Source organism: Bradyrhizobium semiaridum, from assembly GCF_020329505.1.
Taxonomy (GTDB): Bacteria; Pseudomonadota; Alphaproteobacteria; order Rhizobiales; family Xanthobacteraceae; genus Bradyrhizobium; species Bradyrhizobium semiaridum.
On record NZ_JAGKJJ010000037.1, the window covers coordinates 1 to 44,064 of the forward strand.

The following is a 44,064-nucleotide window of genomic DNA, read 5'->3' on the forward strand; positions in this document are numbered from 1 at the left end:
CCAACGGCCCGCTTCGGTGGTAATGGGTCCCGGCCTTCGCCGGGACGACGGTGGGTTTGCATGTTGGCCAAGGGTTGACGGCCATAATCCGCCGCGCCATTGAGCAGGGGACCCGATCCCGAATCCCCGTTAGAAAGCCGCCATGCCCGTTCGCCTGGACCGACAGAGCGCCGATTTCGACCAGCGTTTCCGCGATTTCCTGGCGGCCAAGCGCGAGGTCTCGGCCGATGTCGAGCGCGCCACCCGCGCCATCGTCGACGACGTGGTCGCCCGCGGCGACGCCGCGCTGCTCGAGGCGACCAAGAAGTTCGACCGGCTCGATATTGCCGCCTCGGGCTTGCGCGTCACGGCGGCCGAGATCGCCGCCGCCGTGAAGGCCTGCGACCCCAAAACCGTCGAGGCCCTGAAATTCGCCCGCGACCGGATCGAGGCCTTCCACCGCCGCCAGCTGCCGAAGGACGAGCGCTTCACCGACGCCGAAGGCGTCGAGCTCGGCTGGCGCTGGAGCGCGGTCGACGCGGTCGGCTTGTATGTGCCCGGCGGCACCGCGGCCTATCCGTCCTCGGTGCTGATGAACGCGGTGCCGGCCAAGGTCGCCGGCGTGCCGCGCGTCGTCATGGTGGTGCCGGCGCCGGACGGCAAGCTTAACCCGCTGGTGCTGGCGGCCGCCGATCTCGGCGGTGTCTCGGAGATCTACCGCGTCGGCGGGGCGCAGGCGGTGGCCGCGCTGGCCTACGGCACCGCGACCATCGCGCCGGTGGCAAAAATCGTCGGTCCCGGCAATGCCTATGTCGCCGCCGCCAAGCGGCTGGTGTTCGGCAAGGTCGGCATCGACATGATCGCGGGCCCCTCCGAGGTGCTGGTGATCGCCGACGATACCGGCAATGCCGACTGGATCGCCGCCGATCTCCTGGCGCAGGCCGAGCACGACGTCAGCGCGCAGTCGATCCTGATCACCGACTCGGCGCGGCTCGCCGCCGACGTCGAGCGCGCCGTCGAGGCGCAGCTCAAGACCTTGCCGCGCGAGGCGATCGCGCGCGCCTCCTGGAACGACTTCGGCGCCATCATCCAGGTGACAAAACTCGACAATGCGATCGAACTCGCCAACGCGATCGCGGCCGAGCATCTCGAGATCATGACTGCCGACGCCGAAGCGCTGTCGGCAAAGGTCCGCAACGCCGGCGCGATCTTCCTCGGCGCCCATACGCCGGAGGCGATCGGCGATTATGTCGGCGGCTCCAACCACGTGCTGCCGACCGCGCGCTCGGCGCGGTTCTCGTCCGGCCTCGGGGTGCTTGACTTCATGAAGCGAACCTCGATCCTGAAGTGCGGGCCGGATCAGCTGCGTGCGCTCGGCCCCGCCGCGATGACGCTCGGCCGGGCCGAGGGACTCGACGCCCATTCACGTTCCGTCGGATTGCGCCTCAACCTCTCATGACCAAGTCTCCCGCCGACGAGGATTCCAACAATCGCATCGTCGCGGTGACGCTCGACGAGGAATCGATCGGCCGTTCCGGGCCCGACATCGAGCATGAGCGCGCGATCGCGATCTACGATCTGATCGAGCAGAACGTGTTCGCGCCCGAAGGCGCGGTCCCGGGGCCCTACACGCTGCATATCGCGATCACCGGCAACCGGCTGATGTTCGACATCCGGAAAGAAGACGGCGCGCCCGTGGTCGCGCATTTGTTGTCGCTGACGCCGTTCCGCCGCGTCGTGAAGGACTACTTCATGATCTGCGACAGCTATTACCAGGCGATCCGCACCGCGACCCCGGACAAGATCGAGGCGATCGACATGGGGCGCCGCGGCATTCACGACGAGGGCTCGCGCACGCTGCAGGAGCGCCTCAAGGGCAAGGTGCGTGTCGACTTCGAGACCGCGCGGCGGCTGTTCACGCTGATCACAGTGCTGCACTGGAAGGGCGAAGGCGCGTGACGGGCACAATGAAGCCAGACGGGGGCGTACCCCGACCAACAAAAGCCTGATCGCATGGAAGCGCCGCGCGCGCGCAATCCGCAGGCCGTGCTGTTCGCATGCGGCCACAACGCCGTGCGCTCGCCGATGGCTGCCAGCCTGTTGCAGCAGATGTTTCCGCAAGGCCTGTATGTCCGCTCGGCCGGCGTCAAGAAGGGCGAGCTCGATCCGTTCGCGGTCGCCGTGATGGGCGAGCTCGGCCAGGACATCTCCGGCCACAAGCCCACCACCTTCGAGGAACTCGAGGACTGGGAGGGGCTGAATTTCGACCTCATCATCACGCTGTCGCCGGAGGCGCACCACAAGGCGCTCGATCTCACCCGCACGCTCGCTGCCGACGTCGAATACTGGCCGACGCAGGACCCCACCGGAACCAGCGGCAACCGCGAGCAGAAGCTCGCCGCCTACCGCGAGGTTTGCGACGGTCTGCTGATGCGCATCCGCCGCCGCTTCGCCAAGACCGGCACCGCCAGCGTGTAGAGGAGAGGTGACTTTGAGGCCTTGTCGCCAGGCTGACAAACGACTGTGCTTATGGGCCCTGTCCGTTACCGGGGAAGCGCGATTCGCGGCCGGTTCCCTGGTTGTGCAACCATGCCCCATCCGATAGGTTCCGCGCTCGCCCGTCCCGCCGATTCCAGCCAAAAAACCGAATGTTAGGCCGTCCCAAATTTGTTCTTGCTTCCGGTTCGCCGCGGCGGCTCGCACTGCTCAACCAGGCCGGCATCGAGCCTGATGCGCTGCGCCCGGCCGATGTCGACGAGACCCCGCGGCGGGGCGAGCTGCCGCGCGCCTGCGCCAACCGCCTGGCGCGCGCCAAGGCCGATGCGGCGCTCAAATCGGTGCAGCTCGACGACGATCTGCGCGGCTCGTTCATCATCGCCGCCGACACCGTGGTCGCGGTCGGCCGCCGCATCCTGCCCAAGGCCAATCTGGTCGACGAGGCCGCGCAGTGCCTGCGGCTGCTGTCCGGCCGCAACCACCGCGTCTACACCGCGATCTGCGTGGTGACGCCGCGCGAGGCGTTCCGCCAGCGCCTGATCGAGACCCGCGTCCGCTTCAAGCGGCTCAGCGAGGAGGACATCCAGGCCTATATCGGCTCCGGCGAATGGCGGGGCAAAGCCGGCGGCTACGCCGTGCAGGGCATCGCCGGCTCGTTCGTGGTCAAGATGGTCGGCTCCTACACCAACGTGGTCGGCCTGCCGCTCTATGAGACCGTGACCCTGCTCGGCGGCGAAGGCTTTCCGATCCGCCACGGCTGGCTCAACGCGGTCGCGGTGTGAAACGCAACTGACGACCGACGCGCCATGGGACGTGGCTGATCGGCCGTCGCTGGGGCGCGTTGCCAATATGTGAAAAACAACCCCATGCAAAGGGAAATCAGCGGTATTATTCTACTATTCCGAAGCGGTGCGCATCGCCTGCTCAAGGTCGGGGCGTGACGAGCCATGGTGCGGGCCTTGCAGCAAGCGGCGAGGAGGGCGGGCGGAACGCGCGGCGGCCTTCTTCATTTCCAATTGATGTAACCTGCGTGCCGTCATGACCGACCAGGCCGAAAAACCTCAAAACCCCCCGCGGCGCTGCCCGATCTGCGGTAAGCCCGCCGAGCATGCCTATCGTCCGTTCTGCTCGCCGCGCTGCCGCGACGTCGACCTGAACCGCTGGCTGAGCGGCTCCTATGTCGTCCCCGGCGGCGAGGACGACGAGGCGGATCCGGACTAGGGCGTTCAGGCGAGGCGGATTCCGCGCCATGCTCCGTCCCCTGGTCCGCGGCGGATTGCTTTCGCCGGGACGCGCCGCCACACTCACGCCAACTGCACGACCCGAGGCACATCGGGCGGATCAGGGAGGAGAGGACATGCTGACCCGCCGCGATCTCGTCGGCCTGGCCGTCATTGCCGCGCCCGCCATCCTGACGTCGCGCGCGCGGGCGGCGGATTGGCCGGCAAAACCGGTGCGGATCGTGGTGCCGTTCACGCCGGGCGGCTCGACCGACATCACCGCGCGCCTGGTCGGCAACCGCCTGCAGGAGGTCTGGGGCCAGACGGTCGTGGTCGAGAACAAGCCGGGCGCCGGCGGCAACATCGCGGCCGATCTGGTGGCCCATTCCGATCCCGACGGCTACACCATCTTCATCGTCGGGCCTGGCATGGCCACCAACCCGTTCCTCTATCCGTCGCTGACTTACGACCCGGTCAACGATTTCGCGCCGGTGACGATGGTGATCACTCAGCCCAACCTGATGTGCGTGCCGAATTCGTCGCCGGCGAAATCGGTCAGGGAATTCATCGCCTATTGCAACGACAACCGCGGCAAGGTCACCTTCGCATCATCGGGCAACGGCACCACGCTGCATCTGAGCGGCGAGCTGTTCAAGCGGCTCGCCAAGGTGGAGATGACGCACATCCCCTATCGCGGCGGCGCGCCCGCCATCAACGACCTGATCCCGGGCCGCGTCGACGTCATCTTCGACAACATGCCCTCGATCCTGTCGCATGTGCAGGCCGGCCATCTGCGCGCGCTCGCGGTGACGACCAAGCAGCGCGTCGCCGTGGTGCCCGAGATCCCGACGTTGGACGAAGCCGGCGTGCCCGGCTTCGACGTGTTTTCGTGGTTCGGCTTCTTCGTGCCCGCCAAAACCCCGCCGGAGGTGATCGCCAGGATCAACGCCGACACCAACGCCGCGCTGGTCCACCCGCCGGTGAAAACCCGTTTCGAGCAGCTCGGCGCCACCCCGAAAGGCTCGACCCCGGCCGAACTGGCGGCGTTCCTGAAGGCGGAGACCGACAAATGGGGCCCAGTGATCCGCGACGCCAAGATCAAGGTGGAAAACTGAGCCGAGAAGCGGCCGCTGCGATCAGCCAACCGCGGCAAGCGTCGCTTCGGTGCGCCGGCAAATCCGCCTGACGGCGCAAAATAACTCAATGGTTCCAATTCGTTGGTTTTGACATCGAAGCCGGGCCTGCCACGCCGAAGCCCCCGGCGAAGGCGGGTGGACACAGCCCTCCGACCTCTCTATAAACCGCCCGCTCGCTTCGGCCTTTGACGGCCCAGCCGGTATGCCCAGGTAGCTCAGTTGGTAGAGCATGCGACTGAAAATCGCAGTGTCGGTGGTTCGATCCCGCCCCTGGGCACCAAAGCGACGACATTCTGCGATGTTCTACGACATTGTACGATGTGGCTCCGGTTCGGGAGCGCAATGTCGCTCGAGAACTGATCGATCGTAGCACGCTGCATTGGCGGAGCTTGTCACTTTGCGCGGGTTTATCGCAGAATGAGCGGATACAGAACGGCCGCCCGCTCCGGGAAAACAACCATTCCCATCATAAACGCAGCTCCCGCATATCAATAGATTGGCGGGTCTGTTCGCGCTCAAGTTCGTTATGTCCGGCTGATCGCGCGCTACTGCTGATCAACGTGCCTGTACAGGTGTTTGCGGCGTAAGCGCGCATCATTTCGAAATGGTTAAAGCCTTCTTGCCAAATCCGCAGATACAGTTGCCGATGGAGCACACCTCTGGTTGTTCCATCGGGGAAACCTGTATTGCTCGTTGACCGCACGAGAACGACTCTCCTAGCGTAACAAACGGTTGGACACCCGAGAAAGTGCGACGCCGAATCGGCGGATAAGACATAGGGCTAGGCTGGGAAGCGATGCGCGAATGCATTGGGGCTGTGGCAGGTACACCTGCTGGCAGCCGTTTGATTGCTTTCCATGCGCGGCGGATGCGTGGATCGGCAACCTTCCTAACGCGGCTGCTGCTCAGCGCGACATTCGTCGGGTCAGCAGGTGCGGCGCAGGCCGGGAACTATACCGCCTTCGACGAGACCTCGCTTCGCAATGCGGTGAATGCAGCGAACGCCGATCCCGATCCGAGTGCCAGCATCACGTTGACTAATAACGTGGCGGTCGCGAGTTCGACTGCCTTTCCCGCATTTGCAAAGCCGACCACGATCAGCACCGGCGCGTTCACGCTCTCCGGAGCGGATATTTCCTCGGGAGCGGGGAACGGCGGCAACTTGATCTTTCTCGGCGGCTCGTTGCTGACGACCTCCGGAGCCATCAGAGGCGGCAATGCCGACGCCAGTACTGCGACCGGCTTAGCCGGCTCTGGTGGAACTGCACTACTCATATCGAATGGCTCGATCACCAATGCTGCATCTGTTGCTGGTGGTTTGGGTGGTGGGGCTTATCGCAGAACCGGTGGGGTGGGTGGCGTTGCAGCGAACCTGACAAACAGTTCTCTGACGAATCAAGGAAGCCTTACCGGCGGGCGCGGCGGCGATGTCAATTCAGGCGGCTTCAACACAGGTACGCCTATCAGTGGAGGAAACGGAGGCGTCGGCCTCTTGATGAATGGAGGATCGCTGAACAACCTGGGCACCATCGCGGGTGGCGCAGGTGGCACGGTCATAAACACCTTTCCGGCGATTGATAATTTCTACGGCGGAGGAGGTGGACTGGGAGCAAATCTTACCGGCGGGAATCACAGTAACAGCGGGACGATTTCTGGCGGGATCGGCGGTACCGGTCGCAACAGTGCTGGTAGCACGGTGGGTGGTCCTGGGGGAGGCGGGTTGGTGCTGGCCGGCGGTGCCACATTCGTAAATAACACCACTGGGACGATCCTAGGAGGCAACGGGACGCTTGAGCAATTCTCCGCTCGCGGTGGCGGCGGCGGTGTAGGTGCGACTATCGCCGCAAGTTCTCTAACGAACAACGGAGCAATTAGAGGAGGTACTGGTGCAGGCACTGGTGCTGGCGGCGTAGGCGCGGCACTCACGGCGGGCGCGGATGTCACCAACAACAACACCATCGTGGGCGGTACGGGCGGGCCAAGTGGCGTCGGGGGCTCGGGCATGACGATCGCGAATGCGACCCTGACCAACGTCGGATCCGTCGCCGGTGGTAGTGGCGGTGGCGGCGCTAGCGCGGGCGGCGTGGGAATAACCGGAACCGGTGCGACAATCATCAACTCGAGCACAATTTCAGGTGGGTTGTCCGGGAACGGGGTGACACGCAACAATGCGATTACCTTCACGGCGGGCGCAAACCGGCTCGAACTGCGGTCCGGCTCCGTCATCAACGGAAATGTCGTGGGTGCTGCGGCGGCTGGCTCAAGTGACACCCTTGTACTCGGAGGCGCTGCTAGCAGCAGTTTCAACGTCTCCAACATCGGCGCAGCGGCGCAGTATCGGAATTTCGACTTCTATCAAAAGATAGGCGCCAGCACCTGGACCTTGACGAATACAACCACTGCGACGACCTCCTGGCAGATTTTGGGCGGAACGCTAGCGATCGACAGCGATGCCAATCTGGGAGCCGCGGCCGGTACGCTGACGTTCGATGGTGGCAGGCTCGAAAATACGGGCGCGGTCACGTCGGCGAGAAACGCGACCATTAATGCGGGTGGCGGTACTTTCCAGACCGATGCTGATCTGACCTGGACCGGTCCGATCGGTGGCACGGGTGCGCTGACCAAGACAGGCCCGGCGACGCTTACGCTGTCTGGAGCGAATACATATTCTGGCGGAACGTTCCTGAACGGCGGCACGATCGCAGTGTCGAACGACGGCAATCTGGGTGCGGCCAGCGGCGCGCTCATGTTCAACGGCGGCACGCTGCGGAATACGTCTGCCTTCGCCACCTCCCGCCCGGTCACGCTGAATGCCGGCGGCGGTACCTTCCAGACCAATGCCGATTTGACGGTCTCCGGCGTGATTGGAGGAACAGGCGCGCTCGCCAAGACCGGCAGCGGCACGCTGACCATGACAGGCGCGAACGGTTATACCGGCGGCACGACCATTTCGGCCGGCACGCTGCAGCTCGGCAATGGCGGAACGAGCGGCAGCATCGTCGGGAATATCCTCAACAACGGCGTACTCGCGTTCAATCGCTCAGACACGCTCGTTCTTGGGGGGCTTATCTCGGGCACCGGTGCCGTGGAACAGGTCGGCAGCGGCACGACGATCCTGTCCGGCAACAACAGCTATAGCGGCGCGACCACGGTCGCAGTCGGGACGCTCATCGTCAATGGCGACCAGACCGCCGCGACAGGGAGCACGACTGTCGCAAGCGGTGCAACGCTCGGTGGTAATGGCGTCATTGGCGGGAACGTCACGATCGCAAACGCCGCGACGCTGGCGCCCGGCGACGTCGGCAACGCGCCGGGAACGCTCACGGTCAAGCAGAACCTAACGCTGAACAGCGGCTCGATCACCAACGTCAATTTCGGCCAGGCCAATGTGGTCGGCGGACTCTTGAACGACCATATCGTTGTCGGCGGCAACCTGACTATCGCCGGCACGCTCAACGTCTCGACGACGTCGGGCGGCTCGTTCAGCCCGGGTCTTTACCGGGTCATGAGCTATAACGGCACCCTGACGAATAACGGTCTTGCGATCGGCACGATACCGTCGCCAAACTTCTTCCTGCAGACTTCGGTGGCGAACCAGGTCAACCTCGTCAACACGTCGGGCCTGACGCTGAATTTCTGGGACGGCAATGCCGGTCCGAAGAACGACGGCGTGATCGACGGCGGTAACGGCGTTTGGCAGAGCTCAGCCGGTAACGACAACTGGACCACGATTTCCGGAACACCGAACGCGCCGTTCACTGACGCGGCGTTTGCGGTATTTGCGGGGATCGGCGGCAATGTCACGGTCGACAACAGCCTCGGCCAGGTAAGCGCGTCGGGGATGCAATTCGCCGCCAACGGCTATCATCTTTCCGGCGGTTCGATCCTGCTGTCCGGCGCTCCCGACTCGATCATCCGGGTCGGCGATGACACGGCGGCGGGTGCCAGCTTCATCGCGACCATAGACAATGTACTTGCTGGCAACACCCGGCTGGTCAAGACCGATCTCGGCACGTTGGCGCTGAACGGCGCCAACACCTACACCGGCGGCACCGCGATGAACGGCGGCACGGTGCAAATTTCGAACGATGCCAATCTCGGCGCGGCCAGCGGTGGGCTTTCCTTTGACGGCGGTGCGCTGCGCAACACGGCTGCGATGAGCACGGCACGTGCGGTCACTCTCAACGGCGGCGGCGGCACCTTCCAGACCGACGCCGACCTTTCGGTGTCGAGCGCGATCGACGGTGTGGGATCGCTGACGAAGATAGGTGTCGCCACGCTGACGCTGACCGGTGACGGCACCTATACCGGCGGTACCACCATCACGGCCGGTACGTTGCAGCTTGGCAACGGCGGGACCTCGGGCTCGGTCCTCGGCGACATCGTCGACAACAGCGCGCTGGCCTTCAACCGCTCCGATACATTCACCGTCTCCGGCGCTATCTCCGGCACCGGCAGAGTGAACCAGATCGGCAGCGGCATCACGGTTCTGACCGGCAACAGCACCTATACCGGCGGCACAACCATATCGGCCGGTACGCTGCAGCTTGGCAATGGCGGTACCTCCGGTTCGATTGCCGGCAACGTTCTCGACAACTCCGCGCTCGCCTTCAACCGCTCCGATACAACCGGCTTCACAGGCCTGATTTCCGGCACCGGCGCGGTGAACCAGATCGGGAGCGGCACCACCATTCTCACTGCAAACAATAGCTATACCGGCCCAACCACGGTCTCCGCGGGCACGCTGATCGTCAACGGCGATCAGGGCGGGGCCACAGGGCAGACGTTCGTCGGCAGCGGCGGCACATTGGGCGGCAACGGCACGATCGGTGGTAACGTCGTTGTCGCGGATGGTGCGATCAACCCTGGCAATCCGGGCAACGTCCCGGGTACCCTGACTATCCAGAAGGACCTGTCGCTCGCCAGCAATTCGACGCTGAACTACAATTTCGGCCAGGCTAACGTCGTGGGCGGGGCGCTGAACGACCTCACGGTCGTCAAAGGCAACCTGACGCTTGGCGGCACCATTAACGTCTCCGTCTCCGGCGGCGGCAGCTTTGATGTCGGCATCTACCGCGTCATCAGCTACAGCGGTTCCCTGATGGACAATGGCCTGCAGACAGGCACGATCCCGTCGCCGAACTACTTCGTCCAGACCTCGGTCACCAATCAGGTCAACCTGGTCAATACTGCGGGTCTGACGCTGAATTACTGGGACGGTGCCGCCGGGCCGAAGTTCAAGGCTGTCAATGGCGGCGACGGCGTCTGGCAAAATTCCGTGGGCAACAACAACTGGACAACGATCTCGGGCGACATCAACGCGCCGTTTACGAATGCGGCGTTTGCGGTCTTCGCTGCCACGCCCGGCACCGTCACAGTCGATAACAGCCTTGGCCAGGTCTCGGCTTCCGGCATGCAGTTCGCCTCCAACGGCTACCATGTGCTCGGCGGCGAGATCGCGCTCGCAGGTTCGCCGTCCTCGGTCATCCGCGTCGGCGACGGCACGGCGGCCGGCGCAGGCTATGTCGCCGCCATCGACAACGTGCTGAGCGGCAACACGCAGTTGGCCAAGACCGATCTCGGCACGTTGATCTTGAACGGAATCAACACCTACACGGGTGGCACCGCAATCAACGGCGGTACGCTGCGGATTTCGCAGGACGCCAATCTCGGCGCGGCGGCCGGCGCGCTCAGCCTGGACGGCGGCACGCTGCAGAACACTGCAGCGGTCGCCACGGCGCGGGGGGTGACGCTCGGCGCCGGAGGCGGCACGTTCCAGACGAACGCGGATCTCACTTCATCGGGCCTCATGGCCGGCGCGGGAGCACTGACCAAGACCGGCGCGGGTACGCTGATCCTGACCGGGGACAATGCCTACACCGGCGGCACGAATGTTATCGCCGGCACTCTGATCGTCAATGGCAACCAGTCGGCGGCGACGGGCCCTACCTCCATCGGCAATGGCGCGATCCTTGGTGGTACCGGCACGATCGGCGGCAGTGTCAGCGTGGGCAATGGCGGCGCCCTTAATCCCGGCAATGTCGGTGCGGTCGGAACGCTGACCATCAACGGCAACCTCGCCCTCGGCTCCGGCGCCGTGCTGAATTACCAATTCGGCCAAGCCAACGTGGTTGGTGGCGCGCTCAACGACCTCATTAATGTGCACGGCAACCTCACGCTCGCCGGCACGCTGAATGTCTCGACGACCTCCGGCGGTAGCTTCGACCCTGGCGTTTACCGCGTGTTCAACTACGACGGCGCGCTGACAAACAACGGTCTGACGCTCGGCTCACTTCCTCCTAGCAATACCTTCGTCCAGACCTCGGTCGCCAATCAGGTTAACCTCGTCAATACTGCGGGTCTGACCCTGAATTACTGGGACGGTGCCGCCGGGCCCAAATTCAACAATGCGGTCAACGGCGGTGATGGGGTCTGGCAGAATTCTGCAGGTAACGACAACTGGACGAATGACACGGGCGCCATCAACGCGCCGTTCGCAAACGGAGCTTTCGCCATCTTCTCGGCGGCGCCCGGCACGGTGACCGTCGACAACACACTCGGGCAAGTCGCCGCATCGGGGATGCAGTTCTCGAGCGACGGCTACCGCATCGTCGGCGGCGAGATCGTGCTCGCCGGCACACCAAATTCGATCATCCGGGTCGGCGACGGCACCGCGGCCGGGGCGGGCTTCGTCGCCACCATCGATAGCGTGCTGAGCGGTAACACCCAGCTCGTGAAGACCGACTTCGGCAAGCTGGTGCTCAACGGCGCCAACACCTACACCGGCGGCACGGTCGTCAATGGCGGCACCCTCTCGATATCCAGCGATGCCAATCTTGGCGCGGCCGGCACCAGGGTGACGCTCGACACCGGCACGCTGCAGACCACCGCCGATATCACTACCGGTCGCAACGTTACGGTGCCCTCGACCGGCACTTTCCTAACCAATGTCGGCACCACCTTGGCCCTCAACGGCACCATCTCGGGCGCCGGCGATGTGGTCAAGGATGGCGCCGGAACGTTGCTCCTCAATGGTGCGGCGAGCAATTCCGGCGCGACCGTGGTCACTGCGGGAACTTTGCGCGCGGGGGCGACCAATGTCTTCAGTTCGACTTCGGCATTCACCGCATCGGGAGGCGCGACGCTCGACCTCAATGGCCAGAGCCAGACCGTCGCGTCGCTCGGCAATGCCGGTACTGTCAGCCTCAAGGGCGCACCGGGCGCGACGCTGACCGTCACCGGCAACTACGTCGGCAGCGGCGGCCAGCTGGACCTCAATACCACGCTTGGTAGCGATCCGTCGTCAACTGACAAGCTCGTGGTTGGAGGCAGCACATCGGGCACGAGCGCAGTGAAGGTGACCAATGTCGGTGGGACCGGGGCGCAGACCAGCCAGGGCATCAAGATCATCGATGTCGCCGGCGCATCGAACGGCACGTTCAATCTGCTCGGCGACTATGTATTCCAAGGCCAGCAGGCGGTCGTCGGCGGGGCCTACGCCTACACACTGCAGAAAAACACAGGTGACGGCGACTGGTATCTGAAGTCCGCCTTGCCCAATCCGCCTCCAACCAATCCGCCTCCAACTAATCCACCTCCAACCAATCCACCTCCGGCCACTCCGTCCGGTCCGCTGTACCAGCCCGGCGTGCCCCTCTACGAGAACTACGCGCAGGTGCTGCTCGGCATGAACGAAATGCCCTCGCTGCAGCAGCGCGTCGGCAATCGCTACTGGGGCGGCGCGGACGCAATGGCGAGCACGAACTTCGGTAAGGCACCAAATGAAAGTTCATGGATACAATCCGCATGGTGGGGCCGCATCGACGGCAAGCACGCCGACCTGAACCCATCCACCACCACTGGCTCGACCTACAAGTACGATCAGATGAGGCTGCAGAGCGGGCTCGACGGCCAGTTGCTGGACAACGAACGTGGCAGGTTGATCGCCGGCATCACCGTCCAATACGTCCAGTCGACCGCCAACATCGCCTCGTTCTTCGGTAACGGCCGCATCCGCGCCGACGGCAGTGGCGTGGGCGGCACGTTGACCTGGTACGGCAATAACGGCTTTTATGTCGATGCCCAGGCGCAGAGCATGTTCTATCACAGCGACATCTCCTCGGCGCTGGTTGGGCGCATGACGCACGGCAATGAAGGCTTCGGCTACGGCTTTAGCGTTGAAGGCGGCAAGCGGATCGTTGTCGGCGGCGGTTGGTCGCTGACGCCGCAGGCGCAACTGCAGTATTCGAAGGTTGATTTCGACAGCTTCTCCGATCGGTTCGGCGCACTTGTGTCACTAGCCAATGCCGACAGCCTGCTCGGACGCGCTGGTCTATCGCTCAATCATCAGAAGACCTGGAACGATGGCTCCGGAATCGTGCGCTCCGACCTCTACGGCATCGCCAATCTGCATTACGAATTTCTCAACGGGACCAACGCCAATGTTGCCGGCACGAGCTTCGCCAGCGCGAACGACCGCCTGTGGGGCAGCGTCGGGGCCGGCGGCGCGTACAGTTGGGCGGAAGGCCGCTACGCGATTTATGGCGAAGTCAGCTACAATGCGAGCCTCGCAGACGCCGCGCGCGACTTCAGCTACAAGGGCACCGCCGGCTTCCGCGCGACGTGGTAAACGGAAGGGCCTGTTCCCGCGAACCTGGAGACGATCGGTCGACGGCGGCGAAATCGCCCTGCATCGTACAATGGCGCGCTTGACACGATTCGCACGCGTAACCTTTGCGTTCGGAGGGCAAACGTCTACGCCGCCAATCGGGAGCAACGCTTTCCAGCAGTCGCAAGTGCCGGATGTTGCGAGCCCCCCGCAAGCACCGATGTTTGCGAAGTCGGCGCAGGCGACCGGGAAGTGTCGCCTTTCGCGTTTCGGGGCCCATTCGCGGAGATCGGGTGTTGCGTGTGCAGGATTTGAATTAGCCAGAGGGTCGCACAATCGGTGGCTCCGGCAGGCTACAAAGATCCTTCCAGCGGAACCTCGTGCCAAGCGCTCACGTCGCTATGCCAAGGACAAACAGCGGCTCGTCGTGTCGGTGGTTGCGTATGATTCCTTCCCCGGGCACCATAACTACGATCTTCTTCGCTGGAGTACGATTTTGCACGATTGCGTTTGCCGGATCGTTGGCGCGCAAAGGATATCGGATTTCTCTTCCACCACTTCAGACTTGCAATGCTCGACGGCAGGCTCGCTAAAGTTCACGAAACAACTGGTCCCTGCAACACCAAGCGGCAGCTCTCGCCAAGACCCCACAGTGATCAACCGGCACGGCATTCCGGTCGTCGAACACCACAATGACCATTGCCGAAAGCGGCCGCTCTTCAACACGCTCTTGAGCCGATAACTGCCGGAGCGCGCCTTGATCGCCATCAGCGCCATCCGGGAGCCGCATTGTCATTGCGATGCGTCACGACAGATATCGCCCCTCACGGACCGTCGGTCAGCAAGACAAATCGATACTAGGCGGTGGGACCGACGCGCCGTCCTAAATAGTGGCTCTATACTAGCAACTTAGTTGAAAGGAACCAATTTTCCGACCCCGCGTTCTTTCTGCAATCCAACCAGATCCATACATCCACCTACGCGGGGAACAGCAATGGACCAGGCTGCGAATGGTGTTGCGCACGAAAATGAGCTGCAGGAGCGGATCGCGTCCGCCCTCGGCAACGGCGTCATCTTTGTCGATCGCGATGGACGGATCGTGTGGATCGATAAGGGTACGCGCGATCGATTGAATGGCGGCCTGAAGGATTTGGCGCTGCCGATTCAAAAGACTGACGGGCGAGCAATCGATTGCGTCATTTCGGACGTCCCTTTGACGATCAATGGCGAGCAAACCATCGTGTGCGTGATACAGGAGACCACGCCTCCAAACCACGACCTGATCTCGGCGATCGAATCGGTAGTGGCCGACACGTCGTCCTTCACGCGCAGCATCATCGATAGGCTCAAAGGTCTCCGCCAGATTTCTAAACAGGAAGCCACCACGCTGCCTGAGCCATCCCTCGACATCGATCTTCTCACGCAGCGCGAGCGCGAGGTGCTCGGACTCATATGTGAGGGACATAGCGACTCCGAGATGAGCAGGAAACTCAATCTCTCGGAGAACACTGTGCGCAATCATATTGCTTCGCTGTATCGGAAGATTGGCGTCAACCGGCGCAGCGCCGCGATCATCTGGGCACGCGAGCGGGCCATCACGAGCAACGCAAACCTGAGCGTCAAACCGCGGCGACGGCCATCCGCCAATCCGCCGGAAAGATAAATTCCTACTAGGTGGTTAGTACTTTTCGCTCTCTTGCGCGGGAACCGCCTAGCTTGTTTGATGCGCGTGCTCATCAGCATAGTTCGATGAGGCTTCCCAATACTCGACTGCGGCGGGTGCCGTTGCGCTCCGCGGCGTCGCGCCACACAAACGATGACAAGGCGCCTCCGTGGCCGAACTCGTGCTCCGTCTCTATATCGCCGGAAATTCAGCCAGCTCTCGTCTGGCAGAGCAGAATCTTAGTCGTATGGAAGCTTCCATCAAGTCCGAAGGGTGGCGCGTCGAGATCATCGATGTGCTCAACGAGCCGGAGCTTGCCGAAAAAGCCGGCGTCATCGCCACTCCAACACTTTCTTATGAACATCCGGTCCGTCCCCGGCGCATCGTTGGTGATCTGAGCGATGCAAAGCGCGTTCTCGATTTTCTAGGGATCGAACTAAAAGGAGACCTGCATGACCGCACAGGATAGCGACGTTAGCGATGTGCTGGAGCGGGTCAAAACCGGTGTGGCGGCATTCGATGATCTTGTGATGGGCGGACTGCCGCGGGCGCGGACCACGGTTGTCGGCGGCACGCCCGGTAGCGGAAAGACTGTTTTCGCAACGCAGTTTCTTGCCCATGGGATTACGACGTTCGGCGAAAATGGGGTGTTGGTGACATTTGAGGAGCCGCCGGCCGATATCGAAGCCAATATGCGTGGATTTGGATGGGAACTAGCGCAGTGGCGCAAGGAAGGTCGCCTCGCGTTCGTCGATGCTAGCCCGCCGGCCAACGACGAACTCGTGATCGGAGATTTCGACCTTGCCGGCCTGCTGTCGCGCATTCAGCACGCGGTGAAGGGTGTCCGGGGCAAGCGAGTCGTTCTGGATTCACTGACACAACTGTTCGACCATTTCATCGGGGATCCCAAGATCCTGCGCCGCGAGCTGTTCCACATCAGCAGCGCCCTGAAGAAATCCGGTCTCACCGTACTAATGACGGCGGAACGCAATAGCGAATACGGCGAGATTACACGCCACCGCTTGGAGGAATTTGTCGCCGACAACGTCGTCATTTTGCGCAACGTGCTCCATCGGGAGAAGCGGCGGCGAACCATCGAGGTCCTCAAGATGCGCGGCAGCCATCATGCCGAGGGTGAGGCGCCGTTCACGCTCCTAGCGAGTCAGGGGGTGGTAGCCGTCCCGCTGTCCTCGCTCCGACTCGAACAGCAATCGAGCACCGTGCGCGTCACCAGCGGAAATCCCGCGATCGATGAAATGTGCGGCGGCGGATTCTTTCGCGACAGTGTCACGCTTGTGAGCGGCGCCACAGGTACAGGCAAGACCCTGCTGGTCACCAACTTTCTAGCTGGCGGAGTGGCCGCAGGCGAAAAGGCGATCCTGTTCGGCTACGAGGAAAGCAAGGGTCAGTTGTTTCGCAACGCGAGCGGGTGGGGCACGGATTTCGCGCAGATGGAAGCGGAGGGCAAGCTCAAGGTCATCTGCCTCTATCCGGAAGCCCAGGGGTTGCCCGATCACCTGCTGACGATTCAGAGCCTGGTTGACGAGTTTCAGCCGAACCGGGTCGCGGTGGACAGTCTGTCGGCGCTAGAGCGGATCGCTCCCGATACCGGCTTCCGCGAATTCCTGATCAGCCTGACCTCGTTCATCAAGAAACGGGAAATAGCCGGGCTCTGCACCGCCACCAGCAAATCTCTCATCGGTGGCGAGAGCGTCAGCGAGCAGCATATCTCGACCTTGACGGACTCGATCATCCTGCTGCGATACATCCAAGAGCGAGAGACCATGCACCGAGGGCTCATGGTGCTCAAGATGCGCGGCAGCGAGCATGCCAAGGAAATCCGCCGTTTTACGATCGACGACGCCGGTATGCATCTTGGCAAACCGTTCAAGGAAGCGCCGAATGTGTTCACGGACTAGAGATGCCCAGACGCGCAACCGGTTAAGCCATGCCGAGGCGGGGCAGATACGATGAACATGACTGGTTCATCCAACAATTCTCGCATCGACCAGACCGAGATTAGATTTCTCATCGAGAAGAATGCCGATGGCATTATAGTCGTCGACGAAAGCGGAACCGTGTTGTTCGCCAATCCGGCCGCCGAGCAGATTTTTGGTCGATCCTCGGGATCCCTGATCGGCTCCCCGATTGGAATACCCTTTGTCGCCGGCGACACGACGGAAATCACCGTTCATAGGCCCGGGGGCGGCCCGATCGATGCTGAAATCCGCGTCGTCGAAACGAGGTGGGATCATCGGCCTGCTCGCCTCGCCAGCCTTCGCGATATTTCGGCTCGCAGGGCACTGGAGGAACGGCTGCGGCATTCCGTGAAGATGGAGGCGATCGGGCGACTTACGGCGGGCATTGCGCATGACTTCAACAATCTCCTCACCGTGGTACTCGGCAATCTGGAGAGCGCCCAACGGCGCTCCGCCAATCTCGATTCCACGCTGCTGCACGCGCTCGAAAATGCGACGCGCGGTGCCCAACAGGCGGCGGTTCTGACGGAACGTCTCCTTGCGTTCGCGCGACGCAAGCCGCTGGAGCCGCGGCTGCTGCACCTCGAAGCTGTCGTTCGCAGAATGTCGGATCTGCTCCAGCGCACGCTCGGAGAGCGAATCATAGTTCGAACCAAGATCGCTGCAAACCTCTGGCCAGTGGAAGCCGACCCTACCGAGCTGGAGGCGGCAATCCTTAACCTCGCAGTCAACTCCCGGGACGCCATGCCCTCTGGAGGCGAACTCATCATCGAGACGGCAAATATCGAACTGTGTGTCGACCCCGAGCCGGCCGAAGGCGAAGCGAAGGAAGGGCCGCATGTGCTGATCTCGATTGCGGATACCGGCAGCGGAATGACGCCTGATGTGCTCCGCCACGTCTTCGAACCGTTCTTCACGACCAAGTCCGATGGACGCGGCACGGGTCTCGGCCTGAGCCAGGTCTACGGCTTTGCCAAGCAGAGCGGCGGCCATGTCAGAGTGTCCAGCCAGCCGGATGTCGGGACAACGGTCAGTATCTTCTTGCCGAAGGCGGCGGCGCAGTTCGAAATGGCGGAGCCGCAGACCTTTCAACCAAGGAGTCTTGCGCCTATTCCGCGCGCGAGGGCCGCTGAGACAATCCTCGTCGTTGAAGATGACAAAGACGTTCGTCAGTACACCGTAAGTAGCTTGCGCGAGCTGGGCTATATTGTGTTCGAAGCCGTCGACGCAACGGTTGCACTTGACGTTCTTCGACGCCAGCCGGACATCCAGCTGCTCTTTACCGATTTTGGCCTGCCGGGTATCGATGGAAAAAGCTTGGCAGAGCAAGCGCGACTCACGAATCCTTCACTCAGGGTATTGATTACATCCGCATACGCCGACAGTTCCCTGATTCAAGAAGGCCGACTTGCTCCGGACGTCGATCTACTAACCAAACCGTTCACGTTTGCTGCGCTCGCGATGCGAGTTCGGGAGGTGTTCGATGCAAATCTCGGCAGTGATCAGACCGGGGTACGTGTTCTGGTGGTCGAGGACGAATTCCTGCTGCAAGCCTTTCTCATCGATGAGCTCGCTGAGTTTGGTTTGCAGGCTGAGGCCGCCGCGAGCTTCAAGGACGCTCTCACGAAGTTTCAATGCATCAGCGAACAGCTTGCGGCAGCAATTGTCGATCTCGGCCTGCCGGATCGACCCGGTGACGAATTGATCCCGGCGATCAGAGCTGTGCGGTCGACCCTGCCGATCATTTTGACGACCGGTTATGCCAAAGACGATGTCCGCGAGCGCTTCGCGCAAGATGCGTATTTGGCGATTCTGACCAAGCCATTTAATTCGCACGACCTCGTAAACGCACTTCAAAGATTTGGAATTCGTTTGAGCAAGTCTCCTTGACCGGCCTTACTTGCGCGCTTTTCCTTATCCTGGTTCGACGAGGAACTGTCGCAACGCGCGTTCGGCGTCAGTGTGGGAAGCGCAGTCAGGCGCTCCGGCAAGGACCGCTCCCGTTGACTTCGAGAATCGGTGAGAACAGATTCGATTCGGACGATTTTCAAGTATGACGGGCGCCGTTGGGGCTGCCTTCCCGCGGCAATGCCTGCGATTTCCGCTCCGGCCGATTGCAGCAGGGGGCCGAAATCTCCCAGCGGCTACTATTGCCGCGGCGCCAATTCCTAACGAAGGGTTACACGCCAGCCGCGAATTTCATGGCTCGGGCGAAGTTGACGTTAAATCGCCGTGGCCATCATCGCCCCTCCAGACCATCGGACGCTCGAGGGCCGCATGACCTCCCCCGCGGGATTGGAAGCTGGAATACCCTCGCAAATGAGGCTGCAAGTGAAATCCGGAGCCGTCGCGGCGTGGCGCGCGCGCCTGCGCGGCTTTGCGCGCGACGAATCCGGCAGCTACGCCATCCTGGTCGCCTTGCTGTTGCCGGTGCTGGTCGGCGCGGCCGGCCTCGGCACCGAGGTCGCATGGTGGTTCTACAAGCACAAGAACATGATGAGTGCCGCCGATTCGGCGGCCGTCAGCGCGGCCACCGCCGGCACCAATCTGTTGACCGAGGCCAACGCCATCACGACGTTCTACGGCTACGCCAACGGCGTCGACAACGTCACCGTCGCGGTCAACCAGCCGCCCTCGACCGGAAGCTTCGCGACAGGCTCGCAGGCGGTCGAGGTCATCATCACCCAACCGCAACCGCGGCTGCTGTCGGCGCTGTTCGGCTCCGGTGCGGTGCCGGTCACGGCGCGCGCCGTCGCGCTCGGCAATATCGGGACCGGTTGCGTGCTGGCGCTCGACCCCACCGCCAGTCCGGCCGCGTCGGTGAAGGGCAGCGCCCAGCTCAACCTGATCAACTGCAACCTCTATGACAATTCCAGCGGCGGGCCGGCGCTCACCGTCACCGGCACCGCCACGATCAATGCGCGGATGGTCGCCGTGGTCGGCGGCGTCAGCGGCGCGAGCAGCATCACCACCACCGCGGGCATCCGCACCGGCGTGCGGCCGACGCCCGATCCCTACGCCAACGTTACGCCGACGATGCCCACCTGGTGCGACCACTCGAACAAGTTCAACGTCAAGGGGACGACGGCGCTCAGCCCGGGAAGCTATTGCGGCGACATCTCGGTGAACGCCGGGGCCACGCTGACGCTCGATCCCGGGATCTACTATCTCAGGGGCAGCAACCTGTCGGTGGCCGGCAACGCCACCATCACCGGAACCGGCGTCACGCTGGTGTTCACCAACTCCGGCAGCAGCTGGAGTTCGGCGAACATCGGCAGCAATGCCAATGTCATGCTGACCGCGCCCACCAGCGGCGTCACCGCGGGCATCGCGATCTATGGCGATCGCAACATGCCGGTCGGCACCACCTTCAACCTCACCGGCGGCGGCACGCAGAATCTCGCCGGCGCGATCTATTTGCCCAAGGCCGATTTGAGCTTCAGCGGCGGCAACGGCACCAGCACCACTTGCACCCAGATCATTGCAGATACCATCACCTTTACCGGGAATTCGACCGTGAAGGTCGATTGCGCGGCGATGGGCGGCAACGCCATCGGCTCGGCAACCGCGCAGCTCGTCGAATAAGCCGAATCGTCTGATGGAGGCGGACATGACAAATGGTGAATGCCAATCGCGAAGGCGTGGCGTGTTGCGCCGCATCTTGGCGCGCTTCAGGAAAGACCGGCGCGGCGCCGCCGCAATCGAGTTCGGCGTGCTGGTGCCGCTGCTGGCGCTGATGGCGGTGTCGGTGGTCGATCTTGGCCTTGCGATCTATCGCAAGATGCAGGTGGAGAGCGCGGCCCAGGCCGGGGTCGAATACGCCATCGCGCACGGCTTCGACGCCAACGCGATCAGCGCGGCGGTGGTCAACGCGACCAATGCCACGACGATCACGGCGACTCCGGCTCCGACCAAGTATTGCGGCTGCGCCTCGTCCTCCGGCGTCATCAGCGCGACGTGCGGGGCGACCTGTCCGGGCGGCCGGCTGGCGGGCACATATACGACTGTGTCTGCGCAGGCGAACTACTGGACCATCATCAACTACCAGGTCGTGCCGGCCAGCTATGCCTTCAGCATGCAGTCGAAAGTGAGGCTGCAATGACGCGCGCCGCTGCATTCTGGCGTGATCGCCGCGGCGCGTCCGCGCTCGAATTCGGCCTGATCGCGCCGCTGTTCTTTGCCTTCATCTTCGGCATCGTCGAGATCGGCCTCTTGCTGTGGACCCAGGCGGGGATGCAGCATGGCGCCGCGCTCGCCGCGCGCTGCGCCACGGTCAACACCACGCTGTGTCCTACCAGCAACCCGGACATGATCACCGCCTATGCGAGCCAGCAGGCCTTCGGCCTCAACCTGCCGGCATCGACCTTCACCTATGCGTCGCCGGCCTGCGGCAACCAAGTGACCGCAAGCTACCAGTTCCAGTTTCCGCAGATCTTGAATTTGGCGCCGGTGACGCTGACGGCGGCGTCGTGCTTCCCGGCGTGAGCGGACAGGTATCGAATCTGTAGCCCGGATGCAGCGCAGCGCAATCCGGGAACGGATGATCCGCGGATGCGGGACCCCGGATTACGTTCGCTGCATCCGGGCTACGGACCGCCGTTCGTCAATTGCGTTGTGCCGTCCAATAGCCCGCGCATTGTGCGCTGCCGGAGTAGCCGCGCCAGGTGCCGCGGCCTGCGGTCGCGGAGAGGCGGCCCGAGCCTGTGGCGTGTTTCTCATGCACGGTCACCGAGGCGCGGACCGCGCCCGATCTTGCGACATAGCCGCGGAACTTTACCAGGTTCGGATGGGTGACGACGCCATTCGAAATGTTGACGGTGAAGTTGTAGCTCGGATCGCAGTCGCCGCTCCGGGTGACGAAGACGAGATCCCAGGAGCCGTCAAAGGCCGACCGCGCATTGGCCGAGCCTCCAAAGGCCGCGAGACCGGCGGCAGTGATCACACAGAGCAAAAGCCGTTTCATGGTTTCCTCAGATGTCGGCGGTCACAGCCAATCGTTCGACGAAGCGCAACGCAACCTAAGCGCTTTCTATACCGTAGGACACGATCCAAGTGATGTATGCGAAATAGTACGTCGATCCATCGACGCAAGGGCGAAACAGCATGCGCGTCCGGATTCATATCCATTCGCGCACGCCATCGCCGGCTCTTAGGGCCGTGCTTCGAGGATCAGGTTGAACGGGGTCTCCGCCGCGCGGCGAAAGCGGGTCAGGCCGCCCTGGCGGGCGACGTCGCGCAGCCGCGCTTCGCCGGCCTGCGCGCCGAGCGCGAGGCCGACCTCCTGGTCCAGCGAGGCCGGCGTGCACACCATCGTCGAGGCGGCGTAGTAGACCCGGCCGACCGGATTGAAATTGTCCTGCAGCCGGTCGTGGGCAAACGGCTCGATCAGCATGCAGGTGCCGTCGTCGGCCATCGCCTCGCGCGTATGCTTCATCGCGCCGACGGGATCGCCCATGTCGTGCAGGCAGTCGAAGAAGCAGACGAGGTCGTAGCCGCGTTTCGGGAACGATTTGGCCGAATGCACCTCGAAATGCACGCGGTCGGATAGCTCCTCCGTACGGGCGGCCTCGCGCGCGGTCGCGATCGAGCCGTCGTGATAGTCGAAGCCGTAGAAGGTCGAGTTCGGAAACGCCTTCGCCATCAGCAGCGTCGACACGCCGTGGCCGCAGCCGATATCGGCGACGGTGGCGCCGCGTTCGAGCTTGGCGACGACGCCGTCGAGCGCCGGCAGCCATTCCTGCACCAGATGATGCTTGTAGCCGGTACGGAAGAAGCGCGCCGTGCCGCAGAACAGGCATTCGCTGCGCCGGTTCCAGCCGACACCCTTGCCGGACCTGAAGGCGTCGGTGATCTTCGGCTCGTCCAGGAAGGTCGCGGAAACGAGATGCCCCACCGCGCCGAGAAACACCGGGCTGTCCTCGTCGGCCAGCGCCAGCGCCTGCTCGGGCAGCATCGAGAATTGATTGGTCGCCGGGTCGTATTCGACATAGCCGGATGCAGCCTGCGCCGACAGCCATTCGCGCACATAGCGCTCGGCCGTGCCGGTCGCCTTGGCCAGCTCGGCGGAATTCATCGGGCCGCTTTTGGCGAGCGCGCGGTAAAGGCCGAGCTTGTCGCCGAGCAGCATCAGCGATGCGTTCATCGCCGCGCCGACGTCTCCGATCATTTTACCCATGAAAGAGTTCAGGCGGTCAGTATCGACGTCCATTCTATCCTCCATTGAAAAAGTCAGTGGTACAGACGCAATTCTTCCCGGCCGAAAGAATAGGCCGCGGATGTTGCGGCACGATTTCACGGCCCGGCAGATCAGTTTCGCCGCGGATGCCGCGTTGTTACGCCCGCGCGCACGCGATGTTCTCGCAGCTTCGTGACCGTCGACGAGGCATGCGTATGCACTCGGGGCGCCGCGCGTCAGCCGAGCCTTGTCGCTCGCGCCGGCGTGATCTAAGCCTGCCGCTTGCGGGCCGCGAACATCGAGAAGAGCCTGCGGGTCTTTGGGGAGAAACAATGAGAACACTGCTCATCGCCGCGGCGTTCGCCGCCGGCATCGCCATCAGCACTGCCCATGCCACGCCGCTGCCGGAAGCAAAGCCCGATCAGGTCGGGTTCTCGCAGAAGGGGCTGGCGCGGCTCGACGATTTCTTCGCGCGCGAGATCGCGGCCAAGCGGGTGCCCGGCGCGGTGGTGGCGATCGCGCGCGACGGCAAGCTCGTGCATTACAAGGCGTACGGCCAGCTCGACGCGGCCAAGGGCACGCCGATGCCGATCGATGCCATGTTCGCGCTGGCGTCGATGACCAAGCCGATGGCGGCGGTCGCCGGCCTCACGCTGATGGAGCAGGGCAGGCTGCCGCTGCAGGCCCGGGTCGCCGACTATTATCCGGCGTTTGCCGACATGAAGGTCGGCGTGCAGCAGGCCGATGGCTCATTGAAGATGGAGCCGCAGGCGCAGCCGATCTTCATCCACGATCTCTATCGCCACACCTCGGGCCTGATGTATGGCGGCCGGCCCGACAGTTCGAGCGCGCTGGCGCGGCTCTATCCCGACGGCACGGCGCCCGCGGTGGAAGGCGATACCCAGGCCTTCATCGACCGCATCACCAAGCTGCCGCTGGTGCACCAGCCCGGTACCGAGTTCGAATACGGCTTCTCGATCGACGTGCTCGGCGCCGTGGTCGAGAAGGTCGCCGAGCAGCGGCTCGGCGAGTATCTCGCCGCCAATGTCTGGACGCCGCTCGGGATGAAGGACGCCACGTTCCATCCGAACGACGCGCAGCGCGCCAGGCTGGCGCGGCCGTTTCCGAACGATCCGCTGACCGGCAAGCCGCAGGCGATCAAGCTTCTGGACACGCCGACCAAGTTCGATTGCGGCGGCGCCTGCTCGTTCGCCACCGTCGGCGATTATCTTCGCTTCGGGCAGATGTTGCTCAACGGCGGCGAGCTCGATGGCAAGCGCATCCTCGGCCCCAGGTCCGTGCATCACATGACCTCGAACCATCTCGGGCCGGAGATCAAGAACAACGTCGCCAATGTCGAGCCGCATCGCGGCGGCTTCGGCTTCGGGCTGTCGGTTGCGGTGCGCACCAGCGAGGGCCTGTCGTCGGTGCCGGGCAATCCCGGCGAGTTCACCTGGAACGGCGCCTACGGCACCCAGTTCTTCTGCGACCCGAAGGAACGTCTCGTGGTCGTGGTCGGAACCGCGGCGCCCGGCGAGCTGCGCAAATATTATCGCGAGAACGTGCAGGATATCGTCTACGGCGCGATCGTGAAGTGAGCGTCACTGCCTCATCGTCGCCGTGAGACCGTTCCCTCGGGGAACAGCGAAAAGGCCCACCGCTCGGCGAGCGGTGGGCCTTGATTTTGCGCGTATTACCAGCGCCGGTAGACGCCGGTCAGCGTGCCGTTGTTATTGCCCTGCGGCCCGACGTCGCCCTGAGTCGAGCTCGGCGTCGGATGGTTGGTGCCGTTGAAGGCGCCATACCAGCCCGGTTGCGCCGGGTAGTACGCCACCGGCGGCGGCGCGGCTTCATAGCGCGAGTAGGCGGGGCCCATGTCGCTCTCGTAGACATAACCCTGCGCGTACGCACCGGCCGTCGTCGCAAGCAACGACGCCGCGGCGAGCGAGAGGAACTTGATCTTCTGGTTCATTGCGTTCTCCTTGCTGGTGTCGCGACCAACGACGGGCACGGAGCGGCGTTCCGAATTTTCGATCAACTCTTCGCCCTGAATCGAAACGTGAACATTCGTCCATCTGCGATCATGTTTTGGTGAGGGGCCTTGCGCGGCACGATGGAACTGCGGTCGCGGCACGATTGCAGATGGCATCGATGCAATCGTAACGGAGTGCGGCGCGGCGGGCCATAGCCGTAAAAGAAGCCCACCGAATCGCGACGGGCGAGATCTCAGGGAGGAAGTGCTCCGACAAGGAGACTACCTAGAGTTTCGCCGATTCGGCGGCGGCTGCGAGGATCGTATAACTACTGTCATCGGGCGGGGCATTATGCGAATGCTGCCGGGTTGCGGGTGCAGTCAAACAGGGGAAGTTCATGAGCATGTCCGGCATCTTTGCGCGCGTCGTTGCGGGGATCGGCGCCGTGGCGCTGGCGTATCGGCGGACCCAGGGCGCAGAGCCCAAGCCTGCCTGGGGCGCGACGCCGCAAATCCCGGAGGCGAAATCGCAAGGCGCGATCCCGACGCTGAAGATGCCGACGGCGAGGGGCTGGGACCAAGGCCAGAAGCCGACCGCCGCGCCCGGGCTCAAGGTCAACGCATTCGCGGCCGGGCTCGATCATCCGCGCTGGATCAGCGTGCTGCCCAACGGCGACGTCCTGATCGCGGAGGCGACGCAGATCGCCGGCAAGCCGCGCACCCTGTTCCACTATGCGATGCAGGCGACGATGCGGCGCGCCGCGGCGCTCGGCGTCAGCGCCGACCGCATCACGCTGCTGCGCGACCGCGACGGCGATGGCGTCGCCGAGATCCGCGGCGCCTTCATGGAGGGCTTGAGCCAGCCGTTCGGGATGGCGCTGGTCGGCGACACCTTCTATGTCGGCAACACCGACGGCGTCGTCGCCTTTCCCTATGTCGCGGGCGCCGACCGCATCACCGCCGAGGGCCGCAAGCTCGTCACCTTCAAGCCCGGCGGTCACTGGACGCGCAGCCTGTTGCCGAGCGCGGACGGCAAGAAGCTCTATGCCGGCGTCGGTTCGCTCTCCAACATCGCCGAGAGCGGCTTCGAGGTTGAGGAAGGACGCGCCGCGATCTACGAGCTCGATCTCGCCGCCGGCACCAGCCGCATCTTCGCCGGCGGGCTGCGCAACCCGGTCGGGCTCGCATGGGAGCCGACCACGAATGTGCTGTGGACCGTGGTCAACGAGCGCGACGGCATCGGCGACGAGACGCCGCCGGATTATCTCACCTCGGTGCGCGATGGCGGTTTCTACGGCTGGCCGTACTGCTACTGGGGCCAGATCGTCGACGACCGCGTGCCGCAGGATGCCGCGATGGTCGCCAAGGCGATCCAGCCGGACTACGCGCTCGGCGGCCACACCGCCTCGCTCGGCCTGTGCTGGATGCCGGCCGGCACGCTGCCCGGCTTTCCCGACGGCATGGCGATCGGCCAGCACGGCTCGTGGAATCGCTCGACGCTGTCGGGCTATAAGGTGGTGTTCGTGCCGTTCGAGAACGGCCGCCCTGCCGGCCCGGCGCGCGACATCCTGTCGGGGTTCCTCGCACCCGACGAGAAGGTGTCCTACGGCCGCCCGGTCGGCGTCGCGCTCGGCCCGGACCGCTCGCTGCTGGTCGCCGACGATGTCGGCAATGTGATCTGGCGCGTCACGGGGGCGTAACGCTGATCACACCGACCTGGTCTCGCCGTCGTCTATCGCGCAGCGCGGCGGATTTGTCATGCCCGCGATGGAGGGGAACTCGAACGACCGCGCCGATCGCTCTGAAGCGACTAAAACCGGAATGAAATCCGACACGCTTTTCAACCATGTCCCTTGAGTGTTCCTCAACCTCCGCCGCCGATGCTTCGCCGCGTCGAAGCGATCCACGAGGAGCACAGCGAATGCCGGCCAAAGCACGAGCGACCGCGACCAAGCCCCAGGCGCTGGAGCGCGAAGACATCCTGAACGCGCACGCCATCAGCACGCTGAGCGCGGGCGCCGTGAGCGCGATGAGCGCGGTCGGGGCCGCCGTCATCAAGAAGAACAAGGCCGCGCTCGGCAAGAACCCGGACTGGTTCTGGCACATGTTCGCCAAATGCGAAGCCAAGGCCGCGCGCCTCGCCGAACAGGCCGCACGCGATCCGAATGCCTGGGGCGATGCGACCTTCATCGAGACCTATGCCAGCCAGCTGCCGAAGCTGCTGACCGCGGCGCTGGACGCGCACGAGAAGGCGCTGAAGGCGAAGTAGAGCCGCGGCGCGGTAGGCCCTGCAACAAATTGCGTGTCGTCCTGGCGAAAGCCAGGACCCATTACCCCAAACATCAATTGTTGCACGATGCTGGGGCCGCGATCCCGTTCACAACCAAATGTTATGGGTCTTGGCTTTTGCCAGGACGGCATCGTGTTTGTTGCGCGATCCCAACCCGTCATCCTGAGGAGCGCGCTCCTGCGCGCGTCTCGAAGGATGAATCGGCCCGGCTGGTGGCTTCGATCCTTCGAGGCTCGCAAGAGCTCGCACCTCAGGATGACGGATCAAGCAGCGGGGCGGGGGGCTCAAACCCTCACGCCACCTTCCGCCGCCCCGCTCGCTTCGCCGCATCCTTCGCGCCACCCTTCGGCGCACGCAATTCTTCCGCGGCGAGTGCGACCACCTCGGAGATCTGCTGCAATTGTGCGGCGAGCGGGCTGGTCTTGCGCCAGACCATGCCGATGGTGCGCGACGGCTGCGGGTTCTTGAAGCGCGACAGCGTGACCGGAGCCGAGCGGGTCTCGACGCCGACCGCCATCTCCGGGATCAGCGTGACGCCGATGCCGGCGCCGACCATCTGCACCAGGGTCGACAGCGAGCTGGCGTCCAGCACCTCGCGCGGCGGCGAGGACTGCATGTTGCAGAACGACAGCGCCTGGTCGCGGAAGCAGTGGCCTTCCTCGAGCAGCAGGAGCCGCATCTCGCGCAGCATCTCGGCGCTCGGCACCGGCGTTCCCGCCGCCTCGCCCGGCCGCACCAGCAAGAAGTTTTCCGAGAACAGCGCGACCTCGGTCAGCGACGGCTCCGATACCGGCAGCGCCACGATCGCGGTGTCGAGCCGGCCCTCGGCGACCTCCTTGATCAGCTTCGGCGTCAGCGTCTCGCGGACATGGATGTCGAGTTCCGGATGCAGCCGCGCCAGCGTCTCGATCACTTTCGGCAGCAGATACGGCGCGATGGTGGGGATCATGCCGACGCGCAAGCGGCCGGCCAGCTTGTCGCGCGAGGCGCGGGCGAAATCGCCGAGCTCGTCGACCGAGCGCAGGATGTCGCGGACCCGGTGCAGCAGTTCCTCGCCGAACGCGGTCAGCGCCACCTGCCGCGCGTTGCGCTCGATCAAGACGCCGCCGACGGCCTGTTCCATCTCGCGGATCTGCATCGACAGCGCCGGCTGCGAGATCGCACAGGCCTCCGCGGCGCGTCCGAAATGGCCGTGGCGGGCCAGCGCATCGAAATATCTGAGTTGCCGGAGTGTGACATTTATCATCAGATTATCTTATCGACGCGATCATTAAAGTCAATTTCACCTGATGGACCGGGCCGCGTAGAATCATTCTTGGAAGAGCTCCAGCACATTCCAAAATCCATCACCTCGGAGAAGAAACATGGACGCAAAAACCGACGACGGCGCGGGGAAATGCCCGTTCGGCGCGAGCCCTCGCGCGCGCACGAACCGCGACTGGTGGCCCGAGGCGCTCGACATCCAGGGACTGCACAAGAACTCCAGCCTGTCCGATCCGATGGGCAAGGACTTCGACTACGCCGCGGCGTTCAAGAGCCTCGACCTCAACGCCGTGATCAAGGACCTCACGGCGCTGATGACCGACTCGCAGGAGTGGTGGCCGGCCGACTACGGTCACTACGGCGGCCTGATGATCCGCATGGCCTGGCACTCGGCGGGCACCTATCGCATCACCGATGGCCGTGGCGGCGCGGGCGCCGGTCAGCAGCGTTTCGCGCCGCTGAACAGCTGGCCCGACAATGCCAGCCTCGACAAGGCGCGGCGGCTGCTGTGGCCGATCAAGCAGAAATACGGCAACAAGATCTCGTGGGCCGACTTGATGGTCCTCGCCGGCAACGTCGCGCTGGAATCGATGGGCTTCAAGACCTTCGGCTTCGCGGGTGGCCGCGCCGACGTCTGGGAGCCGGAGGAGTTGTACTGGGGTCCGGAAGGCACCTGGCTCGGCGACGAGCGCTACAGCGGCGAGCGCCAGCTCTCCGAGCCGCTCGGTGCGGTGCAGATGGGCCTGATCTACGTCAACCCGGAAGGTCCGAACGGCAAGCCCGATCCGGTCGCCGCGGCCAAGGACATCCGTGAGACGTTCTTCCGCATGGCGATGAACGACGAGGAGACCGTCGCGCTGATCGCCGGCGGCCACACTTTCGGCAAGACCCACGGCGCCGGCGATCCGTCGCTGGTCGGTCCGGAGCCGGAAGCCGGCGCGCTGGAAGACCAGGGCCTCGGCTGGAAGAGCAAGCACGCCAGCGGCATCGCCGGCGACGCGATCACCTCCGGCCTGGAAGTGGTCTGGAGCCAGACGCCGACCAAGTGGAGCAACTACTTCTTCGAGAACCTGTTCAAGTATGAATGGGAGCTGACGAAGAGCCCGGGCGGCGCCCACCAGTGGGTAGCGAAGGACGCAGACGCGATCATCCCGGATCCGTTCGATCCGTCGAAGAAGCGCAAGCCGACCATGCTGACCACCGACCTCTCGCTGCGCTTCGATCCGGCCTACGAGAAGATCTCGCGTCGCTTCCTGGAGCACCCGGATCAGTTCGCGGACGCCTTCGCCCGCGCCTGGTTCAAGCTCACGCATCGCGACATGGGGCCGATCCAGCGCTATCTCGGCCCACTGGTGCCGAAGGAGGAGTTGATCTGGCAGGATCGGGTGCCGGCGCTCGATCACGAAGTGATCGGCGAGACGGATATCGAGGCGCTGAAGGCGAAGATCCTCGCCTCCGGGCTGTCGGTGTCCGAACTGGTGTCGGCGGCCTGGGCCTCGGCCTCGACCTTCCGCGGCTCCGACAAGCGCGGCGGCGCCAACGGCGCGCGCGTCCGTCTTGCTCCGCAGAAGGACTGGGAGGTCAACGAGCCGGCGCAGCTCAAGAATGTGCTGGGCAAGCTCGAAGCCATCCAGAAGGAGTTCAGCACCGGCGGCAAGAAGGTTTCGCTCGCCGACCTAATCGTGCTCGGCGGCGCTGCTGCGATCGAGAAGGCGGCGAAGGACGGCGGCACCAGCATCAAGGTCCCGTTCACGCCCGGCCGCACCGACGCTTCGCAGGAGCAGACGGATGTGCAGTCGTTCGCTCCGCTCGAGCCGCGGGCTGACGGCTTCCGCAACTATGTCAGCGGCAAGCATCAGTTCATGATGCCCGAGGAAGCGCTGGTGGACCGTGCGCAGCTGCTGCGGCTCACCGGCCCGGAAATGACCGTGCTGGTCGGCGGCCTGCGCGTGCTCGGCGCCAATGTCAACAAGTCGAAGCAGGGCGTGTTCACTGGCAAGGTGGGGACGCTGACCAACGACTTCTTCCTCAACCTGCTCGACATGAGCACGGAGTGGAGCCATGTCGGCCAAGGCGTCTATGAGGGCCGCGACCGCAAGACCAAGGCGGTGAAGTGGACCGCTTCCCGCGTCGACCTGATCTTCGGCTCGCACTCGCAGCTGCGCGCGTTCGCCGAAGTCTACGGCCAGTCGGATTCCAAGGAGAAGTTCGTCAAGGACTTCGTCGCCGCCTGGACCAAGGTGATGAACGCCGATCGCTTCGACCTGGCCGGCCACAAGTAAGCGGACGGCACGGGACAGACGACAAGAGGGCGGCGCTGCGGCGCCGCCCTCTCGCATTTCAGGGGTGTAGAAAGGCTTTCGAGCCTTGCCGCTGCGCTTCAGTCGTGCAGCTTCATGTCCCGGATCATCGCCTCGACCTCCGCCCGCGTCGGCGACGCCGGCATAGCTCGCGCCGCGCTGCCGGCCATGTAGGCCGCATCGCACCGCGTCGCGTCACGTGGGGATTCGACGATCGCGGTCAGGCTCGCCCAGCAAACGAACAGCGCCACGATCCAGTCCAGCACATTGGATGCCGTCATCACAGCACCAGCATCAGCATTGTCATGCCGCAATGGTGCAACCGGCGCCGGGCCAGTGCAATTCGGAAGGCGCGAAACGTAGCTTCGGCGTTTCCGAGCGATTGAAGCGCCGCCGCCGCATCGAAAGTGCTCTCCCTCTCCCGCTTGCGGGGAGGAGGGCTGGGGTGGGGACTCTCTCCACGAGTCGCATCGCGGAGAGAGCCCCCACCCGCGTCGCAATTCATGCGATGCGACCTCCCCCGCAAGCGGGAGAGGTGCAGCGAGCCTGAGGTGACGTTGGTGCCGCTACTACCGCTACTCCGTCCGCGCCCGGCGTCCCTCGATCGGGTAGGCGGGATCGTTGAACCCTGGCGTCGAGGGATGGCCGGCCGCCACCAGGCGGTCGATCAGCGCCTCGTCCTCGGTGGTGAAGCGATAGTCGAGCGCGCTGATGTAGTCGTCCCACTGCGCCTCGGTGCGGGGACCGGCGATCACCGCGCTGACGAACGAGGAGTTCAGCACCCACGACACCGCGAACTGCCCGGCCGTGATGCCGCGGGCCTCGGCATGGCGCTTGATCTGCTGCGCGAGCTGCAGCGATTCGGGGCGCCATTCGGTCTGCATCATGCGCTTGTCGTTGCGTCCGGCGCGGGTGTCGGCGGGCGGCGCCGCGTCGGGTGCGTATTTGCCGGTCAGCACGCCGCGCGCCAGCGGGCTGTAGGGCACGATGCCGAGCCCGTAGAAATGACAGGCCGGGAAATGCTCGACCTCGGGCATCCGGTTCATCGCGTTGTAATAGGGTTGGCTCGCGATCGGGCGATCGATGCCGAGCCGGTCGCAGATGTTGCAGATCTCGGCGACGCGCCAGGCGCGGTAGTTGGAGACGCCGAAATAGCGCACCTTGCCTGATCGGATCAGGTCGCCCATCGCGCGCACTGTCTCGTCGAGCGCCGTGGTGTGGTCTTCCTTGTGCAGATAGTAGATGTCGATGGTGTCGGTGCCGAGCCGCTTCAGGCTCGCATCGCACGCCTGGAATACCCAGCGCCGCGACAGCCCGCCATGGTTGGGATCGTCGCCGATCGGGTTGGCGAGCTTGGTCGCCAGCACCCAGTTGGATCGCTGGCTGGAGATCGCGCGCCCGACCACCTCCTCGGACTTGCCGCCATTATAGGCGTCGGCGCTGTCGATGAAGTTGATGCCGGCCTCGCGCGCCTTGGCGATGATCCGCGCCGACGTCGCCTCGTCGGTCGGTCCGCCGAACATCATGCTGCCGAGGCAGATCGGCGAAATTTTCAAGCCGCTGCGGCCGAGCTGGCGGTATTGCATCGGGAGCTCCCTAGCTGTCGTTCTTCAAAATCTTGAACACACCGTTCGCCATGGCGATGCAGCGCTTCTCGACCATCACTTCCGTCGTGATGAAAATCAGGCTGCGGGTGGAGCGCACGACGCGGGGGCGGGTGGTCAGGATCTCGCCGATCTTGCCGGCCTCGACGAAATGGGTGTCGAGCTGCACGGTCGCCAGCGTCGGCTTGCCGGAGACGAAACGCGCGGTCATGCCGCAAGCGCGGTCGGCGAAGGTCATGATCACGCCGCCCTGTACCAGGCCGCGCCGATTGTGATGCTTGTCCTCGGTGATCAGCGCGAATTCCGGTGCGCCGTCGACCATGCGCTGCCAGAGCGGGCCGACCAGCTGCAGGAAACCGCTGGTGTCGACGACCGTCCAGCCGTGGGATTTGAGCTTGTCCGCCGTCGTGGTGTGATGGTCCATTGCTTGCCGATGATTGATCGCAGGAGGCATGTGCCGATGGTCATTTCATCAAACGGGGGACTGTTGTAGTCAAGCTCAATGGCCCGCACATTTGACGATGCCACCCGGCGGAATATCGCAGAGCTCTGCGCAGCGTTCACACGCCTTTCGCCGGCAGACGCCATGCCTGATCTGAAGCGCGCCGCAGTCGCGATCGCGCTGACGGAAAGCGACGACGGCGACGGCACCGCCTTCCTGCTGACCCGCCGCAGCGCCAATCTGCGTGCGCATAGCGCGCAATGGGCGCTGCCGGGCGGGCGTTGCGATACCGGCGAGAGGCAGGCACAGGCGGCGCTGCGCGAATTGCATGAGGAGCTCGGCCTTGAGCTTGCCGAGAGTTCTGTGCTCGGCCTGCTCGACGATTATCCGACGCGCTCCGGCTACCTGATCACGCCGGTTGTGGTCTGGGCGGGCGAGCGGGCTGCGATCGTGCCGAACCCGGACGAGGTCGCTTCGGTGCATCGCATCGCGCTCGACGCGATCGAGGCCGCCGACGTCTTCAGCTTCGTCACGATCCCGGAGAGCACGCGGCGCGTCATTCGTTTCCGGCTCGGCGGCGCGCATATCCATGCGCCGACCGCCGCGCTGATCTATCAATTCCGCGAGGTGCTGGCCGGGCGCAGCACCCGCGTCGCCGATCTGGAGCAGCCGGTCTTCGCCTGGAAATAGGGAGGAAACATAATGAAGAAAATGATTGTCGCTGCCGCCGCTATGCTCGCCTTCACCGCAATGTCGCATCACGCGCAGGCGCAAAACTATCCGGCGCGGCCGATCACGCTGGTGATCCCGTTCGCGCCGGGCGGCAGCACCTCGATCGTCGGCCGCGGCGTCGCCGAGAAGATGGGCGAATTGCTCGGCGAGAAGGTCGTGGTCGACAATCGCCCGGGTGCCGGCGGCACCGTCGGCACCAAGGCGGTCGCCAAGAGCGATCCCGACGGCTACACGTTGTTGCTCGGCTACACCGGCACGCTGGCGATCGGCCCGTCGCTCTACAAGAACGCCGGCTATGATCCACGCAAGGATTTCGCGCCGATCGGCATGATCGGCAACGCGCCGAACTCGCTGGTGGTGCATCCGTCGTTTCCGGCCAAATCGGTGGCCGAACTGATCGCCTACGCCAAGGCCAATCCGGGCAAGGTCAATTTCGGATCGGCGGGTGCCGGCACCGCGAGCCACATCACCGGCGAATATTTCGCCCGCGCCGCCGGCATCACGCTGGTGCACATTCCCTACAAGGGCACGGGCCCCGCGCTCACCGATCTGCTTGGCGGCCACATCCCGATGGCGTTCGCGCCGATCCCGGCGTCGCACACCAATGTCGCGGCGGGCAAGCTGCGCGCGCTCGCGGTGACCAGCTCGACGCGCTCCGGCCTGCTGCCTGACGTGCCGACCATCGCGGAGGCCGGACTGCCCGGCTTCGACGCCTCGCTGTATTACGGCCTGGTGGCGCCTGCCGGCACGCCGCGGCCGATCATCGACAAGCTCAACAAGGCGCTGCGCGCGGCGCTGGCCTCGGAGGAGGTGAAGCAGCAGCTCGGCAATGACGGCACCGACATCACACCTGGTACTCCCGAGGACTACGCCGGCTTCATCGACAAGGACGAGAAGAAGTGGGCGCAACTGGTCAAGGCGAGCGGCGTCGAGCAGGAGTAGGGTGGTGATGAGCGCGCGACTTGCGCCGCTGCGTCTGCGCGGCGGCCGGCCGTTCGGCCGGTGCCGTCGCCGCGGGTTCCGGCGGTGCGCGCGAGACGTTGTCGTAGCAGGTGAAGCGTGACCGCGTGTCCGGGAACAGGCCGCAATCCGGACGCTCGGCGCGCAGCGACGTCGCGAACGTCAGCGCGGCGGTGGCGGCGAGCCAGATCGCGATCCTCATGGGCAGCCTCCCTATGCGTCGGAACGGCCTCTGACAGAACACCGCACCCTGGCGGTTTTTCTGGACATGATCGCGGCATCCCGCCGCCCTCCGGGCAATTAATTCCGGGCTGACTTCGCGGTCGCGCTTGCTACAAGGGGGCGATGCGCCCGCTATTGATTCGCCTGTGCTCTGGATTCGTCGCGCTCGCGCTGACCGCGGGGGCGCCGTCTGTCTTGGCAGGCGAAGCAAGTGCATTGCCGCCGGGCGTCGCCAACGCGATGGCGCAGGCCTCGCCGGAGGCGATTGCCGATTATCGCCGCAAGCTCAGGGAATATCAGGAGGCGCGCGCCGCGTTCGACCAGGAGGCCAACGCCTACTGGAACGCGATCTCCGAGAAGCGGCGCGGCCGCAACGCCAAGCGCCGCGAGCGCATCCAGATCACGCTCGACGACTATGTGCTGGAACATCCGCCGCTCTACACCGGCCCGAAGCGGCCGGTGAATCCGGAGCCGGAGGAGACGCCGGAGCGGCCGCCGCGAAGGCCGATTCCGGTGGTCGCCGATTTCGTGCGCGCGGCGCAGGAGCTCTACCAGTTCACGCCGCAGCGTCCGGCCACCGAGATCGAGTTCAAGCGCGCCTATGCGCGCTACGCGCTCGCCTCGGGCCTGACGCGCGAGCAGGCGGTGCGGGTCTATTCGTTCGAGACCGGCGGCACCGGCAGTTACGACGTGCAGTCGGGCATCGAGCATGGCGGCAAGCGCGCGATCTCGACCGCGATCGGCTACAACCAGCTGCTGACCACCAACAGCGTCGAGCTGCTTGCCGAGCAGGGCCATGAACTGATCCGGGCGCTGGCCGAAAAGGTGGCGCAGACCTCGGGGCCGCAGCGCAAGCCGCTCGAACACAAGCTCGCCGTGCTGAAGCGCATGGTGGCGCATGCCAAGTCGGTGCCCGACACCTGGTCGGAGCACGAGAAGATCGGCAACACCGCGCAGGGCTGGGCCATGCACGCCATGGTGCTCGACATCGATGTCGGTCCGATGCTGCAGACCCACAAGCTGCTGACTTCGGTGATCTTCGCCCGCAACAAGGGCTACAACCGGCCGCTGACCGCCGCCGAGCTCGAGATGATGAACCTGACCGGCGACGGCACCGGGCTCGATATGGTCACGATGCCGCAGGCGATGCGCGAGCAGGTGCCGACTGCGAACTTCTTCCAGCGTTCCGGCTACGAGCGCAACCCGGTCGCGATCCGCCACAACACCGTGGCGAAGCTATTGGCCGTGACCAATGAGCGGATGGACTTCAACAGCAACAAGCCCGGCGCGAGAGAACTCGCGACGGCGTTCTGATCTCCCCGCGGCCGAAACGGCGCAGCGCCGGCTGGAGCATGACGGGATGAGCTGGAGCAGCAGTGACGTTCACCTCTCCCTTGGGAGAGGTCGGCGTGCAGCGCCGGGTGAGGGGTTACGGTCTCTCGTTGAAGCTGCGGCCCCTCACCCGATTTGCTGCGCAAATCGACCTCTCCCCGTCGGGGAGAGGTGGACCGAATCCGCGGCCAGACCGATCCAACCTAACTCCATCCGGCTCTAATTCGATCCGAACAGGAACTTGCCGTCGTCGCCGAGATACGGGGCAGAGCGCATGTAGAGCTGGCCGTTGTGGCCGATGAAGAACAGCGTCCCCTTCGGCACCTTCTTGGCACCCTTCAGCAGGGTGCCGGCATTGTTGGTGCCCATCTTGTAGGAGAGCGTCTTGCCGTCCTTGCCATAGGCGTAGCCCATGTCGGGCTTCAGCTCCCACGGCGTTGCGTCCTGCGCGCACGCCGATGTCGCCAGCCCGGCGACGGCCGCTGCGATCAAAAAGGTTCTGATCGAAAAGCCCTTGGTCGAAAAGCTCCTGGTCGAAAACGCCCAGTTCGAAACATGCGTCATGATCCATCCTCCCGGCGAACGAAAAAGAAAAATGCAGCCGCGTCAATGTCTTGAGCAGATCACGAAGGTGGCTCGATCGTCAATACGACTAACCGGCGAGAGCTCACGGCATTCCGCGACTTTGTGATTTTCCGCACCGCGCATCGCGACTATGTTTCCATTTCCGTCTACAAGCACCACCTTGATTGCGAAGAAACTCCTGGGGAAGATTCGGATGAACCACGTCATGAAGGTCGGTTTCGGTGTCGCGCTGTCGCTCATGATGCTGGCTTCGGTCGCGCAAGCCGACGACTTCAAGCTCTCCAACAACCAGCGGATCTCCTGCAGCCGTGGCCTGTCGGCCGGCAAGCTCAACACCGCGACCTGCAAGTCGTACGCTTACCTATTCAACGCAAAGACCTCGGAGTATTTCCGCTGCCAGGTGTCGCTGGCGCTGACGCGGGATAACAAGGAGGTCATCAACGTCCAGGCCGACGGCGGCTGCACAAGGAAGGCGCGTATTTTCGATACCGACGGCAACTATTCGTTCGACGCCACCGAGACCGAGCCGCCGAACACAAACTCGTTCTTCGGCCCCGGCGGCTATGCGATCTGGGCCAGCGACAACACCAGCCAGAAGATCCGTGGCTGCATCACCATCTCGTCGGGTCTCGGCTCCGACATCTCCAAGTGCCTCGACATGACATTCCAGTGACGGCGGGGCGCCTGATCGCTCCCGGCGAGGCGCTGCGAGCGATCGATAGCGCGGATGCGTCAGGCTGACGCGTCCTTTTCCGCCGGCAATTGCAGGCGCGACCGCGCGAACTTCTTGACGCCCATCGGCTTGCCGAACAGGTAGCCTTGCACCAGATCGAAATCGAGGTCGTGCGCGGCAAGGAAGTCCGCGCGCGTCTCGATGCCCTGCGCAACGACGCGCGCGCCGTTGTCGTGGGCCAGTTCGACGATGCGGCGGCACACCGTCTGCTTCAGCCGCTGGTCCGCGCAGCCGGTGACGAACTGGTGGTCGACCTTCAACTCGACGAACGGGAAGTTCGGCAGTCCCAGCAGCGAGGGCCAGTTGGCGCCGACATTGTCGATCGAGATGGCGATGTTGTGCAGCCGCACGCGCCTTGCGACCTCGATCGCGAGGTCGAGATTGTCGATGATCTCGCCGCTGTCAATCTCGATCAGCAGGCCGGCAAAGGCAGGGTGATCCGGCACCTGGCGACACAGCGCATGCACCGCATCGGGGTCGGCAAGAAACGAGATCGGCAGGTTGATCGAGAGATCAACCGGCCCCTTCTGCTCGACGAGGTAGCGCCAATCCTCGACTGCGCGGCCGATCACGAACTCGGACAAGGCGTGAAAATGCGGGTCGCTCTCGTCCGGAATGAAGTAGGCCGGCGGCACCACGCCCCAGGCCGGATGCCGCATCCGGATCAGCGCCTCGGCGCCGTTCGGGGCCAGCGTCCGCAGATGAATCTTCTGCTGGTACCACAGTTCGAGCCAGCCGGCCTTCAGCGCTTCGGGGACGTCGACTGCGGGGCTCGGCGCCGGCTCGACCGGCATCAGCGATGCCAGGGTCTGGCGCAGCGTTCCGGCGCTGAACGGCGTCGGTAGCGCCGGCAGCATCGCGATGCCGTATTCGTCGCCGACCTGCCGGACCGCCTTGACGATGATCGAGTCCGGCTGCCCGATCACGAGGACCTTGCCGCCATAGTCATTTCTCACCAAAGTCTCGAGAATTTTACTGACTTCGATGCCGTCAACCGACACGCCGAGCACCAGAAGATCGGGCCGTTCGGCCTCCAGCACGGCGTCGAGATCCGCGGCCTGACCGCACTCGCTGGTGATGAAACCGAGGTCCTCCAGCGCGTCGGCCAGGAAGGTGCGAAGGTGCTTTTTGCTGTCTGCAATGCATGCGCGAGGGATCAGCTTGCGATGTCCGAACCAGCCGGCGCGTGCGTGTCCAATGTGACTGATGTGATTCATGCCCCGCCTTTTGTTGGAATTACCCCGGTGCAAGTCGTACAACTACGGGGTGGCGGCAATCATGGAAATTTCTGGGTTATACAGGCGTTGCCTCGCTAACCTTAAGGTCGCCAATTTTAATCAAAGTGCCGCCTGTGCAGTGCTTCATATCACTGTCACGCATGCAATAAATGCGTCATCTCGCGTTCATCGGTGCGATCGAGCTAAACTCCGATCGCTGCCGTCGGTGTATCATCGAGAGACGCGCGTTAATGACTGTGTTGTCGTGTCGATGACAGTGCGGATCTGCACCATTGTCGGACAGCGAATCGCTGCTCACGCCGCTTGTTCGCGCCGTCCATCCTTCGTCGTCATTGGCAGCGTTTCCGGCATCAGCATGCAGTAGGCGATCAGCCCGGCAGCGGCGATCGCTGCGAGGAACAGGAACGCCGCGCCGTAGCCTGCGTGGACGACGATAAAGCCGGCCACCGCGGCGCTCAGCGCGCCGCCGATTGCCGTCGCGGTGGCGATCGCGCCCTGGCTGACATTGAAGTGCCCGGTGCCGTGCGTGAGGTCGGCGACCACGAGCGGAAACAGCGCGCCGAAGATGCCGGCGCCGATGCCGTCGAGCAATTGCACCGACACCAGCCAGTATGGATTGTCGGAGAGCGGATAGAGCGCGCCGCGGATCGCGAGCACGGCGAGCGCTGCCGCGAAGATCGGCTTGCGGCCCCAGACGTCGGCCTTGCGCCCGACCACGATCGCGACCGGCACCATCACGATCTGCGCCGCGATGATGCAGACCGACATCAGCGTGGTGCCGAGATTGCGGTTCACCAAGGCCAGCTTCTGTCCGACCAGCGGCAGCATCGCCGCATTGGCGAAATGAAAGATCACGGTGGCGCCGGCGAAAATCAGCAGCGGCCGGCAGGTCAGCAGCACGCGAAAGCCGGAAGGCTTGACGTGTCGCGCGCCGTTCGGCTCCGCGACGTCGTCGAGACCGCGCGCGATCTGATGGTCGATGGCGCGGGCCGGGATCGCCAGCGTCGCCACGATGCTCGCGAGCGCCATCGCGGCGAGCAGCCAGAACACAACCACCGGTCCGAACCAATAGGCGGTGCCGCCGGCGACCGCCGCGGCCACGGCGTTGCCAGCATGGTTGAACGCCTCGTTGCGGCCGGTCCGCGCCGCGAACGCCTTGGGACCGACGATGCCGAGCGTCACGGCTGCGATCGCCGGCGCGAAGACGGAGCCCGCTGCGGCCGCAAGCGCCTGCGTCGCCGCGACCAGCGCAAAGCCGCCGAGCAGCGGCAGCACGAGGCAGGCGGCGGTGACGATCATGGCGGCGGCGATCATCAGTCCGCGCTTGGCATGGCTGCGGTCGATCAGGGCACCGGCCGGCGTTTGGGCCAGGATGCCGGCGATCGCGGCGATCGACATCACGGCGCCGATCGAGGCCGCGTCCCACCTCCGCTCGCTCAGCAGGTAGATCGCCAGATAGGGGCCGAGTCCGTCGCGGACGTCGGCGAGGAAGAAGTTCAGCGCGTCGAGCGATCGTTCAACAGTCATTTCGGATGGCTGCAAGTGATACCTCGCCGCAAGGCTGCGCCCCTCAACCCGCCCGGAGGGCGAGAGTTCCCGCAGCCCCTCATCCGACGGTGCTGGCATACGGCCTTGCGCGGCCCATGCGTCGTTTGGATGGGTTGACCCCGAGGGAGCGTCCGGCCAATTTCCGGCCGGCTTAAGGGGAGAATAATGCTCATGAATTGGAAATTGGTGGCGGCCGCGACCGTGGCAGCCAGCGTGCTGACCGCGCCCGTTGCGCGGGCCGAGCAGTTCATCAACGTGCTGACCGGCGGGACCTCCGGCGTCTACTATCCGCTCGGCGTCGCGATGGGGAAGATCTTCGGCGACAAGATTCCCGGCGTGAAGACCCAGGTGCAGGCCACCAAGGCCTCGGTCGAGAACCTGGTGCTGCTGCAGCAGGGCCGCGGCGAGATCGCCTTCACGCTCGGCGATTCGCTGAAGGCCGCCTGGGAAGGCGATGCGGAAGCCGGCTTCAAGAACAAGCTCGACAAGCTGCGCACCATCGGAGCGATCTATCCGAACTACATCCAGATCGTCGCCACCGCCGAGAGCGGCATCAAGACGCTCGCCGATCTCAAGGGCAAGAGCTTGTCGGTCGGTGCGCCGAAATCCGGCACCGAGCTCAACTCGCGCGCGATCCTCGCGGCCGCGGGCATGAGCTACAAGGATCTCGGCAAGGTCGAGTATCTGCCGTTCGCCGAATCCGTCGACCTGATGAAGAACCGTCAGCTCAACGCCACGCTGCAGTCGGCCGGCCTCGGCGTCGCCTCGCTGAAGGATCTCTCGACCTCGACCGCGATCAGTGTGGTTGCGGTGCCGAAGGAGACCGTCGACAAGATCGGTTCACCCTTCGTCTCGGTGATCATCCCGGCCAATACCTATACCGGCCAGGACAAGGACGTGCCGACCGCGGCGGTGGTGAACTATCTCGTCACCTCCAGTGCGGTGCCGGATGAGCTCGCTTACCAGATGACCAAGCTGGTCTATGAATCGCTGCCCGAACTCGCCAACGCCCACGCCGCGGGCAAGGAGATCAAGCTCGAGGCCGCCGCGAATGGCAGCCCGGTTCCGCTGCATCCCGGCGCGATCCGCTATTACAAGGAAAAGGGCCTGATCAAGTAAGGCCGGCTACGCTTGCAAGGTGTCATGGCCGGGCTTGACCCGGCCATCCATCCTTCTAAAGAGCTTTTCTCGATGGATGCGCGGGTCATGCCCGCGCATGACGTGCGGGGGATGCGGCCGAAGGCGCCATGCAGGTGCGATGGCGGCACGGGCACGGCGGGGGACTAATTCAATGCAGCAGCAGGCCGAGGGCGCAGAGCAGCCCATCAAGGTTGAATTCGATAATTTCGAGCACGGCTTTCCGGAAGGGTTCGGACCGGGCGGCTGGGGGCATCTGGCCTATGCCGTCGGCCTCGTCTTCGCGGCGTTTCAGCTCTATGTCGCGGCGTTCAACTACCTGCCGAGCCAGGTGGTGCGCGGCGTCCATGTCGGCTTCCTGATCCTGTTGACCTTCGGCCTGATCGGCAACTTCACCGCCAAGACCGGTTTCGGCCGCGCGGTGAGCTGGCTGGTCGGCACCGCCGGCTTCCTCTGCGGGCTCTACCAGTGGATCTTCTACGCCGACCTGATCGCGCGCGACGGCGATCCGACCCACACCGACCTTGCGGTCGGCACGCTGCTCGCGATCCTGATCTTCGAGGGCACGCGGCGGCTGATGGGCGCGGCGCTGCCGCTGATGTGCGGCGCCTGTCTGCTGTACTGGTTCTTCGGCCAGTATCTGCCGTCGCCGTTCAACCATCGCGGCTATGACTTCGACCAGATCGTCACCCATCTGTCGTTCGGTACCGAAGGCTTCTACGGCGTGCCGATCTACGTCTCGGCGACCTACATCTTCCTGTTCATCCTGTTCGGCTCGTTCCTCGAGCGCGCCGGCATGATCCAGCTGTTCACCGACGTCTCGCTCGGCCTGTTCGGCCGCACGCGCGGCGGCCCGGCCAAGGTCGCAGTGTTCGCCTCGGGCATGATGGGCACGATCTCGGGCTCCGGCGTCGCCAACGTCGTCACGGTCGGCCAGTTCACGATTCCGCTGATGATCAAGTTCGGCTATCGCCGCGCCTTCGCGGCCGGCGTCGAGGCCACCGCATCGATGGGCGGCCAGATCATGCCGCCGGTGATGGGCGCAGTCGCCTTCATCATGGCCGAGACGCTCGGCGTACCCTATTCGGAGATCGTCAAGGCCGCGGTGATCCCGGCCGTCCTTTATTTCGCCTCGGCGTTCTGGATGGTGCATCTGGAGGCCGGCAAGCATGGCCTCGTCGGCATGAAGCGCTCGGAGATCCCGAGCGCGTGGAAGGCGCTGGTGGCGCGCTGGTACCTTGTGCTGCCGCTCGCCGCGCTGGTCTACATGCTGTTCGAAGGCTTCACGCCGCTCTATGCCGGCAGCATCGGGCTGGCGCTGACCGTGGCGCTGATCCTCGGCGCCAGCATCACGCTCGGTTTCTCCAACACCGTGATCCGCTACATCTTCTGGATCGGACTTGCGCTGGTGGTGGCAGCCGTCTCCCGCAAGGGGCTGGATATCGTTCAGGTCGGCGGCATCGTCGCCGGCCTGGTCGTGATTGCCGCGCTGACCCGGGGCGGCCGCGCCACGCTCAAAGCCTGCCGCGACTCGCTCGCCGACAGCGCCAAGTCGGCGCTGACCGTCGGCATGGCCTGCGCCATAGTCGGCACCATCATCGGCATGATGACCCAGACCGGCGTCGGCACCATCTTCGGCAGCTGGATCATCGGGCTCGGCGCCAAGAGCCTGTTCCTGGCGCTGATCATGACCATGCTGCTGTCGATCCTGCTCGGCACCGGCATCCCGACGATCCCAACCTACATCATCACCGCGGCGCTGGCCGCGCCGGCGCTGGCAAAACTCGGCGTGCCCTTGATCGCGAGCCACATGTTCGCGTTCTACTACGGCATCATGGCCGACCTCTCGCCGCCGGTGGCGCTCGCCGCGCTGGCGGCCGCGCCGATCGCCAAGGAGAACCCGGACAAGATCGGCTGGGAGGCGATGCGAATCGCGCTCGCCGGCTATGTCATCCCGTTCATCTTCGTCTACTCGCCGGCGCTGATGCTGCAGAACGGCGACCCGATGCAGGCGCAGCTCGGCTTCTACGGCGCGGTGGCGCTGGCGACCTTCAAGGCGCTGGTCGCGATCGGATTGTTCGGCATCGTCGCGATCGGCTTTCTGTTCACGCGGCTGAGCTGGATCGAGATCGCGGTCGCGTTCGTGGCAGCGCTCTGCTTGCTCGGCGATTTCCGCTTCTCGGACACCGCAGGCTTCACGCTGGCCGCGGCCGTCGTGCTCTGGCAGTGGCGGCAGCGCCCGCGCGATGCGGTGGCCGCGGCTTGAGCCTCTGCCTCGCCTCCGCCGGCGTGGTGAAGGCGCTGCAGGCTGCGGCCTTCACGCTCGCCTGGACGCATTCGATCGAGAAGACCGCCTGGCAGGAAGACTGGGTGGTCACGTCCGCCGGGCTCGAATTGACGCAGGCCCGCATCAAGGGCACCGGCGCCGGCATGGAGCCGCCGCCGGAGGC

The 44,064-nt window shown here is 64.3% G+C and carries 36 protein-coding genes and 1 tRNA gene; 26 read left to right on the forward strand and 11 right to left on the reverse strand.

All coding sequences use genetic code 11. The features are described from left to right. Nucleotides 1–142: 142 nt before the first annotated feature. The 15 genes from hisD (at nt 143) to J6500_RS28505 (ending at nt 21,566) form a co-directional block, all read left to right on the forward strand. Entirely contained in the window at nt 143–1,438 is a 1,296-nt protein-coding gene (gene hisD / locus J6500_RS28435; protein ID WP_225716017.1) for a histidinol dehydrogenase, read from the forward strand. After that, on the forward strand, nt 1,435–1,938 hold the full coding sequence (locus J6500_RS28440) for a UPF0262 family protein (protein ID WP_225716018.1): 504 nt from the start codon (nt 1,435–1,437) through the stop codon (nt 1,936–1,938). Before hisD ends, J6500_RS28440 begins: the two co-directional genes overlap by 4 nt. Before the next feature lie 54 nt (nt 1,939–1,992). Next, complete coding sequence (locus tag J6500_RS28445; RefSeq protein WP_225716019.1) at nt 1,993–2,457, forward strand: arsenate-mycothiol transferase ArsC; 465 nt, start codon at nt 1,993–1,995, stop codon at nt 2,455–2,457. Between the two features lie 170 nt (nt 2,458–2,627). Continuing rightward, on the forward strand, nt 2,628–3,257 hold the full coding sequence (locus tag J6500_RS28450) for a Maf-like protein (RefSeq protein WP_225716020.1): 630 nt from the start codon (nt 2,628–2,630) through the stop codon (nt 3,255–3,257). Nucleotides 3,258–3,513: 256 nt separating this feature from the next. Continuing rightward, nucleotides 3,514–3,696, forward strand: a complete 183-nt coding sequence (gene yacG, locus J6500_RS28455) for a DNA gyrase inhibitor YacG (protein ID WP_225716021.1) — start codon at nt 3,514–3,516, stop codon at nt 3,694–3,696. 136 nt (nt 3,697–3,832) lie between these two features. Next, a complete protein-coding gene (locus J6500_RS28460; RefSeq protein ID WP_225716022.1) occupies nt 3,833–4,810 on the forward strand; it encodes a Bug family tripartite tricarboxylate transporter substrate binding protein in 978 nt (325 codons plus the stop codon). A 225-nt stretch (nt 4,811–5,035) separates the two neighbouring features. Further along, nucleotides 5,036–5,111, forward strand: a tRNA-Phe gene (locus J6500_RS28465). 516 nt (nt 5,112–5,627) lie between these two features. Further along, entirely contained in the window at nt 5,628–13,460 is a 7,833-nt protein-coding gene (locus J6500_RS28470) for an autotransporter outer membrane beta-barrel domain-containing protein (protein WP_225716023.1), read from the forward strand. Nucleotides 13,461–14,433: 973 nt separating this feature from the next. Next, entirely contained in the window at nt 14,434–15,102 is a 669-nt protein-coding gene (locus tag J6500_RS28475) for a helix-turn-helix transcriptional regulator (RefSeq protein ID WP_225716024.1), read from the forward strand. A 169-nt stretch (nt 15,103–15,271) separates the two neighbouring features. Next, on the forward strand, nt 15,272–15,571 hold the full coding sequence (locus tag J6500_RS28480) for a circadian clock KaiB family protein (protein WP_225716025.1): 300 nt from the start codon (nt 15,272–15,274) through the stop codon (nt 15,569–15,571). Beyond that, complete coding sequence (gene kaiC / locus J6500_RS28485) at nt 15,555–17,021, forward strand: circadian clock protein KaiC (protein WP_225716026.1); 1,467 nt, start codon at nt 15,555–15,557, stop codon at nt 17,019–17,021. The genes J6500_RS28480 and kaiC overlap by 17 nt, the downstream gene beginning before the upstream one ends. A 51-nt stretch (nt 17,022–17,072) precedes the next feature. After that, a complete protein-coding gene (locus tag J6500_RS28490; RefSeq protein ID WP_225716027.1) occupies nt 17,073–18,971 on the forward strand; it encodes a response regulator in 1,899 nt (632 codons plus the stop codon). A 441-nt stretch (nt 18,972–19,412) separates the two neighbouring features. Then, on the forward strand, nt 19,413–20,666 hold the full coding sequence (locus J6500_RS28495) for a pilus assembly protein TadG-related protein (protein ID WP_225716028.1): 1,254 nt from the start codon (nt 19,413–19,415) through the stop codon (nt 20,664–20,666). A gap of 61 nt (nt 20,667–20,727) precedes the next feature. After that, nucleotides 20,728–21,183 (forward strand): TadE/TadG family type IV pilus assembly protein, encoded by a 456-nt coding sequence (locus tag J6500_RS28500; RefSeq protein WP_225716029.1) that lies wholly within the window; start codon nt 20,728–20,730, stop codon nt 21,181–21,183. Further along, complete coding sequence (locus J6500_RS28505) at nt 21,180–21,566, forward strand: TadE/TadG family type IV pilus assembly protein (protein ID WP_225716030.1); 387 nt, start codon at nt 21,180–21,182, stop codon at nt 21,564–21,566. Before J6500_RS28500 ends, J6500_RS28505 begins: the two co-directional genes overlap by 4 nt. A 118-nt stretch (nt 21,567–21,684) precedes the next feature. Here the strand turns inward: J6500_RS28505 and J6500_RS28510 are convergent, their stop codons facing one another. Then, nucleotides 21,685–22,044 carry a hypothetical protein gene (locus J6500_RS28510; protein WP_225716031.1) on the reverse strand — a complete coding sequence of 120 codons (360 nt, stop codon included), beginning with the start codon at nt 22,042–22,044 and terminating at the stop codon, nt 21,685–21,687. Between the two features lie 186 nt (nt 22,045–22,230). Continuing rightward, nucleotides 22,231–23,289: a class I SAM-dependent methyltransferase gene (locus J6500_RS28515; protein WP_225716032.1), complete on the reverse strand. Its 1,059-nt coding sequence runs from the start codon at nt 23,287–23,289 to the stop codon at nt 22,231–22,233. A gap of 299 nt (nt 23,290–23,588) precedes the next feature. Between J6500_RS28515 and J6500_RS28520 the strand changes: the two genes are divergently transcribed. Continuing rightward, nucleotides 23,589–24,854 carry a serine hydrolase domain-containing protein gene (locus tag J6500_RS28520; RefSeq protein ID WP_225716033.1) on the forward strand — a complete coding sequence of 422 codons (1,266 nt, stop codon included), beginning with the start codon at nt 23,589–23,591 and terminating at the stop codon, nt 24,852–24,854. Nucleotides 24,855–24,949: 95 nt separating this feature from the next. Here J6500_RS28520 and J6500_RS28525 read toward each other — a convergent pair whose 3' ends face one another. Further along, complete coding sequence (locus J6500_RS28525) at nt 24,950–25,228, reverse strand: hypothetical protein (protein WP_225716034.1); 279 nt, start codon at nt 25,226–25,228, stop codon at nt 24,950–24,952. Nucleotides 25,229–25,626: 398 nt separating this feature from the next. Here J6500_RS28525 and J6500_RS28530 point away from each other — a divergent pair, with 398 nt between their 5' ends. After that, nucleotides 25,627–26,928 (forward strand): PQQ-dependent sugar dehydrogenase, encoded by a 1,302-nt coding sequence (locus J6500_RS28530; RefSeq protein WP_225716035.1) that lies wholly within the window; start codon nt 25,627–25,629, stop codon nt 26,926–26,928. A gap of 221 nt (nt 26,929–27,149) precedes the next feature. Continuing rightward, complete coding sequence (locus J6500_RS28535; RefSeq protein WP_225716036.1) at nt 27,150–27,497, forward strand: hypothetical protein; 348 nt, start codon at nt 27,150–27,152, stop codon at nt 27,495–27,497. A 313-nt stretch (nt 27,498–27,810) separates the two neighbouring features. Here J6500_RS28535 and J6500_RS28540 read toward each other — a convergent pair whose 3' ends face one another. Then, a complete protein-coding gene (locus tag J6500_RS28540) occupies nt 27,811–28,764 on the reverse strand; it encodes a hydrogen peroxide-inducible genes activator (RefSeq protein WP_225716037.1) in 954 nt (317 codons plus the stop codon). 118 nt (nt 28,765–28,882) lie between these two features. On the opposite strand from J6500_RS28540, the gene katG reads away from it, so the two are divergent. Further along, complete coding sequence (gene katG, locus J6500_RS28545; protein ID WP_225716038.1) at nt 28,883–31,063, forward strand: catalase/peroxidase HPI; 2,181 nt, start codon at nt 28,883–28,885, stop codon at nt 31,061–31,063. A gap of 98 nt (nt 31,064–31,161) precedes the next feature. On the opposite strand, the gene J6500_RS28550 is transcribed toward katG, so the two are convergent. The 3 genes from J6500_RS28550 to J6500_RS28560 all read right to left on the reverse strand — a co-directional run bounded on the left by J6500_RS28550 (nt 31,162) and on the right by J6500_RS28560 (nt 33,109). Further along, on the reverse strand, nt 31,162–31,362 hold the full coding sequence (locus tag J6500_RS28550) for a hypothetical protein (protein WP_225716039.1): 201 nt from the start codon (nt 31,360–31,362) through the stop codon (nt 31,162–31,164). Nucleotides 31,363–31,656: 294 nt separating this feature from the next. After that, entirely contained in the window at nt 31,657–32,667 is a 1,011-nt protein-coding gene (locus tag J6500_RS28555; RefSeq protein WP_225716040.1) for an aldo/keto reductase, read from the reverse strand. A gap of 10 nt (nt 32,668–32,677) precedes the next feature. Continuing rightward, on the reverse strand, nt 32,678–33,109 hold the full coding sequence (locus J6500_RS28560; protein WP_225716041.1) for a PaaI family thioesterase: 432 nt from the start codon (nt 33,107–33,109) through the stop codon (nt 32,678–32,680). Between the two features lie 78 nt (nt 33,110–33,187). Between J6500_RS28560 and J6500_RS28565 the strand changes: the two genes are divergently transcribed. Together J6500_RS28565 and J6500_RS28570 are read left to right on the forward strand one after the other, a co-directional pair. After that, on the forward strand, nt 33,188–33,817 hold the full coding sequence (locus J6500_RS28565; protein ID WP_225716042.1) for an NUDIX hydrolase: 630 nt from the start codon (nt 33,188–33,190) through the stop codon (nt 33,815–33,817). A gap of 12 nt (nt 33,818–33,829) precedes the next feature. Then, nucleotides 33,830–34,801, forward strand: a complete 972-nt coding sequence (locus J6500_RS28570; protein WP_225716043.1) for a Bug family tripartite tricarboxylate transporter substrate binding protein — start codon at nt 33,830–33,832, stop codon at nt 34,799–34,801. Here J6500_RS28570 and J6500_RS28575 read toward each other — a convergent pair. Then, nucleotides 34,773–35,021: a hypothetical protein gene (locus J6500_RS28575; protein WP_225716044.1), complete on the reverse strand. Its 249-nt coding sequence runs from the start codon at nt 35,019–35,021 to the stop codon at nt 34,773–34,775. The genes J6500_RS28570 and J6500_RS28575 overlap by 29 nt on opposite strands. A 143-nt stretch (nt 35,022–35,164) precedes the next feature. On the opposite strand from J6500_RS28575, the gene J6500_RS28580 reads away from it, so the two are divergent. Then, entirely contained in the window at nt 35,165–36,355 is a 1,191-nt protein-coding gene (locus J6500_RS28580; protein ID WP_225716045.1) for a hypothetical protein, read from the forward strand. A 237-nt stretch (nt 36,356–36,592) separates the two neighbouring features. Here J6500_RS28580 and J6500_RS28585 read toward each other — a convergent pair whose 3' ends face one another. Further along, nucleotides 36,593–36,937 (reverse strand): hypothetical protein, encoded by a 345-nt coding sequence (locus J6500_RS28585; RefSeq protein WP_225716046.1) that lies wholly within the window; start codon nt 36,935–36,937, stop codon nt 36,593–36,595. A 214-nt stretch (nt 36,938–37,151) separates the two neighbouring features. On the opposite strand from J6500_RS28585, the gene J6500_RS28590 reads away from it, so the two are divergent. Beyond that, the gene (locus J6500_RS28590; RefSeq protein ID WP_225716047.1) at nt 37,152–37,631 is read left to right on the forward strand and encodes a hypothetical protein; all 480 of its coding nucleotides are present in this window, start codon (nt 37,152–37,154) and stop codon (nt 37,629–37,631) included. A 59-nt stretch (nt 37,632–37,690) separates the two neighbouring features. On the opposite strand, the gene J6500_RS28595 is transcribed toward J6500_RS28590, so the two are convergent. Further along, nucleotides 37,691–38,908: an EAL domain-containing response regulator gene (locus J6500_RS28595; RefSeq protein WP_225716048.1), complete on the reverse strand. Its 1,218-nt coding sequence runs from the start codon at nt 38,906–38,908 to the stop codon at nt 37,691–37,693. 315 nt (nt 38,909–39,223) lie between these two features. Further along, a complete protein-coding gene (locus J6500_RS28600) occupies nt 39,224–40,456 on the reverse strand; it encodes an MFS transporter (protein WP_225716049.1) in 1,233 nt (410 codons plus the stop codon). A gap of 192 nt (nt 40,457–40,648) precedes the next feature. Between J6500_RS28600 and J6500_RS28605 the strand changes: the two genes are divergently transcribed. The 3 genes from J6500_RS28605 to J6500_RS28615 form a co-directional block, all read left to right on the forward strand. Next, nucleotides 40,649–41,596 (forward strand): TAXI family TRAP transporter solute-binding subunit, encoded by a 948-nt coding sequence (locus tag J6500_RS28605; protein WP_225716050.1) that lies wholly within the window; start codon nt 40,649–40,651, stop codon nt 41,594–41,596. Nucleotides 41,597–41,768: 172 nt separating this feature from the next. Next, a complete protein-coding gene (locus tag J6500_RS28610) occupies nt 41,769–43,880 on the forward strand; it encodes a TRAP transporter permease (RefSeq protein ID WP_225716051.1) in 2,112 nt (703 codons plus the stop codon). Beyond that, on the forward strand, nt 43,877–44,064 hold a 188-nt coding region (locus J6500_RS28615), incomplete at its 3' end, for a DUF1850 domain-containing protein (protein WP_225716052.1). The genes J6500_RS28610 and J6500_RS28615, both read left to right, overlap by 4 nt.

Bases quoted from the DNA above. Each gene is read 5' to 3' on its own strand.
- hisD (WP_225716017.1), top strand. From the start codon at position 143: ATGCCCGTTCGCCTGGACCGACAGAGCGCCGATTTCGACCAGCGTTTC.
- J6500_RS28440 (WP_225716018.1), top strand. From the start codon at position 1,435: ATGACCAAGTCTCCCGCCGACGAGGATTCCAACAATCGCATCGTCGCG.
- J6500_RS28445 (WP_225716019.1), top strand. From the start codon at position 1,993: ATGGAAGCGCCGCGCGCGCGCAATCCGCAGGCCGTGCTGTTCGCATGC.
- J6500_RS28450 (WP_225716020.1), top strand. From the start codon at position 2,628: ATGTTAGGCCGTCCCAAATTTGTTCTTGCTTCCGGTTCGCCGCGGCGG.
- yacG (WP_225716021.1), top strand. From the start codon at position 3,514: ATGACCGACCAGGCCGAAAAACCTCAAAACCCCCCGCGGCGCTGCCCG.
- J6500_RS28460 (WP_225716022.1), top strand. From the start codon at position 3,833: ATGCTGACCCGCCGCGATCTCGTCGGCCTGGCCGTCATTGCCGCGCCC.
- J6500_RS28470 (WP_225716023.1), top strand. From the start codon at position 5,628: ATGCGCGAATGCATTGGGGCTGTGGCAGGTACACCTGCTGGCAGCCGT.
- J6500_RS28475 (WP_225716024.1), top strand. From the start codon at position 14,434: ATGGACCAGGCTGCGAATGGTGTTGCGCACGAAAATGAGCTGCAGGAG.
- kaiC (WP_225716026.1), top strand. From the start codon at position 15,555: ATGACCGCACAGGATAGCGACGTTAGCGATGTGCTGGAGCGGGTCAAA.
- J6500_RS28490 (WP_225716027.1), top strand. From the start codon at position 17,073: ATGAACATGACTGGTTCATCCAACAATTCTCGCATCGACCAGACCGAG.
- J6500_RS28505 (WP_225716030.1), top strand. From the start codon at position 21,180: ATGACGCGCGCCGCTGCATTCTGGCGTGATCGCCGCGGCGCGTCCGCG.
- J6500_RS28510 (WP_225716031.1), bottom strand. From the start codon at position 22,044: ATGAAACGGCTTTTGCTCTGTGTGATCACTGCCGCCGGTCTCGCGGCC.
- J6500_RS28515 (WP_225716032.1), bottom strand. From the start codon at position 23,289: ATGGACGTCGATACTGACCGCCTGAACTCTTTCATGGGTAAAATGATC.
- J6500_RS28520 (WP_225716033.1), top strand. From the start codon at position 23,589: ATGAGAACACTGCTCATCGCCGCGGCGTTCGCCGCCGGCATCGCCATC.
- J6500_RS28525 (WP_225716034.1), bottom strand. From the start codon at position 25,228: ATGAACCAGAAGATCAAGTTCCTCTCGCTCGCCGCGGCGTCGTTGCTT.
- J6500_RS28530 (WP_225716035.1), top strand. From the start codon at position 25,627: ATGAGCATGTCCGGCATCTTTGCGCGCGTCGTTGCGGGGATCGGCGCC.
- J6500_RS28535 (WP_225716036.1), top strand. From the start codon at position 27,150: ATGCCGGCCAAAGCACGAGCGACCGCGACCAAGCCCCAGGCGCTGGAG.
- J6500_RS28540 (WP_225716037.1), bottom strand. From the start codon at position 28,764: ATGATAAATGTCACACTCCGGCAACTCAGATATTTCGATGCGCTGGCC.
- katG (WP_225716038.1), top strand. From the start codon at position 28,883: ATGGACGCAAAAACCGACGACGGCGCGGGGAAATGCCCGTTCGGCGCG.
- J6500_RS28550 (WP_225716039.1), bottom strand. From the start codon at position 31,362: ATGACGGCATCCAATGTGCTGGACTGGATCGTGGCGCTGTTCGTTTGC.
- J6500_RS28555 (WP_225716040.1), bottom strand. From the start codon at position 32,667: ATGCAATACCGCCAGCTCGGCCGCAGCGGCTTGAAAATTTCGCCGATC.
- J6500_RS28560 (WP_225716041.1), bottom strand. From the start codon at position 33,109: ATGGACCATCACACCACGACGGCGGACAAGCTCAAATCCCACGGCTGG.
- J6500_RS28565 (WP_225716042.1), top strand. From the start codon at position 33,188: ATGGCCCGCACATTTGACGATGCCACCCGGCGGAATATCGCAGAGCTC.
- J6500_RS28570 (WP_225716043.1), top strand. From the start codon at position 33,830: ATGAAGAAAATGATTGTCGCTGCCGCCGCTATGCTCGCCTTCACCGCA.
- J6500_RS28575 (WP_225716044.1), bottom strand. From the start codon at position 35,021: ATGAGGATCGCGATCTGGCTCGCCGCCACCGCCGCGCTGACGTTCGCG.
- J6500_RS28580 (WP_225716045.1), top strand. From the start codon at position 35,165: ATGCGCCCGCTATTGATTCGCCTGTGCTCTGGATTCGTCGCGCTCGCG.
- J6500_RS28585 (WP_225716046.1), bottom strand. From the start codon at position 36,937: ATGACGCATGTTTCGAACTGGGCGTTTTCGACCAGGAGCTTTTCGACC.
- J6500_RS28590 (WP_225716047.1), top strand. From the start codon at position 37,152: ATGAACCACGTCATGAAGGTCGGTTTCGGTGTCGCGCTGTCGCTCATG.
- J6500_RS28595 (WP_225716048.1), bottom strand. From the start codon at position 38,908: ATGAATCACATCAGTCACATTGGACACGCACGCGCCGGCTGGTTCGGA.
- J6500_RS28600 (WP_225716049.1), bottom strand. From the start codon at position 40,456: ATGACTGTTGAACGATCGCTCGACGCGCTGAACTTCTTCCTCGCCGAC.
- J6500_RS28605 (WP_225716050.1), top strand. From the start codon at position 40,649: ATGAATTGGAAATTGGTGGCGGCCGCGACCGTGGCAGCCAGCGTGCTG.
- J6500_RS28610 (WP_225716051.1), top strand. From the start codon at position 41,769: ATGCAGCAGCAGGCCGAGGGCGCAGAGCAGCCCATCAAGGTTGAATTC.